This is a genomic window from Achromobacter sp., assembly GCF_032102605.1.
Lineage (GTDB): Bacteria > Pseudomonadota > Gammaproteobacteria > Burkholderiales > Burkholderiaceae_B > Achromobacter.
This window is the reverse complement of the sequence record NZ_DAMDGT010000001.1, coordinates 560,645-617,882: the sequence shown is the minus strand read 5'-3', so window position 1 is coordinate 617,882 and position 57,238 is coordinate 560,645. Positions and strand designations below refer to the sequence as shown.

The 57,238-nt window shown below is 66.1% G+C and carries 51 protein-coding genes (1 of these 51 only partly in view); 32 read left to right on the top strand and 19 right to left on the bottom strand.

Annotated features, from left to right (window positions below):
- Positions 1-459: 459 nt before the first annotated feature.
- Positions 460-1,011 (bottom strand): DNA starvation/stationary phase protection protein, encoded by a 552-nt coding sequence (locus tag RT614_RS02905; protein ID WP_313620138.1) that lies wholly within the window; start codon positions 1,009-1,011, stop codon positions 460-462.
- Positions 1,012-1,172: 161 nt separating this feature from the next.
- On the opposite strand from RT614_RS02905, the gene RT614_RS02900 reads away from it, so the two are divergent.
- Positions 1,173-2,348, top strand: coding sequence for an MFS transporter (locus RT614_RS02900; protein ID WP_313620136.1), 1,176 nt, complete (start codon positions 1,173-1,175; stop codon positions 2,346-2,348).
- A gap of 318 nt (positions 2,349-2,666) precedes the next feature.
- Here the strand turns inward: RT614_RS02900 and RT614_RS02895 are convergent, their stop codons facing one another.
- A complete protein-coding gene (locus RT614_RS02895; protein WP_409558416.1) occupies positions 2,667-2,879 on the bottom strand; it encodes a YbdD/YjiX family protein in 213 nt (70 codons plus the stop codon).
- A 15-nt stretch (positions 2,880-2,894) separates the two neighbouring features.
- Positions 2,895-4,982 (bottom strand): carbon starvation CstA family protein, encoded by a 2,088-nt coding sequence (locus tag RT614_RS02890; RefSeq protein WP_313620135.1) that lies wholly within the window; start codon positions 4,980-4,982, stop codon positions 2,895-2,897.
- A gap of 314 nt (positions 4,983-5,296) precedes the next feature.
- Here RT614_RS02890 and RT614_RS02885 point away from each other — a divergent pair, with 314 nt between their 5' ends.
- The 9 genes from RT614_RS02885 (at position 5,297) to RT614_RS02845 (ending at position 15,601) form a co-directional block, all read left to right on the top strand.
- Positions 5,297-6,718, top strand: coding sequence for a cache domain-containing protein (locus RT614_RS02885; protein ID WP_313620134.1), 1,422 nt, complete (start codon positions 5,297-5,299; stop codon positions 6,716-6,718).
- Positions 6,715-7,371: a response regulator transcription factor gene (locus RT614_RS02880; protein ID WP_313620133.1), complete on the top strand. Its 657-nt coding sequence runs from the start codon at positions 6,715-6,717 to the stop codon at positions 7,369-7,371. Before RT614_RS02885 ends, RT614_RS02880 begins: the two co-directional genes overlap by 4 nt.
- Positions 7,372-7,494: 123 nt before the next feature.
- Entirely contained in the window at positions 7,495-8,040 is a 546-nt protein-coding gene (gene folE / locus RT614_RS02875) for a GTP cyclohydrolase I FolE (RefSeq protein ID WP_313620132.1), read from the top strand.
- A 247-nt stretch (positions 8,041-8,287) separates the two neighbouring features.
- Entirely contained in the window at positions 8,288-9,316 is a 1,029-nt protein-coding gene (gene tauA / locus RT614_RS02870) for a taurine ABC transporter substrate-binding protein (protein ID WP_313620130.1), read from the top strand.
- A gap of 104 nt (positions 9,317-9,420) precedes the next feature.
- Positions 9,421-10,254: a taurine ABC transporter ATP-binding protein gene (locus tag RT614_RS02865; protein WP_313620128.1), complete on the top strand. Its 834-nt coding sequence runs from the start codon at positions 9,421-9,423 to the stop codon at positions 10,252-10,254.
- A complete protein-coding gene (locus RT614_RS02860) occupies positions 10,247-11,074 on the top strand; it encodes an ABC transporter permease subunit (RefSeq protein WP_313620127.1) in 828 nt (275 codons plus the stop codon). The genes RT614_RS02865 and RT614_RS02860 overlap by 8 nt, the downstream gene beginning before the upstream one ends.
- Before the next feature lie 111 nt (positions 11,075-11,185).
- On the top strand, positions 11,186-12,736 hold the full coding sequence (locus RT614_RS02855) for a PLP-dependent aminotransferase family protein (protein ID WP_313620126.1): 1,551 nt from the start codon (positions 11,186-11,188) through the stop codon (positions 12,734-12,736).
- A 163-nt stretch (positions 12,737-12,899) separates the two neighbouring features.
- The gene (locus RT614_RS02850; RefSeq protein WP_313620125.1) at positions 12,900-13,865 is read left to right on the top strand and encodes a DUF3829 domain-containing protein; all 966 of its coding nucleotides are present in this window, start codon (positions 12,900-12,902) and stop codon (positions 13,863-13,865) included.
- 323 nt (positions 13,866-14,188) lie between these two features.
- The gene (locus tag RT614_RS02845) at positions 14,189-15,601 is read left to right on the top strand and encodes a DUF2252 domain-containing protein (protein ID WP_313620123.1); all 1,413 of its coding nucleotides are present in this window, start codon (positions 14,189-14,191) and stop codon (positions 15,599-15,601) included.
- Positions 15,602-15,737: 136 nt separating this feature from the next.
- Here RT614_RS02845 and RT614_RS02840 read toward each other — a convergent pair whose 3' ends face one another.
- Positions 15,738-16,028, bottom strand: a complete 291-nt coding sequence (locus tag RT614_RS02840; RefSeq protein ID WP_313620121.1) for a hypothetical protein — start codon at positions 16,026-16,028, stop codon at positions 15,738-15,740.
- A gap of 140 nt (positions 16,029-16,168) precedes the next feature.
- On the opposite strand from RT614_RS02840, the gene RT614_RS02835 reads away from it, so the two are divergent.
- Together RT614_RS02835 and RT614_RS02830 are read left to right on the top strand one after the other, a co-directional pair.
- A complete protein-coding gene (locus tag RT614_RS02835) occupies positions 16,169-16,837 on the top strand; it encodes a TetR/AcrR family transcriptional regulator (protein WP_313620119.1) in 669 nt (222 codons plus the stop codon).
- Between the two features lie 173 nt (positions 16,838-17,010).
- Entirely contained in the window at positions 17,011-17,298 is a 288-nt protein-coding gene (locus tag RT614_RS02830; RefSeq protein ID WP_313620117.1) for an alpha/beta fold hydrolase, read from the top strand.
- Here the strand turns inward: RT614_RS02830 and RT614_RS02825 are convergent.
- Positions 17,265-18,248 (bottom strand): MFS transporter, encoded by a 984-nt coding sequence (locus RT614_RS02825; protein WP_313620116.1) that lies wholly within the window; start codon positions 18,246-18,248, stop codon positions 17,265-17,267. The two genes, RT614_RS02830 and RT614_RS02825, sit on opposite strands and share 34 nt — an antisense overlap.
- A gap of 86 nt (positions 18,249-18,334) precedes the next feature.
- Here RT614_RS02825 and RT614_RS02820 point away from each other — a divergent pair, with 86 nt between their 5' ends.
- The 5 genes from RT614_RS02820 to RT614_RS02800 all read left to right on the top strand — a co-directional run bounded on the left by RT614_RS02820 (position 18,335) and on the right by RT614_RS02800 (position 22,014).
- Positions 18,335-18,835 carry an Lrp/AsnC family transcriptional regulator gene (locus tag RT614_RS02820; RefSeq protein ID WP_313620115.1) on the top strand — a complete coding sequence of 167 codons (501 nt, stop codon included), beginning with the start codon at positions 18,335-18,337 and terminating at the stop codon, positions 18,833-18,835.
- Between the two features lie 175 nt (positions 18,836-19,010).
- On the top strand, positions 19,011-19,301 hold the full coding sequence (locus RT614_RS02815; RefSeq protein ID WP_313620648.1) for a cyclic-phosphate processing receiver domain-containing protein: 291 nt from the start codon (positions 19,011-19,013) through the stop codon (positions 19,299-19,301).
- Positions 19,302-19,434: 133 nt separating this feature from the next.
- Positions 19,435-20,028 (top strand): hypothetical protein, encoded by a 594-nt coding sequence (locus RT614_RS02810; protein WP_313620114.1) that lies wholly within the window; start codon positions 19,435-19,437, stop codon positions 20,026-20,028.
- A gap of 159 nt (positions 20,029-20,187) precedes the next feature.
- Positions 20,188-21,048: an NmrA family NAD(P)-binding protein gene (locus tag RT614_RS02805; protein ID WP_313620112.1), complete on the top strand. Its 861-nt coding sequence runs from the start codon at positions 20,188-20,190 to the stop codon at positions 21,046-21,048.
- Between the two features lie 84 nt (positions 21,049-21,132).
- Positions 21,133-22,014, top strand: coding sequence for a YihY/virulence factor BrkB family protein (locus RT614_RS02800; RefSeq protein WP_313620111.1), 882 nt, complete (start codon positions 21,133-21,135; stop codon positions 22,012-22,014).
- A 19-nt stretch (positions 22,015-22,033) separates the two neighbouring features.
- On the opposite strand, the gene RT614_RS02795 is transcribed toward RT614_RS02800, so the two are convergent.
- A complete protein-coding gene (locus tag RT614_RS02795) occupies positions 22,034-23,005 on the bottom strand; it encodes a tripartite tricarboxylate transporter substrate binding protein (RefSeq protein WP_313620109.1) in 972 nt (323 codons plus the stop codon).
- 131 nt (positions 23,006-23,136) lie between these two features.
- On the opposite strand from RT614_RS02795, the gene RT614_RS02790 reads away from it, so the two are divergent.
- The 7 genes from RT614_RS02790 (at position 23,137) to RT614_RS02760 (ending at position 32,491) form a co-directional block, all read left to right on the top strand.
- Positions 23,137-24,081, top strand: coding sequence for a LysR family transcriptional regulator (locus RT614_RS02790; RefSeq protein WP_313620107.1), 945 nt, complete (start codon positions 23,137-23,139; stop codon positions 24,079-24,081).
- A 124-nt stretch (positions 24,082-24,205) separates the two neighbouring features.
- The gene (locus RT614_RS02785; protein ID WP_313620105.1) at positions 24,206-26,281 is read left to right on the top strand and encodes a hydantoinase/oxoprolinase family protein; all 2,076 of its coding nucleotides are present in this window, start codon (positions 24,206-24,208) and stop codon (positions 26,279-26,281) included.
- A gap of 10 nt (positions 26,282-26,291) precedes the next feature.
- Complete coding sequence (locus RT614_RS02780) at positions 26,292-28,028, top strand: hydantoinase B/oxoprolinase family protein (RefSeq protein WP_313620104.1); 1,737 nt, start codon at positions 26,292-26,294, stop codon at positions 28,026-28,028.
- A complete protein-coding gene (locus tag RT614_RS02775; RefSeq protein ID WP_313620103.1) occupies positions 28,025-29,710 on the top strand; it encodes a thiamine pyrophosphate-dependent enzyme in 1,686 nt (561 codons plus the stop codon). The genes RT614_RS02780 and RT614_RS02775 overlap by 4 nt, the downstream gene beginning before the upstream one ends.
- On the top strand, positions 29,707-30,009 hold the full coding sequence (locus RT614_RS02770; protein ID WP_313620102.1) for a (2Fe-2S)-binding protein: 303 nt from the start codon (positions 29,707-29,709) through the stop codon (positions 30,007-30,009). Before RT614_RS02775 ends, RT614_RS02770 begins: the two co-directional genes overlap by 4 nt.
- Positions 30,000-31,382: an FAD/NAD(P)-binding oxidoreductase gene (locus tag RT614_RS02765; protein ID WP_313620101.1), complete on the top strand. Its 1,383-nt coding sequence runs from the start codon at positions 30,000-30,002 to the stop codon at positions 31,380-31,382. The genes RT614_RS02770 and RT614_RS02765 overlap by 10 nt, the downstream gene beginning before the upstream one ends.
- Positions 31,379-32,491 (top strand): FAD-binding oxidoreductase, encoded by a 1,113-nt coding sequence (locus tag RT614_RS02760; RefSeq protein ID WP_313620099.1) that lies wholly within the window; start codon positions 31,379-31,381, stop codon positions 32,489-32,491. Before RT614_RS02765 ends, RT614_RS02760 begins: the two co-directional genes overlap by 4 nt.
- Positions 32,492-32,826: 335 nt before the next feature.
- Here RT614_RS02760 and RT614_RS02755 read toward each other — a convergent pair whose 3' ends face one another.
- The 11 genes from RT614_RS02755 to xsc all read right to left on the bottom strand — a co-directional run bounded on the left by RT614_RS02755 (position 32,827) and on the right by xsc (position 45,899).
- Positions 32,827-34,242: an FAD-binding oxidoreductase gene (locus tag RT614_RS02755; protein ID WP_313620098.1), complete on the bottom strand. Its 1,416-nt coding sequence runs from the start codon at positions 34,240-34,242 to the stop codon at positions 32,827-32,829.
- A gap of 9 nt (positions 34,243-34,251) precedes the next feature.
- Positions 34,252-34,644 (bottom strand): nuclear transport factor 2 family protein, encoded by a 393-nt coding sequence (locus tag RT614_RS02750; RefSeq protein WP_313620097.1) that lies wholly within the window; start codon positions 34,642-34,644, stop codon positions 34,252-34,254.
- Between the two features lie 112 nt (positions 34,645-34,756).
- Complete coding sequence (locus tag RT614_RS02745; protein ID WP_313620095.1) at positions 34,757-35,791, bottom strand: GTP-binding protein; 1,035 nt, start codon at positions 35,789-35,791, stop codon at positions 34,757-34,759.
- Position 35,792: 1 nt separating this feature from the next.
- Positions 35,793-37,448 (bottom strand): amidohydrolase, encoded by a 1,656-nt coding sequence (locus tag RT614_RS02740; RefSeq protein WP_313620094.1) that lies wholly within the window; start codon positions 37,446-37,448, stop codon positions 35,793-35,795.
- A gap of 25 nt (positions 37,449-37,473) precedes the next feature.
- Entirely contained in the window at positions 37,474-38,496 is a 1,023-nt protein-coding gene (locus RT614_RS02735) for an oligopeptide/dipeptide ABC transporter ATP-binding protein (RefSeq protein WP_313620092.1), read from the bottom strand.
- Complete coding sequence (locus RT614_RS02730; RefSeq protein ID WP_313620091.1) at positions 38,493-39,494, bottom strand: ABC transporter ATP-binding protein; 1,002 nt, start codon at positions 39,492-39,494, stop codon at positions 38,493-38,495. Before RT614_RS02730 ends, RT614_RS02735 begins: the two co-directional genes overlap by 4 nt.
- Positions 39,491-40,393, bottom strand: a complete 903-nt coding sequence (locus RT614_RS02725; RefSeq protein WP_313620089.1) for an ABC transporter permease — start codon at positions 40,391-40,393, stop codon at positions 39,491-39,493. Before RT614_RS02725 ends, RT614_RS02730 begins: the two co-directional genes overlap by 4 nt.
- Entirely contained in the window at positions 40,390-41,358 is a 969-nt protein-coding gene (locus RT614_RS02720; RefSeq protein WP_313620088.1) for an ABC transporter permease, read from the bottom strand. The genes RT614_RS02725 and RT614_RS02720 overlap by 4 nt, the downstream gene beginning before the upstream one ends.
- A gap of 11 nt (positions 41,359-41,369) precedes the next feature.
- Complete coding sequence (locus RT614_RS02715; protein ID WP_313620086.1) at positions 41,370-42,947, bottom strand: ABC transporter substrate-binding protein; 1,578 nt, start codon at positions 42,945-42,947, stop codon at positions 41,370-41,372.
- Between the two features lie 124 nt (positions 42,948-43,071).
- Positions 43,072-43,992, bottom strand: coding sequence for a bifunctional enoyl-CoA hydratase/phosphate acetyltransferase (locus tag RT614_RS02710; protein ID WP_313620084.1), 921 nt, complete (start codon positions 43,990-43,992; stop codon positions 43,072-43,074).
- A 95-nt stretch (positions 43,993-44,087) separates the two neighbouring features.
- Entirely contained in the window at positions 44,088-45,899 is a 1,812-nt protein-coding gene (gene xsc / locus RT614_RS02705) for a sulfoacetaldehyde acetyltransferase (RefSeq protein WP_313620082.1), read from the bottom strand.
- A 161-nt stretch (positions 45,900-46,060) separates the two neighbouring features.
- Here xsc and RT614_RS02700 point away from each other — a divergent pair, with 161 nt between their 5' ends.
- The gene (locus RT614_RS02700) at positions 46,061-46,819 is read left to right on the top strand and encodes an IclR family transcriptional regulator (RefSeq protein WP_313620081.1); all 759 of its coding nucleotides are present in this window, start codon (positions 46,061-46,063) and stop codon (positions 46,817-46,819) included.
- Between the two features lie 25 nt (positions 46,820-46,844).
- Here RT614_RS02700 and RT614_RS02695 read toward each other — a convergent pair whose 3' ends face one another.
- Positions 46,845-47,297, bottom strand: a complete 453-nt coding sequence (locus RT614_RS02695) for a hypothetical protein (protein ID WP_313620079.1) — start codon at positions 47,295-47,297, stop codon at positions 46,845-46,847.
- A gap of 146 nt (positions 47,298-47,443) precedes the next feature.
- Here RT614_RS02695 and dbpA point away from each other — a divergent pair, with 146 nt between their 5' ends.
- From dbpA to RT614_RS02675, 4 genes are all read left to right on the top strand, one after another.
- Positions 47,444-48,832: an ATP-dependent RNA helicase DbpA gene (dbpA, locus tag RT614_RS02690; RefSeq protein ID WP_313620078.1), complete on the top strand. Its 1,389-nt coding sequence runs from the start codon at positions 47,444-47,446 to the stop codon at positions 48,830-48,832.
- A gap of 268 nt (positions 48,833-49,100) precedes the next feature.
- Positions 49,101-49,508 carry a DoxX family protein gene (locus RT614_RS02685; protein WP_313620077.1) on the top strand — a complete coding sequence of 136 codons (408 nt, stop codon included), beginning with the start codon at positions 49,101-49,103 and terminating at the stop codon, positions 49,506-49,508.
- A gap of 237 nt (positions 49,509-49,745) precedes the next feature.
- On the top strand, positions 49,746-51,212 hold the full coding sequence (locus RT614_RS02680) for an adenylate cyclase (RefSeq protein WP_313620075.1): 1,467 nt from the start codon (positions 49,746-49,748) through the stop codon (positions 51,210-51,212).
- 81 nt (positions 51,213-51,293) lie between these two features.
- Positions 51,294-51,833: a peroxiredoxin gene (locus RT614_RS02675; RefSeq protein ID WP_313620074.1), complete on the top strand. Its 540-nt coding sequence runs from the start codon at positions 51,294-51,296 to the stop codon at positions 51,831-51,833.
- Positions 51,834-51,860: 27 nt separating this feature from the next.
- Here RT614_RS02675 and RT614_RS02670 read toward each other — a convergent pair whose 3' ends face one another.
- A complete protein-coding gene (locus RT614_RS02670; protein WP_313620073.1) occupies positions 51,861-53,309 on the bottom strand; it encodes a CoA transferase in 1,449 nt (482 codons plus the stop codon).
- Between the two features lie 306 nt (positions 53,310-53,615).
- On the opposite strand from RT614_RS02670, the gene phrB reads away from it, so the two are divergent.
- The 3 genes from phrB to RT614_RS02655 form a co-directional block, all read left to right on the top strand.
- Positions 53,616-55,034, top strand: coding sequence for a deoxyribodipyrimidine photo-lyase (gene phrB, locus RT614_RS02665; RefSeq protein WP_313620072.1), 1,419 nt, complete (start codon positions 53,616-53,618; stop codon positions 55,032-55,034).
- A 99-nt stretch (positions 55,035-55,133) separates the two neighbouring features.
- Complete coding sequence (locus tag RT614_RS02660) at positions 55,134-56,825, top strand: methyl-accepting chemotaxis protein (protein ID WP_313620071.1); 1,692 nt, start codon at positions 55,134-55,136, stop codon at positions 56,823-56,825.
- Positions 56,826-56,966: 141 nt separating this feature from the next.
- Positions 56,967-57,238, top strand: the 5' end (the start) of a protein-coding gene (locus RT614_RS02655) for a hypothetical protein (protein ID WP_313620070.1). It continues 556 nt past the right edge of the window; 272 of the gene's 828 nt are visible here — the first part of the coding sequence; its start codon is at positions 56,967-56,969; its stop codon lies off the right edge, out of view.

The following is a 57,238-nucleotide window of genomic DNA, read 5'->3' as shown; positions in this document are numbered from 1 at the left end:
GGCCCTCTTGTGAGCCAGCCGCCGTCGCCCCTTTCGCGACGCCAACCCCAAGCAGCACCATCATTGCGGCAACCACACGCACGCGGGCAGTAAACAAAGAGACCGGAAACAAGGGCGGGCTGACTTCATACGGGGAGCCAAAACCAACACAGACCCGATCGCGGACCGGGGGAAGTCCGCATGATAAGAAGCGACTGTGTAAATCACGTGACGGTAAAAAGACAAAACCGGAGGGTCCCGCGGGACACTGCAACGTCCTTCACTGCCACCAAAGCAGGGGCAGTCGCCGCCCGATGGACGTCGCGACCAGCCTGCCGGGCCGCTGCTGGGCCGGGGTCGACATCAACGCGCCGCTGGACGACCGCGGATGACCCTGCCAAGACAAACCGCCCGCGCCACTGGGCTGCGGGCGGCTGGGAAGCAAAGACACTGGTGCGGAAAAACCCGCCGCCGACCGTTCTAGTGCCCCGTCGAATCGCCCTGGCGGCTGGCCTCGAACAGGAACCACGTGCGCCGCTCGGTCTCGTCGATCCAGTTCTCGATCAGGCTGGAACTGGCGATGTCGCGGTGCTCGTCGGTCACGTTGTGGGCTTCGCGCAGGCTCGCGGCCAGCGCCTTGTTGTCTTCGCGGAGTTCAGCCAGCATGTCCAGCGGCTGCACGTAGTCGGCGTCGTTGTCCGCGATGCGCTGGGTCCGCAAGATATGTCCGATGGACCGCAGCGTGGTGCCGCCAATCTTGCGGATGCGTTCGGCGATGGGATCGGTCATTGCAAACAGCTGATCGCCCTGTTCGTCGAGCAGCAGGTGGTAGTCGCGGAAATGCGGCCCGCTGACATGCCAATGGAAGTTCTTGGTCTTCAGATACAGGGCGAACACGTCAGCCAGTATCTGGTTCAGCGCGGCGGAAATGTCCCGGGTGGCGGCGGACGCCAGGTCGGTGGGCGTTGCCAGCGGCGCCTTGCGCCGGTCTTTCAGCGCCTTGGTGGTCTTCTCATTCGGTTTCTTGGCCATGGATCACTGCTCCTGGTTGGGAATCGGAAAACGCACTGGCGGCCCGAACGGCCTCGGCCGCGTGGGAGTAGCGTAAATCCGCGCAGGCGCTTTGCCAATGGGCGCTGGGCACTGAAGGAGTATGCTACGCCGCTTCGTCTCTGCATGATCCACACATCACCATGCGCGGCAATCCCGACGCCAGGCAAGGCGCCATCGCGTTGCACGGGTTTTACTTCCTGTACTACGGCCTGCAGGGCGTCAGCATCCCTTTTCTTCCTTTGTGGTTCGCCAGCCGCGGGCTGGACCCGGCCCTGATCGGGCTGATCGTGGCTACGTCGTTCCTGCCGAAGATCCTGTCGACACCGGTGGTGGCGCACGTTGCCGATCAGACGGGCCGCGCCCACGCGCTGATCGCCGCGGCGCTGGCGGCGTCGCTGCTGCTGTTCGCCTGCTACCCGTTCAGCCAGACGCCAGCCTGGCTGCTGGCGATCACGCTGCTGCTGAACGCCGTGTTTCCGGCTGTGCTGCCGCTGATGGACCGTATGGCGATCGCCAGCGGCCGCGGCCAGGGCAATTCTTATACGGTGATGCGCGCATGCGGGTCGCTGGGTTTCGCGACGGTGACGGTAGCCGGCGGCTACCTGATCAAGACGTTCGACGCGGACTGGGTGATGTGGCTGTCGATCCTGCTGATCATCGCCTGCCTGGCCTGCGTGCGCCTGTTGCCGCAGGCGGCGCGTCCGGCGGCGGATGAGCCGCAGGCCGATCGCGTTCGTTTGCCCATGCGCGAGGTCCTGCGCGACCGCCCCCTGCTGATGTGCATCGCCGCGGCGTCGCTGGTGCAGGCCAGCAACGGCTTTCTGTATTCGTATTCGACGCTCTACTGGACGGCCAGCGGCCTGTCGACCGCGCTGATTTCGATGCTATGGGTGGTGGGCGTGGCCAGCGAGGTGCTGTTCTTCTTCCTGGCCCCGCGCATCCTGGCCCGCACGGGCGCCCAATGGCTGATCCTGACCTCCGCGGTAATGACGGCGATCCGCTGGGCCGGCCTGTCTGCAACGACGGACCCGACCTTCATCGCCGCGCTGCAGTTGCTGCAGTGTTTCACGCTGGCAGGCAACAACGCGGCCATCATGTGGTACATCACCCGCCGCGTCCCGGCCGCCTGCAAAACGTCCGCCATTGCCCTGTACGCCCTGTTTTCCGGCGGCGTATTCATGTTCGCCAGCATTCAGCTTGGCGGCATGGTTTATCGGAACTACGCGTCTGGCGGGTTTCTGGTCATGGCGCTGTGCGCCGTGGGGGCCGTGCCGTTGGTGCTGTATTCGGAGAGGCTGCGAACGGTGCAGAGGTAGACGAGTATTTCGTTTGGGATTTATTGAATTACAAACGTAGCTTTTTTCGGACGTATGAGTTCTTGAGACGCCCGGCGCGGCGTGGGCCTGGGGTGGCCGGGGCTACGATTGCGGTCCGGAGCCTTCGCTCCGGACCGCAATCGTGGGCGCTCGCAGCCACGGCGACCGCGGCGTCGGGCGACCTACGAAGAGCTTCGACCTACGGAGAACCTGGAACCTACGAAAGCAGCCAACCCACGAAAAGCATCGATCCGCCAATCAACACAACACCCACAAAACCAAAAAGGCCCTGCAACAGCAAGGCCTTGAAAAATCCACTCAGCAGCACCCGATCCGCTTCTTCCCCCCGTAGCGCGCTTCCTGGCGCTCCCGGAAGAAATCCTCGTAGGTCATCGGCTCCTGGTCAGGATGCGTGCGCCGCATGTGCTCCACGTACGTCTCGTAATCCGGCACCCCCACCATCAACCGGAGCGTCTGCCCCAGGTATCGGCCGGCGGCGCCGGCTGCCGAAGTCATATTGCTGAACAGCATGCGGCGTCTCCTGGATCAGTCCGCGCCCGCGGCGGCGACCGCCGGCAGCGTTTCGTACGGGGTCTCGCGCGCCGTCGGCTTGTTCTCGTTGCGCGCGCGCTGCACCGACTTCAGACCGAACACCACGATGCTGACCACCACGAAGATGAAGATCGCGCACAGGCCGGCGTTGATGTAGTCGTTCATCACCACTCGCGACATCTCGCCCAGCGACTTTGCCGGCGCCAGCACCTTGCCTTCGGCAATGGCGGCGTTGTACTTGTCGGCGTGCGCCAGGAAGCTGACGCGCGGGTCGGCGTGGAACAGCTTCTGCCAGCCGGCGGTCAGGGTGCATGCCAGCAGCCAGATCGTCGGCACAATTGTCACCCAGGCATAGCGGTCGCGCTTCATCTTGAACAGCACCACCGTGCCCAGCGTCAGCGCAATCGCGGCCAGCATCTGGTTGGCGATGCCGAACAGCGGCCACAGCGTATTGATGCCGCCCAGCGGATCGACCACGCCCTGATACAGGAAGTAGCCCCACGCCGCCACGCACAGGCCGGTCGCGATCAGGTTGGCGGGCAGCGAATCCGTGCGCTTGAGCGACGGGGCGAACGTGCCCAGCAGGTCTTGCAGCATGAAGCGGCCAGCGCGGGTGCCGGCGTCCACCGCCGTCAGGATGAACAGCGCCTCGAAGAGGATCGCGAAGTGATACCAGAAAGCCATCATGCCCGGGCCGCCCAGCGCCTGGTGCAGGATGTGGGCCATGCCGACTGCCAGCGTCGGAGCGCCGCCAGCGCGCGAGATGATGGTGCTTTCGCCCACGTCCTTCGCGGTCTGGACCAGATCAGCCGGGCTGATGACGAAGCCCCAGCTCGACACCACCTGGGCCACCTGGTCGGGCGTCGTGCCGATGACGGCGGCGGGGCTGTTCATGGCGTAGTAGATGCCCGGCTCGATCACGCAAGCCGCAACTAGCGCCATGATGGCCACGAACGATTCCATCAGCATGCCGCCGTAGCCGATGTAGCGGGCCTGGACTTCGTTTTCGATCAGCTTGGGCGTCGTGCCCGAGGAGATCAGCGCATGGAAGCCCGACACCGCGCCGCAGGCGATGGTGATGAAGAGGAACGGGAACAGGTTGCCAGACCACACCGGACCGGTGCCGTCGACGAACTGGGTCAACGCGGGCATCTTCAGCTCGGGCGCCACGACCACGATGCCGATCGCCAGGCCGACGATGGTGCCGATCTTCAGGAAGGTCGACAGGTAGTCGCGCGGCGCCAGCAGCAGCCACACGGGCAGCACGGACGCGATGAAGCCGTAGACGATCAGGATCCAGGTCAGGCCCTTGCCGTCGAAGTCGAACATCGGGCCGATGACCGGATGCGCGGCCACGTCCTGCCCGAAGGTGATGGCGGCCATCAGGCCCAGGAAGCCGATGATGGAGACTTCGCCGATCTTGCCCGGGCGGATGTAGCGCAGGTACACGCCCATGAAGAGCGCGATGGGGATGGTGGCGGCAACCGTGAAGGTGCCCCACGGCGAATGCGTCAGCGCCTTCACCACGATCAGCGCCAGCACGGCCAGGATGATCACCATGATCATGAACGCGCCGAACAGCGCGATCACGCCCGGGACGCGGCCCAGTTCCGACTTGACGAGGTCGCCCAACGAGCGGCCGTCGCGGCGCGTGGAGATGAAGAGGATCGTGAAGTCCTGCACGGCGCCGGCGAAAACGACGCCGGCCAGGATCCACAGCATGCCGGGCAGGTAGCCCATCTGCGCGGCCAGCACCGGGCCCACGAGGGGGCCGGCGCCGGCGATGGCGGCGAAATGGTGGCCGAACAGCACGTGCTTGTTGGTGGGCACGTAGTCCAGGCCGTCGTTGTGCTTCCAGGCCGGCGTCATGCGCGTCGGGTCAAGCTGGAAGACGTTGCGCGCGATGAAACGGCTGTAGTACCGGTACGCGATCAGATAGACGCAGACGGCGGCAATCACCACCCATAGCGCATTGATGGTCTCCCCTCTGGCCAGCGCCACGGTGCCCAGCGCAAACGCGCCCAGAACCGCAACCGCCAGCCAGACCAGGTGCTGACCCAGTCCCTTACTGCTGGTATGCATAAGTGCTCCTCTTGCCTCCCGCCATGCTCTTGGCGTGAAACGTTTTTTCGTCCCGCGGAAGGCAGACTCATTGTTGTGGGGTGGCGGACGCACGCGTCCACACTGCGTCCTGTTGACGCGGGCGCCAGTATTCCGCCTTGCCCCGGCGCCAACAAGCGCGGAACTACGCAAGCGGGCTACGTGTTACTACGCCATGCGGCGCAGCAAAATTTCGTGGAAATCGTAAAATCCACGGTCACTCTTCCCTTTTCTTTCCCTGGGCCGCGTCCCCTAATGCGCCGCAGCAATTTCCGCCTGCGCTGATACAAATCCTTATGAAGCTGCGCTTGAAGATCCTGCTGCTTGCGGCGGTCCCCCTGCTGGTGGCCGTCGCGGCCATCACGGTGGCCGTCTACGTGCAGGGATTGCAGCTGGCGCAGCGTGAAAAGCAGGTCGTGGAAAACGCCTGGCTGGCCAGCAAGGAAGGCGAGCTGCGCCACTATGTGAATCTGGCCTACAGCGCGATTGCGCCGCTGCAGGCGGCGGGCGACGACGACGCCGCCCGCCAGCGCGCGCTGGACCTGCTGGCGCAGATGGAATTCGGCCACGACGGCTACTTTTTCGTCTATGACCTGCAGGGCCGCAACCTGATGCATCCGCGGCAGCCGGAACTGGTGGGCCAGGATCTCTGGAACCTGCGCGACACCAAAGGCCAGGCCGTCATCCAGAACCTGCTGACGGCCGCCCGGCGCGGCGGTCAGCAGGGAGAGGTGGTGCACTACCTTTGGGAAAAGCCGTCCACCCACCAAACCGTCGAAAAACTGGGCTACGTGGTGGTGCTGGAACGCTGGGGCTGGATGCTGGGAACCGGCATCTACCTGGACGACGTGGAGCAGGCCCTGGTGCGGATCGACGCCGCCGCGCAAGCCAATATCCGCGACATGTTCGCGTGGGTGGCGGGCATCGCCGCCGTTTCCATCCTGGGCGTCGCCGCCTGCGGGCTGGCCCTCAATATCAGCGACCACCGCCAATCCGACGCCAAGCTGCGTCTGATGGCCCGGCAGCTTGTCCGTTCGCAAGAGGACGAGCGCGCGCGGCTGTCGCGTGAACTGCACGACGGCATCAGCCAGGTGCTGGTGTCCGTCAAGCTCTCGCTGGAGGCCGCGCGCGAACGGCTGCGCCAATCGCAGCCGGATGATCCGCGGGCGGTCGCGCACATCGACATGCCGCTGGGCGGCGCACTGGACCGCCTGAACACGGCCGTGGGCGAGGTGCGGCGCATTTCGCACAATCTGCGGCCCACGCTGCTGGACGATCTGGGCCTGCCCGCCGCGCTGGAACACCTGGGACGGGAATTCGCCATCCGCGCCGAAGACGACGCGCCTCCGCTTGCCGTTGCCTTGCGCACCGTCGGGCAGCCCGTGAAGCTGCCCGACGCCTACGCCACCGCGCTGTTCCGCGTCACCCAGGAAGCCCTGACGAATGTCCTTCGCCACGCGGGCGCCACGCGCGCCGACATGACGCTGGCCTATTCGGCGCGCGATCTGCGACTGACCATCACCGACGACGGTTGCGGCTTCGACGAGGCCGAGGTGCAGCAGGACCCGCAACGCGGGATCGGGCTGCGCAACATGCGGGAACGCATGAACGCCCTGTCTGGCACCCTGACCTTTTATTCCACCGCCCAAGGCACGACCTTGCAGGCCTGGCTGCCGCTGCCGGCAGCCGCGCCCTCTCTTGCGACCTCCCAAGCATGACCGACAAGCCCGACGCCGTCCGCCTCCTGTTGATCGACGACCATCCCCTGGTGCGCGATGGTCTGCGCCTGCGGCTGGAAACCGTGCCCACGCTGCGGGTCGTGGGCGAAGCCGGCAATGCCGCGGCCGCCCAGGCTTTCCTGGCGGCCTGCATCGCCGAGGATCCCCAGGGCGGCACCCTGCCCCACCTGGCGCTGATGGACCTGAACATGCCGGGCGTGGGCGGGCTGGAGCTGACCGGCCTGCTGCACGAGCGCTATCCCCAGATCGCCGTGCTGGTGCTGTCGATGCACGACAACCCGGAATACATGGTGCAGGCCGTCAAGGCCGGGGCACGCGGCTATCTGCTCAAGGACGAACCGGCCCAGGAGATCATCACGGCCATCGACGCCGTGATGGCCGGCCGCAGCTACTTCAGCGCGGCGGCCGCGGTCCGCCTGTCGCAGGCAAGCGCCCTTTCCACCCTGCTCACTCACCGCGAGCGCGACGTGCTGCGTCATATCGCCGACGGCCACGCCAACAAGCAGATCGCCCACATGCTGGGACTGTCCGTGCGCACGGTGGAGACGCACCGCCTGAACATCAAGCGCAAACTGGGCATCGACGGCCAGGCCGAGCTCATCAAGTACGCCGTCGAAAACCGCGGAGTCTGAACCGGCCCAATACCCCCACAGGGCGACGGCAAGCCCGGCGTCGCGCAAGCGCCCTGAGTTAGACTTGCGACACAAATGCACCACGGCGCGCCACTGGGCGCGCGCAGCCTCCAGGAGTCCCCAATGTCATTGGAAAAGCACTACACCGCCATTCTTGAAGCACTAGGGGAAGATCCGTCCCGCGAAGGGTTGGCCGACACGCCCGCTCGGGCCGCCAAGGCCATGCGCCACCTGTGCCGCGGCTACGACCAGAATCTGGAAGAAATCGTCAACGGCGCGCTGTTCACGTCGGACACGCGCGAGATCGTGCTGGTCAAGAACATCGAGCTGTATTCGCTGTGCGAGCATCACATGCTGCCCTTCATCGGCAAGGCGCACGTCGCCTACCTGCCCGCCGGCAAGGTGCTGGGCCTGTCCAAGGTGGCCCGCATCGTCGAGATGTACGCCCGCCGCCTGCAGATCCAGGAAAACCTCAGCCGCCAGGTGGCCGAAGCCGTCCAGAGCGTCACCGGCGCGGCCGGCGTGGCGGTCGTCATCGAAGCCCAGCACATGTGCATGATGATGCGCGGCGTCGAAAAGCAGAACTCGTCCATGGTCACGTCGGTGATGCTGGGCGAATTCCACGACAACCCCTCCACCCGTGCCGAATTCCTCAGCCTGATCCGCTGAAGCCAACCGGCCGCCGGTTCACCCGGCGCCAGAAGCCGCGCCACTCATCCTTTTGGCGCATATCGCGGGCCCGCCCGCTGCGACGACGATGCCTGTTTTGGCATGGCCGCCGCAGCCGGCGGGCCCGGTCGCTTTTGGCTCCTACTGATCCCGGCATCTGGCCCTAGCGTTCTGGTCCCATCCGGGCAAACTGGCACCAGCAAGCCGGTCGCGCCGGGGCGCGGCCGTTCTCTCCCGGAGATCCACCATGAACGCGATATACCGCCTGATTCGCCGCTGCACCCTGGCCGGCCTGGCCGCCGCGCTGTTGGCCGCACCGGCCTATGCGCAGACCAAACTCGTGGTGGGCTACCAGCTCATCGTCGGGCCATTCCTGTCCGCCATCGCGGACGGCAGTTTCGACAAGGCCCTGAAAGACGCCGGCTACCAGGTGGACTGGCGCCAGTTCACCTCGGGCGGCGACATCTCAACCGCGCTGGCGTCCGGCAACGTGCCCGTGGGCGTGCTGGGTTCGACCGGCATCACTTCGGGCGCCACGCGCGGGGTGGACATGCAGCTGTTCTGGATCCTGGACAACATCGGCAAGTCCGAAGCCCTGGTGGCGCGCAATGGTTCCGGCATCAACAGCACCGCCGACCTCAAGGGCAAGCGCGTGGCGACGCCCTTCGTGTCGACGTCGCACTTTCACCTGCTGGTCGGGCTGGAACAGGTCTGGAAGGTGCCTCCCCGCGACGTGCGCATCCTGAACATGCAGCCGCCGCAGATCGTGGCCGCCTGGCAGCGCGGCGACATCGACGCCGCCTACGTCTGGCCGCCCGCGCTGACCGAGATCGCCAAGACCGGCAAGATCATCGCCGACTCGGAGCAGATCGGCGCCGCCAGCGTGCCCACCTTCGACGGCATCGTGGTCGACAAAGCCTGGGCCCAAAAGAATCCGAAGTTCATGGCGGTCTTCACGGGCGTGCTGGCAAAGTCTTATGCCGATTACCGCGCCAACAGCGCAAAATGGACGGCAGACTCCCCGCAGGTCAAAGGCATCGTGAAGCTGATCGGCGGCAAGCCGGATGACATCGTCGAGGCGCTGGGCCTGCTGGTGTTCCCCACCGTCGAGGAACAGATCTCCAAGACCTGGCTGGGCGGCGGCAAGGAATCGGGCGCCGCGCGCGCCTTCGCCGCCAGCGCCAAGTTCCTGAAGGACCAGAAGCAGATCGACAAGGCGCTGGACGACTACAGCCCCTTCGTCACCGACCAGTACGCGAAGGCGGCCGTCAAGTAGTCCGGTACGCCCCGGCAAGGCGCCATTCCGTCGCCTGCCGGTCACGCCCACGGCGGCGCCCGCCAGTTCCGCAGGCGCCGTCCCATCGAACCGGGGGAATCGGCATGACCCTGCAGTCCACTCCCACCGCGCAGCGCCTGTGTGCGGAAGGCGTCAGCGTCACCTATCCCGGCCTGCACGACAGCGGCCCGGTCATCGCGCTGCACGACGTCAACCTGACCATCGAGCCGGGCGAATTCGTCGTCGCGCTGGGCGCGTCCGGCTGCGGCAAGACCACCCTGCTCAGCCTGCTGGCCGGGTTTCTTTCGCCCACCGAGGGCGAAATCACGCTGGGCGACAGACCCATCGTCGGGCCCGGCGCGGACCGCGGCGTCGTGTTCCAGAAGCATGCCCTGCTGCCGTGGCTGAACGTGCTGGAGAACACGGAGTTCGGCCTGAAGCTGCAAGGCGTGGACAAGGAGACCCGCCGCGCCCGCGCCCGCCGCAACCTTGAACTGGTGGGTCTGCAGGACTTCCACAAGCACATGATCTACCAGTTGTCGGGCGGCATGCAGCAGCGGGTGGGCATCGCCCGGGCGCTGACTTGCGATCCCGCCATGCTGTTGATGGACGAACCCATGGCCGCGCTGGATGCGCTGACCCGCGAAACCATCCAGGAACTGCTGCTGGACATCTGGCGGCAGACGAACAAGATGTTCTTCTTCATCACCCACAGCGTGGAGGAAGCCCTCTTCCTGGGATCACGGCTGATCGTCATGTCGCCGCGCCCGGGCCGGATCACGCACACCTTCGAGCCGGACTTCAACCGGCGCTACCTGGAGACCCGCGATGGCCGTGGCATCAAATCCAGTCCCGACTTCATCGCCATGCGCGAACAAGTCCTTGGCATCATCTACGGGGACGAGCGCGCCGCCGCCCCGCACCCGCTCCATGCCTAAGCGTCGCGCCGGCCACACGCCGGCCGCGCCCGGCAAGGTCTATGGTTCGCCGGGCGCCGGTTACAGCGGCCACATCAGCCTGCTGACGAGCCTGGCGCTGATCGCCCTGTGGTTCCTGGTCACCAGCGCCGGGTGGGTGCGGCCGCTGTTCCTGCCGTCGCCCATCGCGGTGTACGACAAGTTCGTCTTCGCCATGACCGAGGGCGTGGCCAATTCCACGCTGACCGAGCATGCGCTGGCCAGTCTGTTCCGGGTGTTCGGCGCCTTCTTCCTTGCGTGCGTCACCGCCATTCCCGTCGGCATCCTGATGGGCGTGAACCGCTACGCGCGAGGCGTCTTCGACCCGCCCATCGAGTTCTACCGCCCGCTGCCGCCGCTGGCCTATTTGCCGCTCATCATCATCTGGTTCGGCATCGGAGAATTCCCGAAGGTCCTCCTGATCTACCTGGCCATCTTCGCGCCCATGGCCATCGCCGCGCGCGCGGGCGTGCGCTCGGTGTCCATCGAACAGATCCACGCGGCGTACGCGATGGGCGGCACCAGCCGGCAGATCGTCTGGCACGTGATCCTCAAGGCGGCCATGCCCGAGATCTTCACCGGCATGCGCATCGGCATCGGCGTGGGCTGGACCACGCTGGTGGCCGCCGAGATGGTGGCCGCAGACCGCGGGCTGGGCTTCATGGTGCTGAACGCCGCGCAGTTCCTGGCCAGCGATACCGTCATCATGGGCATCATCGTGATCGGGCTGTTCGCCTTCGCCTTCGACCTGCTGGTGCGTTACCTGGAGCGTTTTGCGATCCCCTGGAAGGGCCGGATCTGACAGGGCAATCCCGCATTCCTAACCCCATCCGGCTCCTTTATCCTGAGGCTCGGACACCCCCGGGCGCGGCAGCGCCGCGTCCGTCCGTGCCGCAGTCAAAAGGAGCCATCCATGTCCAGCCAGGCCTCGATGCTCAAGCCTGTGTTGTGGGAGCGCCTGTTCGAAAAGGCCAGCGCGCCCAACCTCAGCCTGCAGGGCCGCGTGCGCCAGATGCTGGTGTCGGCCATCCTCAGCGGCCACCTGCCGCCCGGCATGCCCGTGCCCTCCAGCCGCTACCTCGCCGACCAGCTGCGCATCGCGCGCAACACCGTCGTGTTCGCCTACCAGCAACTGGTCTGCGAAGGGTATCTGGTGTCGCGCGAACGCAGCGGCCACTTTGTCAGCGACACGGTCATGGAAGGCCACTCGGGACCGGCTTCGGAAGCCGTCGCGCCGTCCGACGCCGGCGGCGCTTCCGGCGTCCGCTGGGACGAACGGCTGCGTTTCCGGCCGTCCCGGCAGCGCAACATCACCAAGCCGCGCGACTGGCAGAAGCAGCCCTACCCCTTCGTCTACGGCCAGTTCGACCAGGATCTCTTTCCCACCGCCGAATGGCGCGAGTGCTGCATCAAGGCCCTGTCGGTGCTGGACATCCGAAGCTGGGCGCCCGACCTCATCACCCATGACGATCCCGCCCTGATCGAACAGATCCGCACGCAGGTGCTGCCGCGTCGCGGGGTGTGGGCAGACGCCGAGGAAATCGTCATCACCGTCGGCGCCCAGCACGCCCTTTACCTGCTGGCGGACCTGCTGGTGAACGAAGACACGGTCGTCGGCATGGAAGACCCGGGATACCCCGACGCGCGCAACATCTTCGCCAGCCACACCCGCCACCTGTTGCCCCTGCCCGTGGACGAACAAGGCCTGCGCACCGGCACGCAACTGCTGGGCTGCGACTACGTCTTCGTCACGCCCGGCCACCAATGTCCCACCACGGTCACGTTGTCCATGGAGCGCCGGGTGAGCCTACTGGCCCTGGCGCGGCAGGCCGACAGCCTGATCATCGAAGACGACTTCGAAAGCGAGAGCCGTTGGGGCGAAGGCGCGATTCCCGCACTGAAAAGCCTGGACCGCGACGGCCGCGTCATCTACGTCGGCAGCCTGGCCAAATCGTTCGCGCCGGGGCTGCGCATCGGCTACATCGTCGCGCCGCCCGAACTCGCAGCAGAACTGCGTGCGCTGCGCCGCCTGATGCTGCGCCACCCCTCCGCCTATATCCAGCGCGCGTTCTCGCTTTTCATTTCGCTGGGACACCACCACGCGCTGCTGCGGCGCCAGTCCCAGGCCTACCAAAAGCGCGGCAACGAACTGGCCCACGCGCTGGCCCGCCATCTTCCTGACTTCAAGGCCATCCCCATCACGGGCTCGTCCTCCTGCTGGCTGCAGGGCCCGCCGTGGCTCAACGCCATGGCGCTGTCCGAAGCGGCGCTGGCCGAAGGCGTCGTCGTCGAGCCCGGCGACGTCTTTTTCATGGACGGCGCAAACGCGCCACGCAACTTCCTGCGCGTGGGATTCACGTCGATCAGCCCGGAACACATCGAACCCGGCATCGCCAGACTGGCCAAAGTGGTGGACGGGCAACGACGCGCCGCGGAGGACCTGGCGGTGTGTCCGGGCGCGTGACGGCTGGGTGTGGGGCGGGCGGGACGAAGACGGCGGATGCCGGATCACGAGCAGAGATGACTTGAAAACTCTTGTGACGGGGCTGAATGACTTTGTAGCGTGTTAAGCAATTGAAGGGCATATCATCCGTCCCCTTCATAGCAACCCGCCACAGGAAACAAAGATGTATATGCCGCGCCCCTTGCGCATGTTCGCAGTAATGGCCGCCACGCTGGCGCTCGCCGCGTGCGGCGACGAAGGCGCCAACAAGGAAGCGAAGGCGCCCGAGCCGACTACCGCTCAGGCCGAGATCATCAAGTACAACCAGTACGTCGATACCGCCAACAGCATCTCCACGACCTTCGAGCAGGCGCTGGACCGCTACGAGACCTATGCCGTCCCGGCGCTTAAGAGCAACAAGCCGCTCAAGGATTTCGTCATCAGCAACGACACGACGATCCTGCGCACCAAAGAGAAACTCGACCGCGCGCTGGCGATGACCACGCCCATCCCCGAGATCGACGCACCGGCCAAGGCGTTCTCGGATGCGCTGGGCAAGCTGGCGCCGCTGAGCAACGAACTGCAGAACTATTCGGCCGCCAAGACCTTCCTGTCGGACAACGGCGCGCTGGCGCGCGAGAAAAGCCCGGCCTACGTGGCGGCGCTGACGGAAGTCGTAAAGGCGGAAAACGGTTTCTACCGCGGCATCTCCATCAAGGACACGGCCAACACCAAGGAAGCCTTCGAGAAGGCCAAGAAGGACACGGTCGCCTACTACCGCGCCGGCATGGTCTATTACGGCAAGGCCACGATGGATAAGGCGTCGGGCGTGTTCGACGGCAAGGGCCTGGGCGCCGACCAGGAAGCATTCAAGCAGCAGCTGGACAAGATGAACGAAATGGCCCTGGGCTTCGACAAGAAGACGCGCGAAGCCGATCCCAAGGGTTGCTCCGGCACGATGATGGACGTCAACGGCTTCCTGGCCTCCGGCCGCAGGATCCTGGAACACACCAACAATGGCCGCTACAAGGAAGATGCGGCGCGCACCGGCGCATTCAAGATGATGCGTCCCACGATCGAAGACGACGCCAACGACCTGCGCCAGAATTTCAACAACCTGATCTCCGACTTGAACGTCGGCCGCTGCTAAACCCCGCGCGCATCCGCGGCCGGTTGCATGGCCGCAACCTGAAGCAGCGCCCCATGCGGGCGCTGTTTTTCATGCACGGCCAATTTCCTGCCCGGGCGTTCCCCCCTTTCATTCCAGGTGAAACGCATACCTCGCTGTATGAGCCCAGGGCATGTTTGGCCGACACTCCGTTTGCCTGCATCAGCTGGCCAACGCCCGTGCATTTGCCTCTAAAGTGGCGGAGCGCAAGTCGCTCGTGACGTTGCCCGAGGCAAAGTTGATGATGGACGCAGCTTCAATGCATCGGTTAGCTTAAAGTTCCACTGTATGCACGGAGAGCGCAAATGGTTGAGCCAAAGACTCTGGCGGAACGGAAAGCGATAGGCCGGCAAGCGCGGGGCCGAGCTAAGCGCTCTCAACATAGGCAGATCGGCAACACGGCCCGTGATCCCGTCGACCTCCTGCGCGCCAATAGTGCCGGGCGCGTCGAAGCACTGGTGCCATTGCGCTATGGGCGCATGGCGGTGTCGCCGTTCACGTTCTTTCGAGGCAGCGCGATCCTCCAGGCCCATGACCTTGCGGGGACCGTCGATTCCGGCATCGTCTTTCCGATCTGCGGTGACGCCCACCTGATGAACTTCGGTGGCTTTGCAACGCCGGAACGACAGCTTGTCTTCGACCTGAATGACTTCGACGAAGCCGCGACGGGACCCTGGGAGTGGGACGTGAAGCGGCTTGTGGCGAGCCTGGCAATCGCCGGGCAACATGCAGGCGCAAGAAAGGACACGATCAGCGACTTCATACACACGGCCGTCCGTGAATACGGTGAGCGCATGCGCGAATACTCCACCCTCAGCGCCCTCGAGATGTGGCACGAAATTCTTTCGTTCGACCGGTTGCGGGAGAGCGCCGCGACGGACGAGGGCCGCAAACTCATCGACAAGACGATTGCAAAGGCCGGAACCCGTACCCATGAAAGCGTGTTGAGCAAAATGGCCGTACAGCGCGACGGCGCCTGGACAATTCAGGATGCCCCACCCGCGTTGTTTCATCCAGCCGGCCCAGCCTCCTTGCTTGGACCCACCAGCAACTGGAGCGATACACATGCCTGGCGGGGCAAGCTGGCCAAGGCGTTCGAGGCTTATACCGAGACGCTTTCCGCCGACCAGCGCACCTTGCTGCGGCAATACACGTTGAACGACATCGCCTTCAAGGTGGTCGGCGTAGGCAGCGTCGGAACCTTCTGCCTGGTGATGCTGTTCATCGATGGACATGGAAAACCCTTGTTCCTCCAAGTCAAGGAAGCGCGCAACTCGGTTATCGCCGATTACTACCCCGCGTCAGGAGAGAAGCATCAGGGCGAGCGGGTGGTCGCCGGACAGCGGCTGTTGCAAGGAGCAAGCGACGCCTTCCTCGGATGGACGACGGGCCCGGCTGGTCGGAACTTCTATTTCCGGCAATTACGCGACATGAAGGTGTCGGCCGAGGTCGAGCGCATGAGCAATACCTTGCTTCTGGGCTATTCCCGTTTTTGTGGCTGGGCGATGGCGCGCGCCCACGCCAAAGCCGGCGGCAAGGCAGTTGAGATTTCAGCCTATCTGGGGCGTGGGGAAGGCTTTTCCGACGCGCTGAACAAATACGCATTGGCCTATGCAGACCAGAATGAGGCGGACTACACGACCTTCATTCGCGCGTGCCGATCTGGAAAGTTGGAAGCCCGCAGCGATGAAGACATGGCCGCGGATTTCCGCATCTGACCCCGCCCGCTCGACGAACCTTTGGGGCGCGCTATCGTGCCCCTGCGATGTCAAGAAAGAGCATGGGAAGCGCAAGAGCCCGCGGGGTCGATCATCCGACGATCGAAACGGAAACCGATCGCCCCTGGCGGTGAATTCAGGCAGTCAGGAAGCGTACGACTTCTGCCCAATCGTTAGTCGACAGAGCGACGTCCTCGTAGTCGCCCTCTTCCTCGTCGTAGCGCGAAACGCAATAGCGCTGGCTCCTGCCGGATTCGCGGTCGGCATAGTTGGCGTAGTCGACATACACCTTCAATCCGCGCTCCGCGTTTTCGAACGAAGGAGCTGCATCGATGTAGCTCGACGTGTCAAAGTAGCCTTCGGGCAGGGTCGGCAGGGTTGTTATGTCGAAATCGGGAAATTCCCGACGGAGTCGATCAAGGTTCATAAGATAAGCAAAGCATGTGGAGGCTGGAAGCCCGACATTTTACGTTGCTCAGCGACGGCCGCGACAATGTCCCCCGAAACAGGTTTGAGTCAGCCTGGGCTGGTTGGCACAGGTGCGGGGTGGCTTGCGCAAACCTTGGCATGTCTCTGGCGAAGGCCTTTCTTGATTTTGGAAACGATATGATCCATAATTCCCGAATGATGCCAATCACGAGTAGACCGGGCCGCGGCCGACCAAGGGAGTTCGACTACGACGAAGTCGTTGATCTGGCCATTGCGCTGTTCAGGCAGCGCGGCTTCGGCGCGACTTCGATTGCGGATCTGGTCGAAGCCACCGGGCTCACGCGGGGTAGCCTGTACAAGGCGTTCACGGACAAGAAGTCTGTCTACGTCGCCGCGTTCGAACGCTACACGAGGCTTGGGCATGAGCGCATCCAGGCGATCGCGGACGGCGACGGGACGGGGCGGGAGCGCATAGCCAGGCTACTTGCTCACTATCTCGAACAATCGCGGGGAGAGCCAGGGCGGCTCGGTTGCCTCGTGGTCGCGACGGGACTCGAAGCAACCGTGATGGACCCCGACATCGCGCGCATGTTCGAACAGGCACTAAAACACCTCGAGCGCACGTTATCGAAGCTCATACGGCTCGGCATCGAAGACCATTCGATACATGCTGACCTCAATGCCGAGGCTGCGGCCCAAGCGCTACTCTGCTTCCTGCAGGGGCTGCGAGTCGTCGGGAAAAGCGACGCCCATCGTAACCTTCTCGACGAGGCCATTCTCGATTTGGCGATGAAGATCATCGACTAGGCACAGGACCGTGCCATGGGGATCCATGGCATTCTTTTGAATATTTAGGAACCGATATGACTACAATTTATCCACCAGACCTATCACCGCGACGCGTTGTCATGCGCATCCTGGCAGCCGTGTGGCTTGCGCTTCTCTCGTTTTCTCCACTCTCCATCACTCGAGCTGCAGACATGAATACCGATCTTCGCGATAACAACGTCGAATTGCACCACAAGATGATCAACGTCGATGGCGTCAGACTCCACTATGTGGAAGCCGGCACCGGCGCGCCCGTTTTGCTGATCCCCGGCTGGCCGGAAAGTTGGTATGCGTGGCGCGACATCATCCCGAAGCTCGCGCGAGAGGGCCGCAGGGTCATTGCCATCGACCCGCGCGGCATGGGCGATTCGGCGCACCCTGCGCAGGGGTACACGCCCGGCATCGTTTACGCTGCCATGGTCGGCGCACCGGCGCTGTAGGCTCGATCCATGACGAGCTTCTGGATGGGAGAGACCGTCGCGAATCCAAACGCCGCCATGAGGAACACGGAGAGGAAGGCGATGACGCCGCTGTGCACACCCAACCAGAAGACGATCAGCACAACCGCCTGCCCGGCGAGGGTAACGAACAGCGTTCCAAAGAGGGAGCGGTCCGCGAAGCGACCCCCGATCCAGTTCCCGACAACTAACCCCAACCCGAAAAGCACCATCAGCCGCGCCACGCCCGCATCCGAGAAGCCGGCTTCCTCGATCATCATTGGGGCGATGTAGGTAATGGAGGTGAAAAAGGCGGCTGGTCCGAACACCGTGATTCCCATGGCCAACAACACTTGTGGGTCCATGAAGGCGCGAAGCTCCGTCTTCAGTGCGATCGCTTTGCCGGCTTTGATCGGTGGGACAAGCAGCGCGACGCTGACGGCGGTAACGAGGCCGATGGCGGCGATCAGCCAGAACACCAGTCGCCAATCGTAAACCTGCGCCAGCCATGTGCCGGCGGGCACGCCGACCAGATTTGCCATGGTCAGGCCCGAAAACATGAACGCGATTGCGCTCGCCTGACGGTCCTTTGCGACGAGCGATGCCGCAATGATGGAGCCGATGCCGAAGAACGTGCCATGGTTGAAAGCCGTGAGAATGCGGCCTGCCAATGCGACAGTCAATGTGGGTGCGAGCGCTGTGAGCGCATTGCCCAATGTGAACACAATAGCCAGGCCGAGCAACATTTTCTTTCTCGGGACCTTCGCGCCCAAGACGGTCAGGATGGGCGCGCCGATGAAGACGCCCAGGGCATATGTGGTGGCCATCAGGCCGGCAGTGGGGATTTCCACGCCGAAGTCCTGGGCGATCTGGGGAAGAATGCCGGCGATGACGAATTCGGTGAGTCCAATCCCGAATGCGCCAATCGCCAGCGCAAACAGTGCTGCTGGCATTAATGAACTCCTTTCTGCAATGTGTCATCCGAACTTTGTTCGGCTATATTCATTTTAGGAGACACAAAATTCAGGAGTAAATGAAAATGGCAGAACGACAGGAAGAAACAGACGCGATTCGGCAGGTGCGGCACAAACCCGCGGAACTTGACGCGATCGACCGAAAAATTTTAGGTGCGCTAGCCAAGGACGGATCGCGCAGCTACGCCGATCTCAGCGAAATCGTTCACCTCTCCAAACCCGCGGTGCATGATCGGGTGAAGCGAATGCGGCGGGAAGGCGTGATCAAAGGCACCGTCGCCATCCTCGACGGTTGTAAGCTCGGCCGGACGCTTCTGACGTTCCTTGTGGTGGACACGAGCAGCTACTCCGCGACGCGCCAGTTGCTCGCGCTGGCTGAAAGGCCGCAAATCGAGGAACTCCACACGGTTGCGGGCGACGGCAGCCTGCTGATCAAGGTGCGCGCGGATGACACCGAATCGCTGGAGACCCTGCTGATGGAAATTCAAAGCCTGGAGGGCGTCCGCTCGGTGCGCAGCTACATCGCTCTCTCGACATTTCTAGAGCGCGGGCCTTCGCCCGGCTGACGAACGAATCGGGCTTCGACATCCGCTCAGCCGAGCCGCATTCGAAAGTTGCGACAAGTCCAATGTCGAAGGCACCTCGGGTGGGGCTAAGGCCGGAGCGACCCATCCGATTCGGATCGGCAAGTGTCACTGGTGCCAGCCGCCTTTGGGCCAGTAATCGCCACTCGACACCCCGATCCAGATTGCGCACAATCCTCGGATATCTGGTCCCTGGTGGCGCCGCGCTTACTGGCCCAATGAGGCCATTCGGCTCCTCGAAACCGGGGCCGTCGAGGAAATCAGTCTGGACCATGACTTGGGCGACGACGCCCGAGGCACCGGCTACGATGTAATCCTGTGGATTGAAGAGGCCGTTGCATTGCGCCGGTTTAAACCGCCAAGAATCACCGTGCACTCCGCGAATTCTTCCGCGGCCGAAAAAATGCGGGCGGGCGTGCGCGCCATCGAGCGGTTGGCAACCCGCTAACAGATCTTTTAATGCTATGGAACTTGAGTGTCTGCTGGACTCTTCGTTTGATATCGAGTTTTCGGGTCGTCCCAATCTACCTTGGTGGCCGTGGGTTGGGTCCAATTTCTCGACAAGCGCGGCGCGGACAGTATTGCTTGGCGAGAGCGTCTACAACTGGGGCGAAGGGTTCGATGCGCGGTACCAGCGAACCGATGGCCTGCGCGAGACGCACCGGCGGCACGCCCTGAACTACCGGCGCGACTCCCCTTATGTACGAAACATCGAGCGTGCGGTCTACCGCGCGCCCTCGCCCAGCGAGGACCAGAAACGTGCGTTCTGGTCATCGGTGGCTTATCACAACCTGGTGCTGGAGCCGCTCGCGAACATCAAGAGACGGCCGACGTATGACCAATATCTGAACGGCTGGCGGGAATTCTTCGACCTGGCCCGTTTGATGGCAATCGACCAAGGGATCGTTTATGGACTCGAATCCAAGAAGGTCGACGCGCTTGTGCAAGCCATCAAACTTCGCGGAGCAGCCTACACACAGATCCGCTTGCCTGCGAAGGTCGGACGAACCCAGCCGCGCTTGATTTCGATTTCTGACGATGGACGCGCGCTAAAGCTACTCTTCATTCGTCACCCAAGCGCCTTCTTCAGTTGGCGCCGGTGGGCTCCGGTCATTCGCGAACATTTTTCCTCGCAGTTCGAGGTCGCCGGCAAGACGCCGGAGTCGACTGCGTGATTGGGATCTGAGCCAGCTCCGCACGGGCGTCCAATAGGAATTCGAAGGGTACCGCCGTTGCACGCTGCGGCCGCGATAGCCGGCAATTGAGTTTGACCTGATCAGGCGCGGCCCGGGCGCCGGGACGCTCGCAACCGTCACTGACCGGAGGACTGACACATGTACATCATCATGGGCGGCACGGGACACGTCGGGGCGGCCACCGCGCGCGCTTTGCTCGCGCGCGGGGCGGAGGTAACCATCGTGACCCGCTCTGCGGCTCGCGCCGCGCACTGGCGCACGCTGGGCGCGGACATTGTCCAGGCCAATGTGGAAGACGTGGCGTCATTACGCGCCGCGTTCCAGCGTGGGCGCCGCGCTTTTCTGCTGAATCCTCCCGCTGACACCAAAACCGATACCGACGTCGTCGAAAGACATACCGTTGCGAACATACTGGCCGCGCTCGAGGGATCGGGACTTGAAAAAGTCGTTGCAGAATCGACGGGTGGCGCCCAGCCGGGCAGCTGCATGGGCGACTTGAACGTGCTGTGGGAACTGGAAGAAGGTCTGCGGGCTCAGGCGTTGCCGGCGGCCGTGAACCGTGCTGCTTACTATATGAGCAACTGGGACGGGTTGCTCGAAACGGTGCGCAACACCGGTGTGCTGCCCAGCCTTTTCCCGGCGAATCTCGCCATTCCGATGGTCGCACCAAAAGATCTGGGCGAGGTCGCAGCCGCCCGCTTGATGTCGGCTCCCGACGACTGCGGCGTCCGCTACGTGGAAGGCCCCAGGCGGTATACGCCCAGCGACGTAGCGCGAGCGTTCGCGCAGACCTTGGACCGGCCTGTCGAGGTCCACGTCGTACCGCGCGCGGAATGGCAGCAGGCGTTCGTCAGCCAGGGGTTCTCTGAAGCCGCCGCGGCATCCTATGCCCGCATGACCGCGGTTAGCGTCGACAGCGGCTTTGACTTGTCGGACACCCCGCTGCGGGGATCGACCACCCTGGAGGCTTACATCGGGGGCCTGGCGGTCCATGACTGATGTGGCCAAGGTCGCGTAGAAACCGGGCGGTTCAAGGGCGGCACGCCACTTGCTAAGCGCTTGCATGCGCTGGGAGTGCGAAGAATGGCTATCAAACGGTTCTATGCGTTAGTCAAGCAAACGGTGATGAACTGGCTGGACGACTATGCACCCAGCATGGGCGCCGCCATCGCGTTCTACACGGTTTTCTCGCTGGCGCCACTTGTCATTATCGTGATCGGCATCGCCGGACTCTTCTGGGGCCGCGAGGCCGTGCAGGGACAGTTGTTCGAGCAGGTCAGCGCCCTGGTCGGCGTAGAGGGCGGGAAGGCGGTGGAAAGTGTCGTCTTGGGTGCGCAAGAACCCGTGCAGGGCATTGCGGCCACGATCATCAGCGTCGTGGTGTTGGTGATCGGCGCGACGACGGTATTTTCGGAACTGCAAAGCGCGCTGGACCGCATCTGGAAGGTCAACGCCAAGAAGCAGTCCGGCATCTGGGCCCTGATCCGCGCGCGTCTGCTTTCCTTTGGCCTGATTTTGACATTGGCGTTTCTGTTGCTCGTCTCGCTTTTCGTCAGCACATTGCTGACAGCACTGGGCAGTTGGCTGGGCGGCGGCATCCCCGGTTGGGAGATGCTGCTCCAAGCGGTCAACACAGCAATTACCTTGGGCATACTCACCCTGCTTTTCGGGATGATCTACCGGTTCATGCCCCAAGTCTCAGTCGCGTGGCGAGACGTCTGGGCAGGCGCATTCGTTACCGCCGTCTTGTTCGAAATCGGCAAGTTCCTGATCGGCCTGTACATGGCCAAGGCGTCCGTCGCCTCTTCATACGCTGCGGCGGGGTCGCTGGTGGTCGTGCTGATCTGGGTGTACTACGCGTCCCAGGTGTTTCTGCTGGGCGCAGAATTCACCCGGGTTTATGCCGAAGCGCATGGATCGCGCCAAGAGCGCAACCCATCCTGCCCCACGGCAAGCGACACGTGAACTTGGCTCAAGCCCCCCGTCACATCGGCTTCAGATCAATCTCTTTGGCCACGCGCCCGAATGTCTCCAAATCGCTTTTCACTCGGGCCGTTGTTTCAGCCGGGGTGGATACACGAGGAATCATCGCCAGGTCCAACAGACGCTGCTGCATTTCCGGCTTGGCGAAGTTGCGGGCCAGGGCTTGCTGGATCTTGTCGACGATCTCGTCCGGCGTGCCCTTTGGCGCGGCCAGGCCGAACCAGGCGACCGCGGAAAACCCGGGCAGACCGGCTTCGGGAGCGGTCGGTACGTCGGGCAATGCCGCCACGCGTTCCGGGTTGGTGACGAACAAGGGGCGCACCTTGCCGGCTTTGATGAAGGGCGTCTGCACGCCGGTGTTGTCGAGCACCGCATCGATATGGCCGCCCAGCAGATCGTTCATGGCCGGGCTGCTGCCCTTGTAGGGCACGATGTTCACCTGCATGCCGACGGCGCGGGCGAACATGAGCTGCGTCAGGTGCTGCTGGGTACCCAGGCCGGCGTTGCCAAAAGTGATCTTGTTGGGATTCTTGCGGCCGTAGTCGATGAATTCCTGCAGGTTCCTGGCGGGGAATTCGTTGTTCGTGACCACCACGAAAGGCAGGTCGACCAGCACCGTGATCTGCTTGAAGTCTTCGAGCGGCTTATAGCGCAGCTTGTAGACATACGGATTCACCGCCATAGTGCCGCTGGCGGTCAGCGCAAGCGTGTAGCCGTCCGGTTCGGCGCGCGAGACGAACTCCGTGCCCAGCACGCCGCCGGCGCCGGGCTTGGCCTCGACGATGGCGGGCTTGCCCAATTCCGTCTGCAGGGCCTGCGCCGCGAAGCGCGCCAGCATGTCGGCCGACCCGCCGGTCGCATAGGGCAGAACAATCGTGATCGGCTTGCTGGGGTAGCTGTCCGCGGCCATCGCGGGCGTGGCTATCCAGGCGGCCAGACAGGCTGCGGCCAGAGTTTTCAGATGCTTCACCATCAATGATTTCCCCTCGTGGTGTAACTATTGCACTTGCACCCGGGAAAGATTAAGCGGTCCGGTGTTATATGGCTAATCAACATTTAAAATAAATCTCTATCACCAACGTTGATAATCACCACGGGACTGCGATGTTGACCTCGATGGACCTGAACCTGCTGCGCATCTTCGATGCGGTCATGACCGAACGCAATGTCACGCGCGCGGCCGCCGCGCTTCACATGACGCAACCGGCGGTCAGCAATGCCGTCAACCGCCTGCGCATGACCTTGAAGGATCCCCTGTTCGTGAAGGTCCAGGGCGGCGTGCTGCCCACGCAGCGCGCCGAGCTGCTGTGGCCGCCGATCCGCGACGCGCTGGCCAGCATCGCCGACACGCTGGAGCGCAACGATTTCGATCCTGCGCGCTCCGAGGCGGTGTTCCGCATGGCGATGTCCGACTACGTGGCCGACCAGGTCATCCGGCCGCTGTTCGTCGAGCAGCAGACCGTGGCGCCGAATGTGCGCATCCACCTGCATCCCTATTCGCTGGACAACGCTGGCGTGCTGCTGGAGAAAGGCGAAGTCGACATGGCTGCCGGCGTGTATTCGAACTTCGGTTCATCGTTGCGCACGCTGCCGCTGGAGACCCTGACCTACGTCTGCGCCATGCGCAAGGGCCATCCGCTGCTGGCGCAGCCGCGCTTCACTTTGGACAGCTTCCTGCGCGCGCGCCATCTGATGGTCAGCCTGCTGGGCACGCCCACCCTGATCGACCACGAGCTCGCGCCTCATGGCTACAAGCGCAATGTCGTGCTTACCATCAACCAGTTCGCGCTGGCCCCGCGCCTTTTGGCCGAGACGGACCTGATCTGCGTGGTGCCCCTGAACACCGTGCGCAACAGTCCCTACAGCCATCTGCTGGAAGCGGTCGAAGCGCCCTTTCCGTTCGCGCCGCGCACCGTCAACCTGATCTGGCACGAGCGCTCGGACAATATCCCCGCGCATCGCTGGCTGCGCGAAGAGATCCTCAAGGTCTGCCAGGCCCAGGGAATGGTGTTCGACCAGGCGCAGCCGGCGGAATCGCATCCCTACTGACGCATCATTCACACAAGTGATGATTGCTGATACCAATCTTTGATTGGACCGAATGATGGTCGGTCAATAGCATTCTGCTCATCCCACTCCCGGCGCCTTTCGCGCCAGCATCCTGGAGACCAGAGTGACCCAGACCGCATCCGCCCCGGGCGCCCGCCGTTTTCGCGTCGGCTTCGACGTAGGCGGCACGTTCACCGACTTCACCTTGCTTGCCGAGCACACCGGTGAACTGCATTACTTCAAGGTGCCGTCGACACCGCACGACCCGTCCGAGGCCATTCAGACGGGCCTGGCCCACCTGATCCGCGAACACGAGATCGCCGGTTCCGAACTGGCGCACGTGGGCCACGGCACGACCGTGGCCACCAATATGGTGATCGAGCGCAGGGGCTCGCGCTGCGCCCTGGTGACCACCCGCGGCTTTCGCGACGTGCTGGAGATCGGGCGGCAGACGCGCCCTCACCTGTACGACTACAACGTCATCAAGCCGCAGCCGCTGGCGCCGCGCGAGTGGCGTTTTGAAGTGACCGAGCGCATAGGCGCCGACGGGTCGGTGCTGCAAGCGCTGGATGAGGACGAGGTCGTGGCGGTGGCGCGCGAGTTGGCCGCCGCCCGTGTCGATTCCGTGGCGATCTGCTTCATGCACAGCTACCGCAACGGTGCGCACGAGCGCCTCACCCGCGACATCCTGGCCGAACACCTGCCTGGCGTCTATCTCAGCGTGTCCAGCGAGATCCTGCCGGAGTTCCGCGAGTACGAGCGCATGTCCACCACCGCGCTCAATGCCTATGTCGGCCCGCGCATGGCCGGCTACATGCGCAATCTGGTCAGCTCCGTGCGCAGCATGGGCGTGGCGGCAGAGCCGACCACCGTGCATTCCAATGGCGGCCTGATGTCCGTGGAGTCGGTGCTGACGGCTCCCGTGCGCACGTGCGTGTCGGGCCCCGCCGCCGGCGTGATCGGCGCCACCGAGCTGGGCCGCGTGGCGGGCCTGCCCAATCTGATTACCTTTGACGTGGGCGGCACCAGCACGGACGTGTCGCTCGTGGCCGAGTTGCGGCCGCTGTTCACGTCCAGCCGCCTGGTGGCCGACTATCCGGTCAAGACGCAGATGGTGGACGTGCACGTCATCGGCGCGGGCGGCGGCAGCATCGCCCGCATCGACGACGCGGGCGCGTTGAAAGTCGGCCCGCAGAGCGCGGGCGCGGTGCCCGGCCCCGTTGCCTACAACCGCGGCGGCCAGGTGGTGACCATCACCGACGCCCACGTGGTCCTGGGCCGCCTCAATCCGGTCGCGCTGCTGGAAGGCCGGATGGCCGTTTATGCGGCCCAGGCGCGCGAGGCGCTGGAACAGCAGATCGCCCGTCCGCTGGGCCTGAGCGTGGAGGAAGCCGCCTACGGCATCCTGCGCATCGCCAACTCGAACATGGCGCGCGCGGTGCGCGCGGTCTCCACGGAACGGGGGCATGACATTCGCAAGTTCGCGCTGTGTGCCTTCGGCGGCGCGGGCGGCCTGCATGCCGCCGAACTGGCGCGCGACTGCGGCATCGGCGCGCTGCTGATTCCGCAGGAGCCCGGCACCATGTGCGCCCGCGGCATCCTGCTGTCCGACATCTCCATGGACTTCGTGCAGACGCTGATGGCCCACGCCACCCCCAGCGGCTGGACGGCGGTGCAGCAGGCGCTGGAAGCCCTGGCCGGCAAGGCGCGTGGCTGGCTGTCCAGCGAGGGCGTCGATGACTCGGACCAGCGCCTGTCCGCCGTCATCGACGCGCGCTACCAGGGGCAGAACTTCGAGATCGCCGTGCCGCTGGACGGCATGCAGCTGATGCCCCTGGAGACGTTCGTCGCGGCATTCGGCGCGGCGCACGTGCGCGAGTACGGCTACGACGCCGCCGGCCGTCCGGTAGAGATCGTCAATTGCCGGGTCCGCGCCACCGGCCTGGTGCCGCGGGCGCCGCTGGCCAAAGTCGAGGGCGGCGCCAGCGTCGAGGGCGCCATCAAGGAACGTCGCGATGTGTACTTCGAGGGATCTGGCTGGGTGGACACCCCCATCCTGCGCCGCGCCCTGCTGCCGGTTGACACCCCGGTGAACGGGCCGGCCGTGATCGAGGAAATGAGCTCGACCACCGTCGTGCTGCCGGGCCAGCAGGCACGCGCCGACGAATACGGCAACCTCGTCGTCAACCTCAATATCTAAGGCGAACGCCATGACCACCCCTTCGATCCCCGCCCCCGGCACGGACACTTTCGACCCCATTGAAATGGAGGTCTTCAGCAACCGCCTGCTGTCCATCACCGAAGAAATGGGCAACACGCTGATCCGGTCTTCCTTTTCAACCAACATCAAAGAGCGCAAGGACTGCTCGGTGGCGCTGTTCGACGCCGCCGGCCGGCTGGTGGCGCAGGCCGCCCACGTGCCCGTCCACCTGGGATCGCTGTCCGGCGGCATCGACGCCGTGCTGCGGCGCTACGGCGCGGCCGGCGTGCGTCCCGGCGACGCCTTCCTGTGCAACGACGCCTATCTCGCCGGCGGCACGCATGCGCCCGACATCACCGTCATCACCCCCATCTTCCATGAGGGCGTGCTGCGCTTTTTCGCCGCCAACATCGGCCACCATACCGACGTGGGCGGCGCGGTCCCCGGGTCCACTTCGCACCATCTCAAGACGGTCTGGGAGGAAGGCATCCGGCTGCCGGCCATGCGCATCGTGCGCGAAGGCGAGCTGGACATGGACCTGCTGGAAATGATCGCGCACAACACCCGCGAGCCGGACAACCGGATGCACGACATCCGCGCCCAGATCGCCACCAATGACAAGGGCGCCAAGCTGATGCTGGAACTGGTGCAACAGTCCGGCCTGCAGACCGTGCTGTCGGCGATCGACAGCATCATGGTGTACACGGAACGGCGCCTGCGCAACCGCATCGCCCAGCTTCCCGCCGGCACCTGCACCTTCACCGAGCGCATGGACGACGACGGCATGGGCGGCGACCCGGTCACCATCCAGGCCAACGTGCATGCGCGCGACGGCCAGCTTTACGTGGATTTCACGGGCACCGGCAAGCAGGCGCGCGGCGCCTTCAACCTGCCCGCCAGCGCCTTGAACGCCAGCGTCTATTTCGCGGTGAAGGCCATGCTCGATCCCGATCTCATGCCCAACAACGGTCTGTTCCAGCCCATCACCATCACTGCTCCCGAAGGCACCATCACCAATCCGCGCTTTCCGGCGGCGGTCGGCGCGCGCGTCACCACCGCGCAACGCGTCGCGGGCACGGTTATCGGCGCGCTGGGCCAGCTGCTTCCGCCCGACCGCGCCATGGCCTCGTGCAATGACGTCATGCCGTCCATGCTGTTCTCGGTGCCCATGCAGGACGGCAAAGGCACCTTCGTCTATCTGGAAACCCTGGGCGGCGGCGCGGGAGGACGCGCGCAGGGAGACGGTATGGATGGCATCCAGGTGCACGTGACCAACACATCGAACCTGCCGGCGGAGGCGCTGGAGATCGAATACCCCTTGCTGGTCGAGGAGTACGCGCTGGTCAACGATAGCGGCGGCGCCGGCCGCCACCGGGGCGGCATGGGCATCGCTCGCCAGATCCGATCGCTGCACGACCAGTTGATCTGCACCATCCGGTGCGATGCCGCGCTGTTCGGCGCCGCGGGCCTGAACGGCGGGCTGGAAGGCGGAACCTCGCGCGTGGTGCAGAACCCGGGCCGCCCGGATGAACAGCGCCTGGCCAACAAGATCGCGGGCCATGCCTTGGCCAGCGGCCAATCCGTACGCCTGGAAACGCCCGGAGGCGGCGGCTACGGCGTTCCCGCCGAGCGCGGCGCCGCCGCCATCCGCAACGACGTGTTGGGCGGCAAGGTCAGCCGGGCGGCGGCCGAGCGCGACTACGGCGCGGAACGCGTGGCGCTCGCGCTGCAAGGAGATGCGGCATGACTGGCCCCGTTTCGGGCCTGCGCAGCGGCGGTGAACTGCTGGTCGCGCAGTTGCAGGCATTTGGCGTCGAGCGCGTGTTCATGGTGCCCGGTGAGAGCTTCCTTCCCTGTATCGACGCGCTCTATACGCGGCGCGATGCGATCGAAGCTGTGGTCTGCCGCCAGGAAGGCGGCGCCGCCTACATGGCGGAGGCGCATGGCAAGCTGACCGGCCAGCCGGGCATCTGCTTCGTCTCGCGCGGCCCCGGCGCGACCAACGCCGCGATCGGCGTGCACACCGCCCGGGAGGACTCGACGCCAATGATCCTGTTCATCGGCCAGGTCGGTAGCGACACCGTCGACCGCCAATGCTTCCAGGAAGTGGACTACCGCGCCATGTACGCGCCGCTGGCGAAATGGGTCGCGCAGATCGAACGGGCCGACCGCATCCCCGAATACCTGGCGCGCGCCTGGGCGATCGCCACAGGCGGCCGGCCCGGACCCGTGGTGCTTTCGCTACCCGAGGACATGCTGTCCAGCTTCGCCGACGCCGCGCTGGCCGCCCCGCCCCCGACACCTTGCGCGCGTCCGGCCGACAGCGACATGCAACGCCTGCGCGCATTGCTGGAAGCGGCCGAGCGCCCCCTGCTGCTGCTGGGCGGTTCGCGCTGGACTGCCGCCGCGCGCCAGACCGTGCGCGATTTCGCGCTGCGCTTCGACCTGCCCGTGGCGACCGCGTGGCGCCGTCTGGAACTGTTCGACAATGACCATCCCAATTTCGTGGGCCAGGTCAGCGCAAGCATGCCCGCTCACCAGAAGCGCGCCGTCATGGGCAGCGACCTGGTCATAGCGCTGGGCACGCGCCTGTGCGAGCCCACCACCATCAATTACGAATGGCTGGCCTCCCCCACACCGCGCCAGACCCTGGTGCACATCCATCCCGACGCCAATGAGATCGGGCGGCTGTGCACGCCGGCGCTGGGCATGGTGGCCAGCGTGGAAGGCTTTGCACAGGCTGCCGCCGAGCTGGCGCCGACACCGGGCTGGCAACCGCGCCGCCGCGGCGCCGACGCCGTGGAAACCGCGGCCCCGCTGCCGCCCACACCGGGTCCGCTGGACCTGAACGCGGCAGCGCGCCACGTCGCCGCCACCCTGCCGGAACGCTCGTGCGTCACCGTGGGCGCAGGCAACTACGCGCTCTACGCGCACCGGCATATCGCCTTCAAAGGGGCCGGCAGCCAGTTGGCCCCCGCGGTCGGCGCCATGGGATACGGCCTGCCGGCAGCCATCGCCGCCAAGCTGCGCGATCGAAGCGCGGCGGTGGTCTGCTTTGCCGGGGATGGCTGCTTCCAGATGACGATGCAGGAACTGGCCACCGCGGCCCAATACCGTCTGGGCATCGTGGTGCTGGTCTTCAACAACGGGCTCTTCGGCACCATCCGGTTGCACCAGGAACGCGCATATCCCGGCCGCGCGCTGGCCACGGAACTGGTCAACCCGGATTTTGCGCTGCTGGCGCAAAGCTACGGCGGTTTCGGCGCCGCGGTCCAGCGCAGCGAGGATTTCGCGCCCGCCTACGACGCCGCGCTGGCCTATGCGAACGAACATCGCATGCCGGCCGTGGTGGAACTGCGCTACGACGCCGACATCATCCTGCCGGACCGTACGCTGTCGCAGATGCGCCGGGCGGAGAAGGCGGCATGACACCACTCCTGCGCCGCGCGTCGGCGCCCGTTTCGCCTGCGTTGCGGATCACCTGGAACGGCCAGCCGCTGCAAGCCCATCTAGGCGACACGGTGCTGACGGCGCTGCTGCTGGCCGCGCAACACCTGCGCGTCACCTTGGGCGAAGGCGCGCCGCGCGCCGGCTTCTGCCTGATGGGAGCCTGCCAGGATTGCTGGGTGCAGACCGCGGACGGCAAGCGCCTGCGCGCCTGTTCCACCCCGGCGCAAGACGGCATGGAGTTGGTGAGCGCCGCGCCCGGAGAACTTGCATGCAGATGAATCCGCCCGGCGGCGTGGACGCGCCAACCATGGTAGTAGTGGGAGCCGGCCCGGCAGGCGTGCGCGCTGCGCAGACGCTGCTGCGCCACGGGGTGCGTCCGGTGATCGTCGACGAGGCCGCTTTGCCCGGCGGCCAGATCTATCGCCAGGGCGTGGCGCCGCGCGGCAATGCGCGCCAGCGCTACGGCTTCGAATGGAAACGCGCGCAAGCCATCCACACGGCCGGCGCGGACCTGGCCACCCGGGCCGACTATCGCGCCGGGACCGCGGTGTGGAACGCCTCGCCCGGCAGCCTGGACCTGGTCCGCGACGGCGAACTGAAAACCCTTGCGTACTCCCGTCTGCTGCTGGCCACCGGCGCCACCGACCGCGTGCTGCCCTTCACGGGCTGGACCCTGCCCGGCGTCTACTCGCTGGGCGGCGCGCAGATCGCATTGAAAAGCCAGGGCTGCGTGTTCGGGCCACGCATCGTCTTCGCCGGCACCGGCCCCCTGCTCTATCTGGTGGCCTATCAATATGCGCGCGCTGGCGCCCACGTGCTGGCCGTGCTGGACCAGGCGCCTTTCGTCGGGCAGGTCCGCGCCACGCCCGCCCTGCTGAGCCAGCCCGGCATGCTGGCCAAGGGCCTGTACTACCTGGGATGGCTACGCGCCCACGGCATACCCGTGCACCACAATGCGCAGCTCGGCGCCGCGCAGGGCGACGGCCGGGTCGAGACCGTGCTTGCCGCCATAGACGGCCAATCCCGCGCGTTCGCTTGCGACGCGCTGGCCGTCGGCCACGGACTGCGCGCCGAAACCCAGTTGGCCGACCTGCTGGATTGCGCTTTCGATTTCGACGCGGTTCAACGCGCGTGGCTTGCGCGCCGCGACCCCGACGGCCGCAGCTCGGCCGCCGGCGTCTACCTGGCCGGAGACGGTGCGGCCATCGGCGGCGCCGTCATGGCCGAACTCGCGGGAGAACGCGCCGCCCTGGCCATGCTGGCCGATAGCGGCATCGCCGTCAGCGCCGGTCGCGTGCAGGCGCTGGCCCGCCAGCAAGCCAGATGGGCGCGGTTCCGGCGCGGCCTGGACCAGGCCTTTCCCCTGCCCGGGGCAAGCTGCGACGACTCCGTCATGGTCTGCCGCTGCGAAGAGGTGCGCGCGGGCACGCTGCGCGCCGCGGCCGAGCAGTACGCCATCGACGACCTCAACCGGCTGAAAGCGCTGACGCGCATCGGCATGGGCCTGTGCCAGGGCCGCATGTGCCAGGCCGGCGCCGCCGAACTGCTGGCCGACTGCCGCGGACTGGCTTTGGCGGACATCGGCCGCCTGCGCGGCCAGGCGCCGGTCAAGCCCGTGAACCTTGCCGTGCTCGGCGGGGTGCAACCATGAACCCGCTGCATACCGAAGTCGCCATCATCGGCGCCGGCCTGGTGGGCGCCTGCGCCGCCCTCGCGTTGCGCCGCCTGGGCGTAGCCACCGCCCTGATCGACAGCGGCGCGAGCGGCGCGCGCGCCAGCGGCGTCAACTTCGGCGGCGTGCGCCGGCAAGGACGCTCCATCGAACAGCTCTACCTGGCGCAGCGCGCGCACGGCATCTGGTCGCGCCTGCCCGAACTCATCGGCACCGACGCGGAATACGTGCGCAGCGGCCACCTGAAACTGGCCCGATCCGAATCCGACCTGGAAAAGCTCTGCGCCTACCGCGACAAGGTAAGCGACTTCGACCTGGGCCTTGAAATCATCGACGCCACCGAACTGCGCCGCCGCTTTCCGGCGCTGGGCCCCGGCATAGCCGGCGGATCGCTATGCCCGCAAGACGGACAGGCCAACCCGCGCCTCGTCGCGCCCGCATTCGCCCACGCCGCCGCGCGGGCCGGCGCCCACCTGCTCGAACATTGCGCCATCACGCAGACAGACACACAAGGCGAAGACTTCCTGCTGACCGCCGCCGACGGACGCCGCATCCGCGCCACCACCGTCATCAACGCGGCAGGCGCCTGGGGCGCCGCCGTTGCAAGCCGCTTCGGCGACGACCTCCCCTTGCAAGTGAAATATCCCACCATGCTCGTCACCGAACCACTTTCCCCCCAGATCGGCGTCTCGCTCGGCGTGGAAGGCGGCGGCTTCTACGCCCGCCAAGTCGCGCGCGGCAACGTCGTCATGGGCGGCGGCTACGGCGTACCCCTACCCGGCGACCGCAGCCGCCCGGGCCGCGCAGCCATGGCGGAACTCGGACGAACGGCCCCAACCATCCTGCCCGCACTGGCCTGCGCCAGCGTCATCCGCTGCTGGTCTGGCATCGAAGGCTACTTCAGCGACAAAAACCCGGTCATCGGCTTCAGCCCCCGGGTCCCGCGCCTGCTGCATGCCTTCGGCTTCTCCGGCGGCGGCTTCCAAATCGCGCCAGCAGTGGGCGAAGTCATCGCCGAAATGGCGACGGGCCGCGGCGGCCTGATGATGGCGCAGAAATTCGCGCCCAGCCGCTGGAGCGCGGCCTAGAACAGGCCGAAGCGGCCGCATTCCAAGTCAAGTGAACCGCCCGACAGTCTCCCGACCGTGGCGAGCCAAATTCACCGCCCGCCCAGCAGCCGACAAGATCCAACCTCCCGAGCCCGGCGCGTCGGCGGCCTGGGGTGCGCGGGGCGTGTAAATGCGCCCGAGGGAATCGGAAGGCAGTCGCCGAAGGCGACAACGACGATGACGACGGGGGGGGGCCGCCTAGGCAAGTCCGGAGCGAAGGCTCCGGACCGCAATCGTAGCCCCGCGCACCCCAGGCCGCCGACGTGCCGGGCGTCTAAAGAACCCCAACCGCAGCCAGCCTCCCAGAGCCCCTCCTACAGCAACTCATCCCGCAAGTAATACCACCGATACAACAACCCCTGCCCAATCCTGCGAAAAGGCGCAAACATATGCCCCGGCAACGGCGTATCGTAAATCGGCAAGTCCCATGCGATACCGTCCTTGCCCATCATCCGCTGCGCCAACCGCCGCCCCGCATGGGCAGAAAACGCCACCCCATTCCCCCCATATCCGAACGCGTAATAAACCTGCTGCGCCGGATCCGGCTGCGTAATGCGCGGCATCATATCGTGGCTCACGTCCACCCAGCCCCACCACGAATACGCCACATCCACGCCCCGCAGCGCCGGAAACTTGCGCGCCAACCCCTCGCGCAACAGCGCCAGATGACGTGGATTCTCCGCATCCGCTCCCCGCAACGCGCTGCGGCTGCCGATCTGCATCCGGCCATCGGGCAGCAACCGGTAATAGAAACGCAGCGTCCGCGTATCCGTAATGAACACCGTGCTCTTCAACCCCGCCGCCTCGCGCTCCGCCGGCGACAACACCCGCGTCACCATCGAATTCGACAGCACCGGCATGATCCGGTTGTCCAACAAACGGTTCACGCCCTGCGCCGTATAGCCACCCGTCGCGAACGCAACGCGCTTCGCCCGCACCGTGCCGCCCGGCGTGTGCAGCAGGTACACGCCGTTTTCCACGCGCCATCCCAGCACCGGGCTGCCCGGATGAATGCGCACACCCAGCGCGCGCGCCTGCCGCAGATACCCATACGCCAGCTTCAGCGGATGCACCCCCACCCCGTCCGGCTCATGCATCGCGCCCACGGCTTCACGGTCGTCCACGTAGCGTTCCCGCAGCTCCGCGCCGCTCAGCATCTTCGTGTCGTAGCCGAAAGTCTCCCGCATCACGCGGGCCTCGTTCTGCAGGAAAGCCATCTTCTTCTGGCGATGCGCCGTATACAGATGGCCGCCCGGCTGCGCATCGCAATCCACCTGCGCCACCAGGCTCTTCCAGTACTCGAACCCTTCGCGGATCTCGGCATCCAGCCGCTTTGCCGTATCCAGCCCCCAGCGCGCGATCCACTGCGATCGATAGAGCCGGCCCGAGGCGTTCTGCCCCTGCCCGCCGTTACGGCTGGTACACCCCCACACCGCGCGATTGGCCTCCAGCACGACCGCCTTCACTCCAAAATCGCGCGCCAGCGCAAGGGCCGCCGACAACCCGGTAAAGCCGGAACCCACGATCACCACGTCGGCATCGATGTCCCCACTGATCGGGCCGTCGTCCTCTGGCGGCGCGCCCGCCGTCGCCACCCAGTACGTCGGCGCGTAATCCTGCCCCTGGCCGGGCGGGGACACCAGCGGATCATAGGCCGGGTTGTACGCGCTGATCGCGGCGCCGGACGCGCGCGCCGGTGAGTGAAGGCCGGGAGACATTTGCGTATCCATAGGTGGTGGCTAGCTCCGTGCCGGCAAAGCCGGGCGCTGCTTGCGGAATGCGTTCTTCACGCGGATCTTGCCGTCCTGGAAGGTGAAGACATCGACCATGTCGGCCTCCACCCGCGTCCCGTCCGCGGCGGTGCCGCGGAACGTCGATTCGGACACGCCGCGATCGCCCGCCACCCAATGCCGGCCGTTCTCCCACTGCGCGTCCGGAAAATTCTTCCAGGCGGCGGCAAAGGCTGCGCGCACCGCTTCCGGTCCGGAATGGCGGCTGCCGTATTGCTCGGGTCCGCCCACGGTCTCGAACACGCAGTCCTCGCTCATGAAAGACATCAAGGCGTCGATGTCGTGCCGATTCCAGGCGGCCGCAAACTCGGCCAGCATCTCCACGGTGACGGATTTCTGCATTGCCTACCCTCCTCTGCTGGCGCGGCGCAAGATGCGTCACGCTGAACCACCAAGGTACGTGCGGGGCATGCCAGGGTCTAGAACCAGAAGCGGGGAATCGCTTGCACCAGAATCAATGCGGGCGGGCCGAGCGCGGCGCCTGCGACGCCGGGTGCGCCGCCTCGCTCATGCGCAACGCAGCCGGGGCCAGCCTGGCCGCGACGTCGTCGATGTCGATGCCGCCACGCATCCCGATCAGCACCAGCCCCGGACCGTCCAGGCTGGCCGGTGGCGGCGCCTGGGTATCGAAACGCACCCGGCGACCCGCCAGCTGCACCAGCACCCAACCGTGCCGCTGGGTTTGCACCCAGCCTTTGGCGCGCAGCACTTCGCGCGGCAACTGCCGCAGGCACTCGGCCAGCCGATCGGCATCCAGAAGTTCCGGCGCGCGCCAGAGCCAGCCCTGGAACGGATGCGCGGGGTCGGGCGATTCGACCTGTCCGCCTGAATGCTCGCAATGATGGCCGCTGAAGGCGCCTGCGCAGCCGTGTTCGCTACAGCCATGTTCGGCGCGCGGCGGGACAGCCTCGCCGGTCAGGCAGCGCAGGTCCACCCTGCCCTCGCGCGCGTCCAGCACCGGCGCGCCGCCGCTTGCGTCCCGCAGCCAGCCGCGCAGCGACGCCAGCTCGTCTTCGCCAGCCAGGTCGGTCTTGTTCAGCACCAGCAGATCGGCGGCCCGGAGCTGGCGCTGCACCGTGTCCGCCAACAAAGGATCGGCCGCCGCGGCGCGCACGCCGCCGGCATCCGCCAGCACCACCACCCCTTCCAGCTGCAGCATCGGATCGGACAGGCCGACCTGGGCGATGCGGCCGGGGTCCGACACGCCGCTGGCCTCGATGACGATCCATTCGGGCAAGGGATCCAGCGACAGCACTCGCGCCAGCGCATCGTCCAGGCCGCCCGCCATGGAACAGCAGACGCAGCCGTTGGCCAGCCGGATCACGTCGTCGGCGCGTTGCGCGATCAAGGCGGCATCCACATCTATGGGGCCGAAGTCGTTCACCAGCACCGCCGCGCGGCGCGGACTGGAGGCCAGCACGTGATTCAACAGCGTCGTCTTGCCGGCGCCAAGAAAACCGCCCACCACCGTCAGCGGAATGCGCGCCATGTCAGGCTGCCCGCAGCGCCAGCGGCCGGCCCCCGATGACCGTGCCCAACACCGTCAAGTCTTTCAGGTCCTGCGCCGGCACGGCGGTGGGATCGTCCCGCAGCACGCAGAAGTCCGCGTGCTTGCCGACCTCGATGGAACCGACCAGGTGATCCATGTGCAGCGTGTACGCCGCGCCCAGCGTGATGGCATGCAGCGCCGCGTCGACGCCGATGCGTTCCGAAGCGCCCAGCACCCGCCCCGACGCCGTCTGCCGGTTCACCGCGCACCATGCCGTGAACAGCGGCCCCAATGGCGTGATGGGCGCGTCGGAATGGATGGCGAACGGCACCCCCGCGCGCGCCGCCGACGCGCAGGCGTCCATGCGGTTGGCGCGGTCCGGGCCCATGGTCAGCGCGTAGTGCGCGTCGCCCCAGTAATAGATGTGGTTGGCGAACAGGTTCACGCACATGCCCAGGCTGGCCATGCGGCGGAACTGCGCGGCGTCGGCCATCTGGCAGTGCTGCAGCGTATGGCGGTGGTCCCGCCGTGGCGTGCGCCGCAGGGCCCGTTCGACGGCTTCGATGGCAAGCTGCGTGGCCTCGTCGCCATTGGTGTGGATGTGCAGCTGCGCGCCTGCGTCGTGATAGGTTTGCACCATCGCATCCAGTTCGGACGGCGCAATCACCCAGATGCCGTTGGGCGCCCCGTTGAAGTAGCCGGGCCAGCGCACCCGCGCGGTGAAGCCCTGTATCGATCCATCCACCACCAGCTTCACCATGCCCAGGTGCAGCTTGTCATGGTTCAGGCGGCGCGCGGCGCCAAGCTTTTCCAGGCACCCCGCCGGATCGCCCGCGTACGTCAGCGCGGACGCCGCAGGCACGATCCGGACCGGGTAGTCGGCCTCGGACGTCACCCGCGCCAGCGTCGCCAGCCCCTCGTCGTTCAACTCGTTGACCAGGTCCGTCGCCGTGGTCACGCCCGCCCATTGCGCGACCTTGCCGAACATCCGCAATCCTTCTTCCGTCAAACCGACCGTACGAAAGGGGCTGCCGATCAGCCGCATGACCGGGAACATGGCCGCGAACTCGCACAGTTCGCCGCTGGGCCGCCCGTCGGCAAGCCGCGTCACCCCTTCGATATCGGTGTCCCGGTCGATTCCGGCGCGCGCCAGCATGGGCGAATTCACGTTCATCAAATGCATGCTTGCATGCATTACCACGATGGACCTGTCGGCGGACACCGCGTCCAGATCCTGGATGCTCATGCGGTCGCCGCCAAAAAAGATGGGATCGAAGCCCCAGCCGATCAGCGTCTCGTCCGGCGCAAGCGCCCGTTCGAAGTCGCGCAACCTTGCGGCGACCTCCTCAAAGCTCTTCAGGCCCTGCCACAGCGTGCCATCCGGTCCACGGCGGTCGTAATAGCCCACGTACACGAACTTCCACATGCCGCCTTCCGGCAAATGGCAATGCCCCTCGACCAGTCCGGGCATCAGCACGCTGTCCGCGTAGCGTTCGTCCACGTCCGCCGGCCCCCAGCCGGCCAGGTCCTCCAGCCTGCCTACGCCCAGGATGCGCCCGTCGCGCACGGCGACATGCGTCGCACGCGGCTGGGCGGGGTTCATGGTCAGGATGGTGCGGGCGGCGTAGATCGTGGTGGCGCCAGAAGGCTGGTTCATCGGGCTTTCCTTGGGTTCGTGGGGTTCAGGCCTGCAACGGCGATACAGCCTCGCCGTTCCGGGTCTCGACAAAATGGCAGGCGACGTGATGGGCCGACGCCACTTCGCGCAGCGGGGGCTCCTGCTGGGCGCACACCGCCTGCGCGGCGGGGCAACGTCCGGCAAAGCGGCAGCCGGGCGGCGGGTTCACCGGGCTGGGCGGATCGCCCTGCAGCCTGACGCGGCGCGCGGCGGTCTCGCGGCCGCCCTTCACGGTGGGCACGGCGGACATCAGCGCCACGCTGTACGGGTGCAGCGGCCGCGAAAAAAAGGCGCGCCGCGAAGCGCGCTCGATGATCTTGCCCAGGTACATGACCGCGATGTCGTCACACACGTGCTCCACCACCGCCATGTCGTGCGAGATGAAGAGAAAGGACTGTCCCTGCTCGCGCTGGATGCGGCGCAGCAGGTTCAGGATCTGCGCGCGAATGGCGATGTCCAGCGCGGACACGGGCTCGTCGCAGACAATCAGGTCCGGCGCGCTGGCCAGCGCCCGCGCGATGTTCAGCCGCTGCCGCTGGCCGCCGCTGAACTGATGCGGAAAGAGCTGCCGCTGCTCGGGCCTCAGGCCCACCAATTCGAACATCAGCGCGACGCGCGCCTCGCGCCCGCCGGGCGGCTCGATGCCCATCAGGTCCAGCGGCGTGCGCACGATATCCTCGGCCCGCTGGCGCGGGTTCAGCGACGAATACGGATCTTGAAAGACGAGCTGCAGCCGGCGCCGCATCTTGCGCAGCGCCGATCCGCGCATCGCGGTCAGGTCGCTGCCGTCGAAATGGATGCTGCCGCCCGTCGGGTCCGCCAGGCGCAGCACGGACAGCGCCGTGGTGGTCTTGCCCGAGCCGGACTCGCCCACGATGGCCAGCGTGCGGCCGCGCTCCAGGTCGAACGACACGCCGTCCACCGCGCGCACGACTGCGGGCGTCCCGTCGCGTCCCCGGCCGCCAACCGGAAAATGCACCATCAGGTCTCGCACCGACAGCAGGGATGACGACTGCGCCAGGCTCATCGCGATGCCTCCGGGTAAAGCCAACAGGAAACGCCCTGGCCGCCGTCCAGCAGGCTCATGGGCGGGAACTCGCGGCTGCATCGCGCCATGGCGTGGTTGCAGCGGTCGACGAAAGGACAGCCCGCGCCGCGCTCCCATACCGATGGCACCACGCCGGGAATCTCGGGCAGGTCCGGCCGCTCGTCGTCGGGTTCGCGGTCCAGTTCCGGCAGGCAGGCGATCAGGCCTTGCGTATACGGATGACGGGGATGCGCCAGGATCTGGCCCACGCTTCCCTGCTCCACCACCCGCCCGCCATACATCACCACCACGCGGTCCGCCATTTCCGATACCGCGCCCATGTCGTGCGTGATCAGCAACACCGCGGTGCCCCGCCGCGCCTGCTGCTCGCGCAGCAGGTCGAAGATCTGCGCCTGCACGGTCACGTCCAGCGCCGTCGTGGGTTCGTCGGCGATGAGCACGTCCGGGTCGCAGGCCAGCGCAATCGCGATCATGACGCGCTGCCTCATGCCCCCGGAAAGTTGGTGGGGATAATCGTCCACGCGGCGTTCCGGCAGCGGAATGCCCACGGACTTCAGCATCTCGATGGCGCGCTCGCGCGCCTGGCTCTTGGTCAATCCCTGATGCAGGCGCAGCGGCTCGGCGATCTGGTCACCCACCGAGTAGACGGGGTTGAGCGCGGTCATGGGCTCCTGGAAGATCATCGAAATGTTGTTGCCGCGCACCCGCCGCATGGCTTCGTCGTCGTGCGACGCCAGGTCGGCGCCGCGCAGGCGCACGCGGCCGGCGCCGATGCGCGCCAGCGGCGGAATCAGCCGCATGATGGCCAGCGCGGTCATGCTCTTGCCGCAGCCGGACTCGCCCACCAGGCACAGCGTTTCTCCGGGGCGCAGGTCGAAGCTCACGTCGCTCAGCACCTCCGCGGTACGCCCGCGCGTGCGGAATTCCAGGCTCAGCCCGTCCACCTCCAGCACGGGGCCCATGTCGGCGGCGTTCATGCCCGCCCCCGCGATGTCGGATTGAGGGCATCGTTCAACCCGTCGCCGATCAGGCTGACGGCAAGCACGGTCAGGAAGATCGCCGCCCCGGGCAAGGTCACGGCCCACCATGCGGTCAGGATGTAGGGACGATTGCTGCCGATCATGAGGCCCCAGCTCATCACGTTGGGATCGCCCAGCCCCAGGAACGACAGGCCGGCCTCGAACAGGATCGCGGTGCCGATCGCCAGCGTGGCGGACACGATCAGTGGCGCCAGGGCGTTGGGCAGGATGACGCGCCAGATGATGCGCGCGTCCCCCGCGCCAATGACGCGTTCCGCCAGCACGTATTCGCGCCGCTTCAGGCGCAGGAATTCCCCGCGGGCCAGGCGCGCCGTTCCCGTCCAGCTGACGACGCCGATGGCCACGGCGATCGTGGTCAGCGACGGCGTGAACAGCGTGACCAGCACCATGGCGAACAGCAAGGTGGGCAGCACCTGGAAGAATTCGGTGATGCGCATGAGCGTCTCGTCGACCCAGCCGCCGTAATAGCCCGCCAGCGCGCCGATGGTGATGCCGATGGCCATGGACAGCACCGCGGCCACCACGCCCACCAGCAGCGTCGCGCGGCCGCCGTAGATCATGCCGGTAAGCACGTCGCGGCCCAGGTAGTCCGAGCCCAGCAGCAGCTCGGAACCGGGGGGCTCCATCGGCGCGGCTGCGATCTCGAAGGGATCGGCTTCCAGCACCATCGGACCGAACAGTGTGATGGCCAAAATCGCCGCCAGCAGCAGCACGCCGACAAGCGCGCTGGGATTGCGCGCGAACACGCGCAGCGCTTCGTAGGACGGCCGGGGCGGCGGTTTGGGCCGCGCATCGCTGTGCGCGGCGCCGGGAATGGCGATGGGTGCGGGTCTCATGATGTCTTGATCCGGGGATCGATCAGGCGGTAGGCCAGATCGGTGAGCTGGTTCATCACCACCACCAGCAACGATGCAAAGAGCAGGATGCCGAGCAACGTGGGGTAATCGCGGCGCAGCACCGAATCAAAGGCCAGCCGGCCCAGTCCGGGCCAATTGAAGACGGTCTCCACCAGGATCGCCCCGGCCAGCACATTGCCGAACTGCAGGCCCAGCATCGTCACCACCGGCAGCACGCCGTTGCGCAGCGCATGCTTGTAGAGCACCGTGCTTTCCGGCAAGCCTTTCGCGCGGGCGGTCCGGATGTAATCGGCGGACAGCGCGTCCATGACGCTGGCGCGCGCCAGCCGGCTGTACTGCGCCAGGTATACGAAGGCCAGCGTGAAGGCCGGCAGCACCAGGTGATGCAGCACGTCCACGACGCCCGCCCACCCGTCCTGCGGCCCGCCCGCCGACCGCATGTCGGATACCGGAAAGATCGGCAAGGCCGACGCAAACAGGATGATGAGAATGATGCCGGTCCAGAACACCGGGGCGGAATACCCCACGACGGACAGCAGCGTGATGCCCTGCGACAGCAGCCCGTTCGGCTTCCGCGCGGCCAGCGTGCCCAGCAGCGTGCCGACGAAGAACGCACAGGTCACGGATGTCACCACCAGCAGCAGCGTGGCGGGAACGCGTTCCCAGATAAGCTGCGCGACCGGGAGATTGAAGAAGTACGAATAGCCCAGGTCGCCGCGCAGCACCTGCGCCAGGTACAGCCCAAGCTGCGCGATGAAAGGCTTGTCCAGGCCGTACTGCACGCGAAGCTGGGCCCGCAGCTCTTCGCTGATGCCGCCCATGGATCCCGCGATGGTCTCGACGGGATCGCCCGGCGAGATGTGGATCAGCAGGAAGTTCAGCGTCACCACGGCCAGCAGCAGCACCGCGGCGTAGGCAAGACGGCGCGAAAGATAACGCAGCATGACGGCCCCCGCTACTGCAAGTAGGTCTCGTCCAGCGGCGACAGCATGCCCCAGATCCCCGCCGGCAAGCCTTGCACCTTCTTGGACGACAGCGTGTGGTACGGGATGACGGTCAGGAAGTCGATGGGCACGTCCTCGGTGACCAGGCGCTGGAACTCTGCGTACAGCGCGCGGCGCTTCTCCACGTCGGTCTCCGTGCCCGCCTGCTCCAGCAGCGTGTCGACCTTCGGGTTCTTGTACGACTGCGTGTTGGTCCAGATGATGTCGCGGATGTTGGACGACAGATAGGTGCGATGCACGCCAATGACCGGATCGCCCCAGTTGAAGACGATATCGGTGGTGATGTCGAAATCATGGCTGGCGATGCGCTTGGCCCACGTCGGGAAATCCGGCGATGCGCGCACCTGCACGTTGATGCCCACCTTCTTGAGCTGGCTGCGCAGATACTCCGCGACGTTCTTGCCCTGCACGTCGCTGCCCGGCATGTAGTCCACCGTCAGGGTCAGGCGTTCGCCCTTGCCGTCTTTCTTGAAGCCGGCCTCCTCCAGCAACTGCTCGGATTTCTTCAGGTCCAGCGGATATTTCTTCAGGTCCTGCGTCGCAAAGGGGCTGGTGCCGACGATCGGGCCGTATGCCGGCGCCGCGAAACCGGCGTTCAGCGCCTTGGTGATGAAGCCCTTGTCCGTGGCGTAGGCAATCGCCTGGCGCACCCGCACGTCATCCAGCGGCTTGCGCGCCGTGTTGAACGCCAGCCAGCTCAGCGCGCCGATGCCCTCGTAGCCTTTGTTGGTCATGACGATGGCCGGATTGTCCTTGGCGCGCCGCAGGATCGTCGGCTCGGTCATGAACGGCAACGCGCCGATGTCGCCGCGCTCCAGGCCGATCAGCAGATTGGTGGCGTCCGGGTTGATCTTGACCACCACGCGGTCCAGCAGCGGCTTGCCGGGCAGGAAGAACTTGTCGAAGCGCTCCAGCACGACCTCCTGGCCCGGCTTGAATTCCTTGAAGATGAACGGCCCCGAACCCACCACGTTGGCGGAGTTGCGGGGATGCGTCTTCAGGTCCTGGCCGTCGCCGTAGATGTGCTTGGGCAGCACCGGCATCAGCGCCGGCGACAGCGCCAGCAGGATCGCCGGATGCGGCTTGCTCATGCGCAGCACGGCGGTGCGCGCGTCCGGCGTGTCCACGCGCTCGACGGGTGCGAACATGGTCTGGAACGGGTGGTTCTGCTTGACCGCCATGACGGAAAACGCCACGTCGTCGGACGTCACGGGCTTGCCGTCGTGGAACACCGCGTCGCCGCGCAGATGCAGCGTCAGCGATTTGCCGTCCGGCGCCACCTCCCAGGATTCGGCCAGATACGGTTGCGGCTTCCAGTCCGCGTCGTACCGCAGCGGACTGGCGAACAATTGCGAGCTTGGCAGCGCCGTCGCGGTGCCCGACTGCACCGCGCCGTTCAGGTGCCGCGGCACCTGCGTCGAACCGATGACCAGCGTGCCGCCGGGCTTGGGCGCGTCAGCCGCGACGGCGCCTCCCGCCATTGCAAACATCGACAGAATGGAGGCCAGGCCTAGTCTTGCGCTGCGCATGTTCTACCCCTTTGATGTTGTCGCGTGAACCATTCAAGGATGGCTTTCGCCCTAGCGTAGCGATCCCTCGGGTCCGGGCTTAGTACCAAACCGCCGGACTTGCTGGTGCCAGGGCGCCGCGCGCTCAGTTGGCGCGCGCACGCGCATACAGCGCCGCGACGGCGCAGCTATTGACGCGTGCTTCCATGGAGTCGGACCGGCTGGTCAGCAGCACGGGCACGCGGGTGCCGAGCACCAGCCCCGCCGCGCCGGCGCCCGCCAGCCAGGTCAATTCCTTGTAGAGCATGTTGCCGGCCTCGATGTCCGGCACCAGCAGGATGTCCGCGTCGCCCGCCACGCGCGACACGATGCCCTTCTGGTCCGCAGCCTCGCGCGAGATCGCGTTGTCGAACGCCAGCGGTCCGTCGATGTCGCCGCCGCGGATCTGCAGCCGATCGGCCATCTTGGACAACGCCGCCGCATCCAGTGTCGCCGGCATCGCGGGATTGACCGATTCGGTAGCGCACAGCACGGCGACCTTGGGCCGCTCCACGCCCAGCGCGCGCGCCAGCTCGATGGCGTTCTGCGCAATGTCCGCCTTGTCCTGCAACGAGGGCGCGATATTGACCGCGGCGTCGGTCAGGATAAGCAGTTTGGGATAGGCGGCCACCGCCATCACGAACGCGTGGCTGATACGCCGGTTGGTGCGCAGGCCCGATTCGCGCGTGACCACCGCCGACATGAAGTGGTCGGTGTGCAGGCTGCCCTTCATCAGCATGCTGACCGCCCCGTCCCGCGCCAGCGCGGCCGCGGCGCGCGCCGCCAGCGCCTCGTCGTCCGGCGTATCCACGATCTCCATCGATCCGGCGCGCAGGCCCTCCTGTTCCATCAGCGCGGCCAGCCTGTCACCCGGTCCCACCAGCACCGGCTCGATATAGCCCGCGTCGCCGGCGTGCGCGGCGGCGCGCAGGCTGACGGGGCACAAGGGATACGCCACCGCCGTGCGCAAGCGTCCCGCCCCTAGCGCGGCCTCGCGCAGCGGCTCGAACAAACGGTCGAAAGCCATGTCTTCGCTCCTGCCGCGGGCACACCCACGGCCGCCCGATAAAGGTCCGGCGCGGGCCGAGGCTGAACCGCCCCGGCTCGCGCCGCGCGCGCGGTTCAGCGTCCCACGGGATCGATCGGGAGCGGCACCTCGCCCGACTTGAAGGGCTCGTTCACGTACTTGCGGTACTTGTCCAGGAAGCGCACCGGCTGCTTCAGGGCGTCGCGGCGGAACGGGTCGCCCAGTTCTTGGCTGACCATCATTTCCAGCACGGTGGTCTTGCCTTCCAGTTGCGCCTGGCAGGCGGCCTGCAACGCCGCGCCCACCTGATCGGCGTGTTCGACGCGTATGCCCTCCGCGCCCATGGCGCGCGCCAGGTCCGCAAAACCCGGATTGCGCAGGTTGCTGCCCACGAAGCGCCGGCCATAGAAGTCGACCTGGTTCTTTTTCTCGGCGCCCCACTGGCCGTTGTGGAAGACCACGGCGGTCACCGGAATCTGCTCGCGCACGCAGGTCAGCAGTTCCTGGAAGCTCATGCACCAGGCGCCGTCGCCCACGTAGGCCACCGCGGGACGGTCGGGCCGGCCCAGCTTGGCGCCGATCAGCGCCGGCAGCGCATAACCGCAATTGCCGAAGCTCATCGCGGCCAGCATGGAGTTCGGTTCGTCAAAGCGCAGATAGCTGTTGGACACCGAGCAGATGTTGCCGATGTCGGTCGACACCATCACGTGCTTGGGCATCGCGCGTTCCAGCTCGCGCAACATGCGCCGCGGATGCATGCGGCCGCCGCCGTGCTCGATGATGTCCAGGCTCCAGTCGTCGCGTTCGTGCGACCAGCCATCCAGTTCCTGTTCCCATTCCGACTTCTGAGCGGCGATCTCTTTGGCCCGCTGATCCTTGGTGCGGACGCACGCGACGTCCCGCGCCTGCAGCCGGGCAGTCAGCGCGGCGGCCGCCGGCTTGGCGTCGCCGCAGATGCCCACCGACACCGGTCGCACCAGGCCGATCATGCGGTGGTCGGCGTCGACCTGGATGATGCGGGCGTTCTGCGGCCAGTATTCCAGCCCGTGCTGCGGCAAGGTGCCAAAGGGGCCCAGGCGCGTGCCCAGCGCCAGCACCACGTCCGCCTGCGACAGCAGCTTCATGCCCGCCTTCGCGCCCTGATAGCCGAGTGGACCGCACCACAGCGGATGGCTGGCCGGGAACGCGTCATTGTGCAGATAGCTGGTCACGACGGGCGCACCCAGCAGCTCGGCCAACGCCACGCATTCGGCCTGCCCGTCGGAGAACAGCACGCCTCCGCCGGCAACGATCACCGGGAACTTGGCTTCGGCCAGCATGCGTGCCGCCGCCTCCAGGTCCTCTTCCGACCCAGGCCCGCGGCGGATCCGGCGCGGCTCCGGAATGGCCACGTCGATCTCGCCGTAGAAGTAGTCGCGCGGAATGTTCAGCTGCGACGGCCCACGCTCGGCCATCGCGTTGTCGAAAGCCTTCGCGGTGAATTCGGCAATGCGGTCCGGGCGGTTCACGTGCGCCTGGTACTTGGTGATGCGGGAAAAGATGGGAAGTTGCTCGGTCTCCTGGAATCCACCCAGGCCCATGCCCGAAGTGCCGGTCTCGGGCGTGATCGCCACCACCGGGCTGTGCGCCCAATAGGCTGCGGCCACGCCGGTCACGAAGTTGGTGATGCCGGGCCCGTTCTGCGCGATGCAGACGCCGTGCCTGCCGGTTACCCGGGAATAGCCATCGGCCATGTGCGCCGCGCCCTGCTCGTGCACCGTGGGCACGAACCGGATGCCGGCTGCGGGAAACAGATCCAGCGCATCCATGAAGGCCGAACCGACGATGCCGAAAACATCCTTGACGCCCTGCGCGACCAGCGTCTCGACAAACGCTTCGCTGGGGGTCATGTGTTGCTTGCTGCTCATGGTCTCTCTCCTGGCGGGCCGGCGCTCGTCCGATTGCTCATTGGCCGGTGTGATCCGATACTGCGCCAGAATTCCGCTGCTTCCCACCCCCGTCCGTTTCATTTTCTGCAAATTCTGTGCGAGGATGGGCAGCCGATCGCCGAATCTTCAATTATTGAAAGATGAAAGACGAATCCTCCGCCGCCCTGCGCGCGCTGACCCTGCTGGAACAGGTGGCGCAATCCGGCCAGCCCGTATCGTTGGCCGCGCTGACCGAATCCACCGGCCTGCCCAAGCCCTCGGTGCTGCGCATCCTGTCGCGGCTGGTGGACGCCGGCATGCTGCTGCGCGAGCCCGCCGGCAAAAGCTACGTCAGCGGCCCGCGCCTGAGCGCCCTGGCTCGCGACACGCTGCTGAACTCGCCGCTGCGCGGTGAACGCCACCGCATCCTGGACAGCCTGGTCGACGAAATCGGCGAAACCTGCAACTGCACCATGCTGGACGGCGACGAGGTCATCTACCTTGACCGCGTGGAAACCGCCTGGCCGCTGCGCGTCAACCTGCACTCCGGCTCGCGCGTGCCCCTGCACTGCTCGGCCAGCGGCAAACTGTTCCTGGCCTACATGCGGCGCGAGACCCGGCAGCGCCTGCTGGCCGCCGCCACGCTCCCGCGTTATACGCCAAACACCCTGTGCGACGTGGCGGCGCTGGAAGAAGAGCTGCGCGTCATTAAAAAGGAAGGCGCCAGCTTCGACCGCGAGGAATTCCTGCTGGGCATCGTCTGCATGGCCGTGCCCATCCTGCACGGCTCGAAGGCCATCGCCGCGATTGCGTTGCATGCGCCAGTGGCGCGCCTGTCGATCGATGGGGCCCGGGCCTGGCTGCCGCGGATGCAGGAGGCCGCCCGGGCATTGGCGGGGACATATGAGGCGTCCGCGTAGCCGGACGGCCCCGCCAGGCGGCGATTCAGCCCTCTTGGTCCTTCCCGGCCGCGCCGGATTGCGCCCGCTCCTGCCGCCGGGTTCGCGCCCCCTCGATCTTGGCAAGCAGCGGCTGTTTCTTCTGGATGACGATCTCCAGGTACCGTTCCCGCGGCAGCACAAGCCGAATGACGGTGGGCAGCGCCTCGTACGCGCGCTCGAGCACGTCCTTGACCATCGCTTCGTCCTTCAGCTTTTCGGCCGAGACGCTCAGCAGGCCATCGACGGTCACGCGCTCGATGGTCTGCCAGTGCTGTTCGACGAGCGCGCCGCCTTTTTCCGCCGTTGCGCCCGCCAGTTCACGGCCCTTTGCTCGCGCGCTGGCGGCGGCGTCTCCAAGCTGGGCTTTTGAGCTTTCGATTGCGCCAGCCGTGCGGCTGGTAAGCGCCTTGGCCTTGACCGCTGCGCCTTCCGAAAGCGCCTTCAATTTGTCGAACATGATCCACCCTGACGTCAGTTGCATCTGGTTATCGGGTCGGGCTGGCCCCGCAGCCGGCCTTTCCCGTCGGTAGATCATACCGGCGTAGGCTTTAAACTATCGCCCAACTCATCTTTTCTCCGATCCCTTGCGGGATCCGACTCGCCGTGACCGACACCGCCTTTTCCACCCTTCCCCTCCTTCCCGCCCTGCTCGAAAACTTGCAGACCGTGGGTTTCGAGCAGATGACGCCCATCCAGGCGCAGGCCCTGCCCCTCATCCTGGACGGCCGCGACGTGATCGCGCAAGCCAAGACCGGCAGCGGCAAGACGGCGGCGTTCGGCTTGGGAGTGCTGCAGAACCTGGACGTGAACCGCATCGTCCCGCAGGGCTTGGTGGTGTGTCCCACCCGCGAGCTCGCCGACCAGGTGGCGCAGGAACTGCGCCGGCTGGCGCGCCTGATCCCCAACGTGAAGATCCAGACGCTGTGCGGCGGCGCGGCAGCCCGCCCGCAGGCGGAATCGCTGGCCCGCGGCACCCATCTGGTGGTGGGCACGCCGGGCCGCATCCAGGACCATCTTGAGCGCGGCAGCCTGGACCTGGCCGGCCTGAATACGCTGGTGCTGGACGAAGCCGACCGGATGGTGGACATGGGGTTCTACGACGATATCGTGGCCATCGCTTCGCATTGCCCCACCAAGCGCCAGACGCTGTTGTTCTCGGCGACCTACCCCGACAACATCCGCAAGCTCAGCGCCCGTTTCCTGCGCAATCCGGCCGAGGTCAAGGTCGAAGCGCAGCACGACTCCAGCCAGATCGAACAGATCTTCTACGAGATTGACGAAGGCGACCGCCTGGACGCCGTGGCGCGGCTGCTTGCCCATTTCCGCCCCGCTTCCACGCTGGCGTTCTGCAACACCAAGATCCGCAGCCATGACCTGGTGGAACGCCTGCAGGCCGAAGGCATCAGCGCCCAGGCGCTCAATGGCGACCTGGAGCAACGCGAGCGCGACGAGATCCTGATCCAGTTCGCCAACCAGAGCTGCGCCGTGCTGGTCGCCACCGACGTGGCCGCGCGCGGCCTGGACATCCAGAACCTGGGCGCCGTGATCAACGTGGACGTGACCAAGGACACCGAGGTCCACGTCCATCGCATCGGCCGCAGCGGCCGCGGCGACCAGAAGGGTCTGGCGCTCAGCTTGTGTTCGCCCGAGGAAATGCGCTGGGCCAACCTCATCGAGCAATACCAGGGGTCGCCGCTGAAGTGGGCCGACCTCAAGTCGCTGCGCCCCAAGGCCGACCGCCCCTTGCGGGCGCCCATGATCACGCTCAGCATCCAGGGCGGCAAGAAGGACAAGCTGCGCCCCGGCGACCTGCTGGGCGCGCTGACCGGCGACGGCGGCCTGACGTTCGAGCAGGTCGGCAAGATCAACATCACCGAATTCACGTCCTATGTGGCGCTGGACCGCCAGATCGCCAAGCAGGCTTTCTCGCGCATTTCGAACAGCAACATCAAGGGCCGGCGTTTTCGCATGCGCTTTCTGGAAGAGTTCTGACCCGGTTGGCGGGACCACGGTTTCGGTCGCCGTCTCGAGGCCGGATCGGAGCCGCCGCGACCATCCCGCAACGCAAGCGTCGCCAGGCCGGCGATTGTCGCGATGGCGGCGCAATGCTTGATGATTTTGCTGGGTCTTTGCCATAATGGCGCCGCCAGCACTCCGGTCGGCGCTTTCGCGGGCTGCCAGCCGGCGCGCGGAACCAAAGGCAAGCGGTGCGTTCCAACCCGCGCACTGTCCCCCTTAACCATCACAAGAGAAACTCACCATGATCAAGTCCGATGACACCGGCAAGCTGATCCTGCGCCTGACCCTCGGTATCCTGATTCTGCTCCACGGCCTGGCCAAACTGATGGGCGGCGGCGTCGGCGGCATCAGCGGCATGCTGTCTTCCCATGGCTTGCCCGGCTTTCTGGCTTACGGCGTGTACGTGGGCGAGATCATCGCCCCCGTCCTGCTGATCATCGGCGTCTACGCCCGCCTGGGCGGCCTCATCGTCGCCATCAACATGGTCGTGGCCATCCTGCTGGCGCACAGCAGCCAGATCGGCGGCTTGAACAACCAAGGCGGCTGGGCGCTGGAACTGCAAGGCATGTTCCTCTTCGCCGGCGTGGCCATCGCCTTCATGGGCGCGGGCCGTTTCAGCCTGGCCGGCACCGGCGGCCGCTGGAACTGAAGCGTTTGCTCCAGCCTGCGGCGCAGCACCGCAGGCTGAATGGCTTTGAAAGGGATTGCGAAAGCGGTCCCTTTCTTTTTTTGCGCAGACATTGATACGAAAGACATCGACCGTCACGCAGGCGCAAACATCGGTCACGCGAAAGCTGTTTCGGAACGATTACAGTCCTGAACTCCCGCTGACGGCTGTGGCCTAATCATTATGTCGATCCGCGAGTCCGCTGCATCAAGGACACTTATGAACCCGTCGTTCCGTATTGCCCGCTTGCGCCCCTTGGCCTCTGCTGCCCTTTTGGCGGCCAGTGCGGCCGCGGCCGCGCAAACCTATTCCACGGTTCCGGCGCCTGCCGCGTCCGCCTATGAGCCGTCTTACGACGAGGGCGATCCCGCCGACGCGAACCTGGCGGTGGTGGACCGCAGCCCCGAGCCGCCACCGGCCCTTCCGGTCTATGTGCAGCCGCCCGCGCCGGCCAACGGTTATATGTGGGTGCCGGGTTACTGGAGCCGCAACCACTATGGATTCTTCTGGGTGCCGGGCGCGTGGGTGATGGCGCCCTACGCGGGCGCTCTGTGGACGCCCGGCTATTGGGGTTACACGAACGGCCTGTACATGTGGAACCCGGGGTACTGGGGCCCCCACGTGGGGTTCTACGGCGGCATCAACTACGGGTTCGGCTATACGGGTCTTGGATATGTCGGCGGCTACTGGAAGCGCGACCGCTTCTACTACAACCGGTCCGTCACGAACGTCAATGTCACGCACGTGACCAACGTCTACCACCGCGACATCGTCGTCAACCACGCGGACAGCCGTCGTGTCAGCTATCACGGCGGGCCGTCAGGCATCCGCCGCCAGGCCGATCCGCGCGAACTGGCGGCGCGCCATGACCGCCACGCTCCGCCCACGGCCGCCCAGCGCGCCTACGTGCGCGACGCGGGCGGCAACCGCGCCCAGTTCTACGAACACAACAAGGGCCGTCCGCCGCAGGCTTATGTCGATCATCCGGACAACGGCAGGAATGGATCGAGGCCGGGCGCGTACGGCCGGCCAGGTGACGGACGCGACGACCGCGGCAACGCACCGGGCGACAACCGGCCTGGGGCGGGCAATTCGCCCGGACAGCAGAGGCAGAACCTGGCGCAGGATCGCGGCCCCGACGGCCGGCAGGGCCAGCGCCAACGCGATCCATCACCGCAGCCAGACCGCCAGCAACAGGTGCGAGACCAACAGGCCCGAGAACAGCTGGTGCGCGATCAGCAACAGCGCGACCAACAACGCCAGCAGGGCCGCGACCAGCAAGCCCGTGAACGCCAGCAGAACGACGCCCAGGCCCAGCAACAGTTGCGACAGCAGCAGATACGCGACCAGCAGGCGCGCCAGCAATTGCAGCGCGACCAACAGAACCAGCAGGAGCTGCGCGACAGGCGGCAGCAGGACCAGCAAGCGCGCCAGCAGCGCGACCGGGACGAACGGATGCAGCAACAGGCTCGCGACCGGCAGCAGCACGAGCAGCAGGCGCGTGAACAGCGGCAGCGCGACCAGCAGGCGCAGCAAGCCCGACAACATCAGCAACGCGACCAGCAGGCGCAGCAGCAAGCCCGTCAACAGCAGCAACGCGACCAGCAGGCGCAGCAGCAGGCCCGACAACAGCAGCAACGCGACCAGGCAAGGGGTGATGGCCGCGGCGGGCCGAACCGCGACTGAGCTGGACCCTCGCGCGCCGCGCCGCTACAGTAGGCGGCTGACGACGGCTTCCCGCCGCCCCCCAAAACGTAGGAGATTCCCATGAAGCGGCTTGTCCCCTGGTTCCTGGTTTGCGGCCTGTTGGCCGGCCCGTCGGCGCAAGCCGCGCTGAACGTCGGAGCGCCCGCGCCCGACTTCAGCGCGCCAGCCTCTCTGGGCGGCGATGTCTATACGTTCAAGCTGAACGAGGCGCTCAAGCAAGGCCCGGTGGTGCTGTATTTCTTTCCGGCGGCCTTCACGCAGGGCTGCACGATCGAAGCGCACAACTTCGCCGAAGCGACGGACGAGTACAAGTCGCTGGGCGCGACCGTCATCGGCGTATCCACCGACAATATCGACACGCTCAAAAAGTTTTCGGTCAGCGAATGCCGCAACAAGTTTGCCGTGGCGGCGGACGGCGACGGCAAGATCATGAAGGCGTACGACGCGGTCCACGACCGCCGCCCCGAATACGCCCAGCGCGTGTCCTACGTGATTTCGCCGGACGGCAAGATTCTGTACGAGTACACGGACATGAGCCCGGAATCGCACGTCGCCAACACCATGCGTGCCCTGCGCGACTGGAAGGCCAAACAAAAGTAGCCGCGCCGGTCCCGCCCGTTCCGGCGCCTAGTTGAACGGCCAGACGGCGGGATGCGTGCCCGGAGGGCTGGATGGCCGCGTCCAGCGGGCCGGCGTCTCGGAAAAGCGCGCGGCATGGCGGACGGCGACCAGCTCGCCAAATCCGGAAGGCGAGGTCTCCATCAGGCCGTCGAAGCCGGGCATCGCACAGGAAAGTCCGCCTTCCACGCGACCCAGTCCGCGCAGCCAATGCGCGGTTTGCGCCAGGGACACCCGCACGTGCCAGCTGCCGCCTTCCGTGGCCTGGCGCGCCAGCGCCACCTGGGCCCCGAACGCCATCAAGTAGCCCGAAGCGTGATCCAGGATCTGCATCGGCATCGGCTTGGGCGCTTCCTGCCCGGCAGCCTGCGCTTCCGCGTGATTGAAGCCCGTCGCCGTCTGCACCAGGGAATCAAAACCGCGACGATTCGCCCAGGGGCCGGAGGTGCCATAGGCTGTCAGCGAAACATAGACAATGCCCGGACGGATTCTTGCGGCATCCTGCGGACCAAACCCCAACGCGGACATGCCGCCGGGCCGGTAACCCTGCACGAATATGTGAGCGCTGCGAAGCAGGTTGCCCAGCGCGATACGTCCGTCGGCCGTGTCCAGATCGGCCAGCACGGACAGCTTGCCGCGGCTGGTGTCGATGATGTTGTCGATGTTGGGCAGCTGCGGGCTGTTCAGCAACATGACGTCGGCGCCATAGGCGGCCAGCGCCCGGCCGCAGACCGGACCGGCAATGATGCGGGTCAGGTCCAGCACGCGGATGTCCTTCAGCGGACGGGCGTCCTGCGCATACTTGGGCAAGGGACGCGGGTCGGCCTCGCCGATGCGTTCGATGGTCAGGAGCGGCTGCGACGCGACGGCCTGGCCCTGCGGGTGCCGGTCCCATTCGTCGAAGCTGCGCATCGCCGACACCACCATTCCGGCATCTGCCGCGACCTGTTCAAAATCCAGGGCCTTCCAGCGGCCCAACGCGCGCTCCACGGCTTCGCGTGTGGCGCCATCGCCGGTGGGACAACCCAGCAGCGCCAGCGCGCCGTCGCGGTGATGGGCGAAATTGGCATGGATGCGCACCCACCCGCCATCGCCGCACCGGTATACGCCGGTGATGGGATCCCACGGGTTGGGCGTGATGCCGTTGATGGTGAAATGGCTGCGGCATTCCTGCGCCGCATGCAACATGTCCACGCTGACCTGCTGGCGCGCCCCGCCGCGCAGGTGCCAGATCTCGGCGGCAGCCAGGGCGGCGGCGGCCATGCTGGTCTGCGCCGCGGCGCCAACCGCAAAGGAGGAAGGCACGACCGGGTCGGCGCCGGTCAAGACCACGTGTTCCAGCGCTTCATCCGGCAGGTCGACCGAACGCCAGAGCGTGTGCAAGACATCCCGGGACGACTTGCCGGCTGGTGTGCGTCCCCTCAGAAAGGACGGGCGGAGGTCCATCAGGTTTCCCATAGCGTTTGTCTGCTCTAGTCGTTTAATGCATTACATGGCGGGGCCCGCACCGCGTCAATATCCGCCGCGCGCCAGCGTGTTTCATGGTTTGACCGCCGAAACGGGTACAAAAACGCGTTGAAGCGCTGCTGCCCTCTCCCCTCGGTCCGTGGCTGTCGCAGGCAAGTTGCACTGCAACACCGGTCACATCTCCTCGTAGTTTTTACATCGGCTTCCAGACGGAGCCAGCCCGGGAGCCGCGCCCGGTCGAGATAGAATCCCAGCCTCCCCGGCCCGCCCCGCCGTTTCCAGCCTTGGAGCTTTCCCATGAATACGCTGATCTGGCTGCGCACCGACCTGCGCATGCACGACAACGCCGCGCTGGCTGCGGCCGCCGAGGCCGGCACCGTCACCGCGCTTTTCCTGGCCGCGCCCGGCCAGTGGCGCCAGCACGGCGACGCGCCCGCCAAGGTGGATTTCTGGCTGCGCAATCTGCGCGAGCTATCAGAAGATCTGGCGCAAGCAGGCATTCCGCTAAAGCTGCTGACCGTGCGCGACTGGAGCGATGCGCCCGCCGCCATCGCCGAGTTTTGCCAGTCCCACGGGATCGGGCAGGTTCACGCCAACACGGAATGGGCCATCAACGAACGCCGCCGCGACGCCGCCGTGGCGGCGGCGCTGCAAGACATCGGCGTGGACTGGACGTTGCACCACGGCGCTACCCTGCTGCGCCCCGGCACGGTACTGAACGGCAAGGGCGAATGCTATCGGGTCTATACGCCTTACGCACGGACCTGCCGCGAACGCCTGCGCAGTGCACCGGTACGCGCCATTGGCGCACCGCGCGCCCAGACACCCCCCGCCTGGTCGTCCGATCCCCTGCCACAAGCCTTTGATGGCTTCGACGCTCCCGCCGAGGCAGTTCGCGCGCTCTGGCCGGCCGGAGAATCCGCCGCCAGCGACCGCCTGCAGGCCTTCGTCGACGACGCCATCGACGCGTACAAGGACGAACGCGACTTTCCGTCGCTGCCCGCGACGAGCTGCCTGTCGGCGTATCTGGCGGCCGGCGTGGTGTCGCCAGGCCAGGCCCTGCGCGCAGCGCTGGCGGCCAATCACGGAGAGCTCGACAGTGGCAAGGCGGGCGCCGCCACGTGGATCAATGAACTCTTGTGGCGCGAGTTCTACCAGCACCTGCTGGCCGCGCATCCGTCCCTCTCCATGCACCAGCCCATGAAGCCCGAAACCGCGGCCGTACCCTGGCGCGACGCCCCCGACGATCTGGCCGCGTGGCAGCAGGGCAAGACCGGCATTCCCATCGTGGACGCCGCCATGCGACAGCTCCTGGCGCTGGGCTGGATGCACAATCGCCTGCGCATGGTGACCGCCATGTTCCTGTCCAAGAACCTGCTGATCGACTGGCGGCTGGGCGAGGCCTGGTTCATGTCGCAACTGGTGGACGGCGATCTGGCCGCAAACAACGGCGGGTGGCAATGGAGCGCGTCCACCGGCGCCGACGCCGTGCCGTATTTCCGTGTCTTCAACCCCCTGTCCCAGTCGCGCAGGTTCGATCCGCGCGGTGTATTCCTGCGCGAATGGCTGCCGGAACTAGCCCATCTGGACGATAAGGCGATCCACGATCCCAGCCCGCTGGAACGCGCCGCAGCCAACTATCCCGAACCCATCGTGGACCTGTCGCAAAGCCGACTTCGCGCCTTGGAGGCCTTCGGCAACCTGCCCGCGGCGTGAGGCCAGCGGACCTCCCCGTGTCTTGACGTACATCAACGCCGTGCCCCCGGCTGTCCCGGATGATCGCGCTGCCCCCGCCCATCACAGGACGAAACACGCATGCGCAACAACCAGCCGGTCTACGACAAGGAATACACGCTGCGGGATGAGCAGTACCTGATCTCCCGCACCGATTCCCGCGGCCGCATCATCTACGCCAATCCGGCCTTCGTGGAAGTCAGCGGTTTCTCGCGCGATGAACTGGTGGGCGCGGCCCACAACATCGTGCGCCACCCGGACATGCCCGAGGCCGCATTCGAAGACCTTTGGAACACCATCCAGCGCGGCCAATCCTGGACCGGCGTAGTCAAGAACCGCCGCAAGGACGGCGGCTTCTATTGGGTGCTGGCCAACGTCACACCCATCAGGGAACGGGGCGAAACCGTCTGCTATGCATCGGTGCGCGTCAAGGCGACGCCCGCCCAGATCGAGGCCGCCGAAGCGGCCTACGCCAAGCTGCGCGATGGCACGGCGCGCGGCATCCGGCTGTGCGGCGGGCAAGTCAAACCCACGGGCGTGCGCGGTGTCCTGGCGCGTTTGAAAATCTGGCGGCTCACCGGTGTGCGCTCGCGCATGCTGGCCTGGGCAGTGCTGGCGTCATCGCTGTTCCTGGGCGCCGCCGGCCTGGCGCTGTATGACATGCACGAACGCATGAGCGCCGAAGCGCTTGCCGGCGCGGCGGCGTTGGTCGCGGGCGGCGTGCTGCTGATATTCGCGTCCGGCTGGGGCTTTGCCCGCTCGATCACCGGGCTGCTCGTAACCGCCACCGATTTCACGCGCCAGATCGCCGCGGGCAACCTCAGCACGCCGTTGCCCGTGGGCGCCGCCCAGGACGAAATCGGCGCACTGAAATTTTCTCTGGAGGTCATGCGCAAGAGCCTTGTCAGCATCACCCGCGACGTGCATGCCGGCATCGAAAGCGCCTTGAAGTCAGCCGCAGAAATCGCCGACGGCAACGCAGACCTGTCCGCCCATACCGAACGCCAGGCGGCGTCCCTGGAAGAAGCCGCCAGCAGCATGGAACAACTGGCGGCCACCGTGAAGCAGAACGCGGACAATGCGCACGGGGCCGACAGCATGGCCGGCCAGGCCAGCGCAGTGGCCCGTCATGGCGGCCTGGTGGTCGATGAAGCCGGACAGGCCATGCAGGGCATCGTGCAAAGCTCGGCCCGCATCTCGGAAGTGGTCGGCATCATCGACGGCATCGCTTTCCAGACCAACATCCTGGCGTTGAACGCCGCAGTCGAGGCCGCCCGAGCCGGAGACGCCGGCAAGAGCTTTGCGGTGGTGGCGAGCGAAGTGCGCAGCCTTGCACAGAAAAGCGCCACCGCCGCCCGCGAGATCAAGGCGCTCATCGAGGCCTCCAATGCGCGCGTGGGCGAAGGCGCGCGCCACGTCGAGCGCGCCGGCGCTAGCATGCGTGACATCGTGGAATCGGTGCATCAGGTCACGCGGATCATGAACCAGATCGCCGCGACATCCTCGGACCAGCACGCCGGCATCGACAACGTCCGCCGGACGATCGCCGAAACCGACACCGCCGCGCAGCGCAACGCCGCGCGCGTCGAGCAGGCATCGCAGGCCGTGGAGAGCCTGCGCATGCGCAGCGCCCAACTGCGCCATGCCATTGAAGTGTTCCGCGTCGTGGGCGGGCCGGCAGCGCCACGCACGGCGCTTTCCACGCCCGGACCCGCCGCCATGATGCCCACGCCCAAAGCCTCGCTTATCCTGCTTGGCAACCGGGTCGTGTAGAACGGGCGCGCCGCGCCGGATCGACGTCAGTATCCAAGGCCCATGCTCGACACAGGTGAAGCGCCCCGGCACACGCTACGTAGAAATATCGTAGGATGCCGGGCCGCGGACTCAATACGGCGCGCCGTGCGCTCGGGCATCATGGACAAGCAAGCGAAGAACATCCTCTTCAAGACCTACTGGAGCGCCAAGGGCTGGATCGACGCGGCGCAGCGGCGCACCTCCCCCGAGGACTTCGCGTACGCAAAGGCCAAGGGCCTGATGTTCGACCCCGTCAGCTTCACCCATGACGAATGCCTCGCGGAAATCCTTGCGCTGCGCGATAGCGTCCCCGCAGCGCTGGCGGCGCGCGCGTTTCTCGCCAGCCTTTCCAGCCGCCGGCTGGACTGGCGCTCCGGACTGGCTTCGTTCCA

Excerpts from the sequence above, each read along its gene's own strand:
- RT614_RS02905 (WP_313620138.1), bottom strand. The coding sequence starts at position 1,011 with ATGGCCAAGAAACCGAATGAGAAGACCACCAAGGCGCTGAAAGACCGG.
- RT614_RS02900 (WP_313620136.1), top strand. The coding sequence starts at position 1,173 with ATGCGCGGCAATCCCGACGCCAGGCAAGGCGCCATCGCGTTGCACGGG.
- RT614_RS02895 (WP_409558416.1), bottom strand. The coding sequence starts at position 2,879 with ATGCTGTTCAGCAATATGACTTCGGCAGCCGGCGCCGCCGGCCGATAC.
- RT614_RS02890 (WP_313620135.1), bottom strand. The coding sequence starts at position 4,982 with ATGCATACCAGCAGTAAGGGACTGGGTCAGCACCTGGTCTGGCTGGCG.
- RT614_RS02885 (WP_313620134.1), top strand. The coding sequence starts at position 5,297 with ATGAAGCTGCGCTTGAAGATCCTGCTGCTTGCGGCGGTCCCCCTGCTG.
- RT614_RS02880 (WP_313620133.1), top strand. The coding sequence starts at position 6,715 with ATGACCGACAAGCCCGACGCCGTCCGCCTCCTGTTGATCGACGACCAT.
- folE (WP_313620132.1), top strand. The coding sequence starts at position 7,495 with ATGTCATTGGAAAAGCACTACACCGCCATTCTTGAAGCACTAGGGGAA.
- tauA (WP_313620130.1), top strand. The coding sequence starts at position 8,288 with ATGAACGCGATATACCGCCTGATTCGCCGCTGCACCCTGGCCGGCCTG.
- RT614_RS02865 (WP_313620128.1), top strand. The coding sequence starts at position 9,421 with ATGACCCTGCAGTCCACTCCCACCGCGCAGCGCCTGTGTGCGGAAGGC.
- RT614_RS02860 (WP_313620127.1), top strand. The coding sequence starts at position 10,247 with ATGCCTAAGCGTCGCGCCGGCCACACGCCGGCCGCGCCCGGCAAGGTC.
- RT614_RS02855 (WP_313620126.1), top strand. The coding sequence starts at position 11,186 with ATGTCCAGCCAGGCCTCGATGCTCAAGCCTGTGTTGTGGGAGCGCCTG.
- RT614_RS02850 (WP_313620125.1), top strand. The coding sequence starts at position 12,900 with ATGTATATGCCGCGCCCCTTGCGCATGTTCGCAGTAATGGCCGCCACG.
- RT614_RS02845 (WP_313620123.1), top strand. The coding sequence starts at position 14,189 with ATGGTTGAGCCAAAGACTCTGGCGGAACGGAAAGCGATAGGCCGGCAA.
- RT614_RS02840 (WP_313620121.1), bottom strand. The coding sequence starts at position 16,028 with ATGAACCTTGATCGACTCCGTCGGGAATTTCCCGATTTCGACATAACA.
- RT614_RS02835 (WP_313620119.1), top strand. The coding sequence starts at position 16,169 with ATGTCTCTGGCGAAGGCCTTTCTTGATTTTGGAAACGATATGATCCAT.
- RT614_RS02830 (WP_313620117.1), top strand. The coding sequence starts at position 17,011 with ATGAATACCGATCTTCGCGATAACAACGTCGAATTGCACCACAAGATG.
- RT614_RS02825 (WP_313620116.1), bottom strand. The coding sequence starts at position 18,248 with ATGCCAGCAGCACTGTTTGCGCTGGCGATTGGCGCATTCGGGATTGGA.
- RT614_RS02820 (WP_313620115.1), top strand. The coding sequence starts at position 18,335 with ATGGCAGAACGACAGGAAGAAACAGACGCGATTCGGCAGGTGCGGCAC.
- RT614_RS02805 (WP_313620112.1), top strand. The coding sequence starts at position 20,188 with ATGTACATCATCATGGGCGGCACGGGACACGTCGGGGCGGCCACCGCG.
- RT614_RS02800 (WP_313620111.1), top strand. The coding sequence starts at position 21,133 with ATGGCTATCAAACGGTTCTATGCGTTAGTCAAGCAAACGGTGATGAAC.
- RT614_RS02795 (WP_313620109.1), bottom strand. The coding sequence starts at position 23,005 with ATGGTGAAGCATCTGAAAACTCTGGCCGCAGCCTGTCTGGCCGCCTGG.
- RT614_RS02790 (WP_313620107.1), top strand. The coding sequence starts at position 23,137 with ATGTTGACCTCGATGGACCTGAACCTGCTGCGCATCTTCGATGCGGTC.
- RT614_RS02780 (WP_313620104.1), top strand. The coding sequence starts at position 26,292 with ATGACCACCCCTTCGATCCCCGCCCCCGGCACGGACACTTTCGACCCC.
- RT614_RS02775 (WP_313620103.1), top strand. The coding sequence starts at position 28,025 with ATGACTGGCCCCGTTTCGGGCCTGCGCAGCGGCGGTGAACTGCTGGTC.
- RT614_RS02770 (WP_313620102.1), top strand. The coding sequence starts at position 29,707 with ATGACACCACTCCTGCGCCGCGCGTCGGCGCCCGTTTCGCCTGCGTTG.
- RT614_RS02765 (WP_313620101.1), top strand. The coding sequence starts at position 30,000 with ATGCAGATGAATCCGCCCGGCGGCGTGGACGCGCCAACCATGGTAGTA.
- RT614_RS02760 (WP_313620099.1), top strand. The coding sequence starts at position 31,379 with ATGAACCCGCTGCATACCGAAGTCGCCATCATCGGCGCCGGCCTGGTG.
- RT614_RS02755 (WP_313620098.1), bottom strand. The coding sequence starts at position 34,242 with ATGGATACGCAAATGTCTCCCGGCCTTCACTCACCGGCGCGCGCGTCC.
- RT614_RS02750 (WP_313620097.1), bottom strand. The coding sequence starts at position 34,644 with ATGCAGAAATCCGTCACCGTGGAGATGCTGGCCGAGTTTGCGGCCGCC.
- RT614_RS02745 (WP_313620095.1), bottom strand. The coding sequence starts at position 35,791 with ATGGCGCGCATTCCGCTGACGGTGGTGGGCGGTTTTCTTGGCGCCGGC.
- RT614_RS02740 (WP_313620094.1), bottom strand. The coding sequence starts at position 37,448 with ATGAACCAGCCTTCTGGCGCCACCACGATCTACGCCGCCCGCACCATC.
- RT614_RS02735 (WP_313620092.1), bottom strand. The coding sequence starts at position 38,496 with ATGAGCCTGGCGCAGTCGTCATCCCTGCTGTCGGTGCGAGACCTGATG.
- RT614_RS02730 (WP_313620091.1), bottom strand. The coding sequence starts at position 39,494 with ATGAACGCCGCCGACATGGGCCCCGTGCTGGAGGTGGACGGGCTGAGC.
- RT614_RS02725 (WP_313620089.1), bottom strand. The coding sequence starts at position 40,393 with ATGAGACCCGCACCCATCGCCATTCCCGGCGCCGCGCACAGCGATGCG.
- RT614_RS02720 (WP_313620088.1), bottom strand. The coding sequence starts at position 41,358 with ATGCTGCGTTATCTTTCGCGCCGTCTTGCCTACGCCGCGGTGCTGCTG.
- RT614_RS02715 (WP_313620086.1), bottom strand. The coding sequence starts at position 42,947 with ATGCGCAGCGCAAGACTAGGCCTGGCCTCCATTCTGTCGATGTTTGCA.
- RT614_RS02710 (WP_313620084.1), bottom strand. The coding sequence starts at position 43,992 with ATGGCTTTCGACCGTTTGTTCGAGCCGCTGCGCGAGGCCGCGCTAGGG.
- xsc (WP_313620082.1), bottom strand. The coding sequence starts at position 45,899 with ATGAGCAGCAAGCAACACATGACCCCCAGCGAAGCGTTTGTCGAGACG.
- RT614_RS02700 (WP_313620081.1), top strand. The coding sequence starts at position 46,061 with ATGAAAGACGAATCCTCCGCCGCCCTGCGCGCGCTGACCCTGCTGGAA.
- RT614_RS02695 (WP_313620079.1), bottom strand. The coding sequence starts at position 47,297 with ATGTTCGACAAATTGAAGGCGCTTTCGGAAGGCGCAGCGGTCAAGGCC.
- RT614_RS02685 (WP_313620077.1), top strand. The coding sequence starts at position 49,101 with ATGATCAAGTCCGATGACACCGGCAAGCTGATCCTGCGCCTGACCCTC.
- RT614_RS02680 (WP_313620075.1), top strand. The coding sequence starts at position 49,746 with ATGAACCCGTCGTTCCGTATTGCCCGCTTGCGCCCCTTGGCCTCTGCT.
- RT614_RS02675 (WP_313620074.1), top strand. The coding sequence starts at position 51,294 with ATGAAGCGGCTTGTCCCCTGGTTCCTGGTTTGCGGCCTGTTGGCCGGC.
- RT614_RS02670 (WP_313620073.1), bottom strand. The coding sequence starts at position 53,309 with ATGGGAAACCTGATGGACCTCCGCCCGTCCTTTCTGAGGGGACGCACA.
- phrB (WP_313620072.1), top strand. The coding sequence starts at position 53,616 with ATGAATACGCTGATCTGGCTGCGCACCGACCTGCGCATGCACGACAAC.
- RT614_RS02660 (WP_313620071.1), top strand. The coding sequence starts at position 55,134 with ATGCGCAACAACCAGCCGGTCTACGACAAGGAATACACGCTGCGGGAT.